This window comes from Catalinimonas alkaloidigena, assembly GCF_900100765.1.
Taxonomy (GTDB): Bacteria; Bacteroidota; Bacteroidia; order Cytophagales; family Flexibacteraceae; genus Mooreia; species Mooreia alkaloidigena.
In genome coordinates this window covers 230686-287616 of sequence record NZ_FNFO01000002.1, presented here as the reverse complement: position 1 = coordinate 287616, position 56931 = coordinate 230686, and the positions used below count along the sequence as shown (strand labels likewise).

Annotated in this window: 54 protein-coding genes (2 of these 54 cut by a window edge); 29 read left to right on the top strand and 25 right to left on the bottom strand. The window is 58.6% G+C overall.

Annotation, left to right across the window (positions count from 1 at the left end; all coding sequences use genetic code 11):
• The 6 genes from BLR44_RS04635 to BLR44_RS04610 form a co-directional block, all read left to right on the top strand.
• Positions 1-287, top strand: the 3' portion of a protein-coding gene (locus BLR44_RS04635; RefSeq protein ID WP_089679747.1) for a cation:proton antiporter. It extends 958 nt beyond the left edge of the window; only the last 287 of its 1245 coding nucleotides appear in the window; its start codon lies beyond the left edge, outside the window; its stop codon occupies positions 285-287.
• Positions 288-404: 117 nt separating this feature from the next.
• Complete coding sequence (gene pheA, locus BLR44_RS04630) at positions 405-1487, top strand: prephenate dehydratase (RefSeq protein WP_089679745.1); 1083 nt, start codon at positions 405-407, stop codon at positions 1485-1487.
• 54 nt (positions 1488-1541) lie between these two features.
• Positions 1542-2174, top strand: a complete 633-nt coding sequence (locus BLR44_RS04625; protein WP_089679743.1) for a class I SAM-dependent methyltransferase — start codon at positions 1542-1544, stop codon at positions 2172-2174.
• A gap of 114 nt (positions 2175-2288) precedes the next feature.
• Positions 2289-2741 carry a MarR family winged helix-turn-helix transcriptional regulator gene (locus BLR44_RS04620; RefSeq protein ID WP_089679741.1) on the top strand — a complete coding sequence of 151 codons (453 nt, stop codon included), beginning with the start codon at positions 2289-2291 and terminating at the stop codon, positions 2739-2741.
• 11 nt (positions 2742-2752) lie between these two features.
• On the top strand, positions 2753-5350 hold the full coding sequence (gene rph, locus BLR44_RS04615) for a rifamycin-inactivating phosphotransferase (RefSeq protein ID WP_089679739.1): 2598 nt from the start codon (positions 2753-2755) through the stop codon (positions 5348-5350).
• A 77-nt stretch (positions 5351-5427) separates the two neighbouring features.
• The gene (locus tag BLR44_RS04610) at positions 5428-5856 is read left to right on the top strand and encodes an NUDIX domain-containing protein (RefSeq protein ID WP_089679737.1); all 429 of its coding nucleotides are present in this window, start codon (positions 5428-5430) and stop codon (positions 5854-5856) included.
• A gap of 4 nt (positions 5857-5860) precedes the next feature.
• Here the strand turns inward: BLR44_RS04610 and BLR44_RS04605 are convergent, their stop codons facing one another.
• Both BLR44_RS04605 and BLR44_RS04600 read right to left on the bottom strand, forming a co-directional pair.
• Positions 5861-6817, bottom strand: a complete 957-nt coding sequence (locus tag BLR44_RS04605; protein ID WP_089679735.1) for a bifunctional helix-turn-helix transcriptional regulator/GNAT family N-acetyltransferase — start codon at positions 6815-6817, stop codon at positions 5861-5863.
• A 138-nt stretch (positions 6818-6955) separates the two neighbouring features.
• On the bottom strand, positions 6956-7447 hold the full coding sequence (locus BLR44_RS04600; RefSeq protein WP_089679732.1) for a hypothetical protein: 492 nt from the start codon (positions 7445-7447) through the stop codon (positions 6956-6958).
• Between the two features lie 207 nt (positions 7448-7654).
• On the opposite strand from BLR44_RS04600, the gene BLR44_RS04595 reads away from it, so the two are divergent.
• The gene (locus tag BLR44_RS04595) at positions 7655-8179 is read left to right on the top strand and encodes a TlpA family protein disulfide reductase (protein ID WP_089679730.1); all 525 of its coding nucleotides are present in this window, start codon (positions 7655-7657) and stop codon (positions 8177-8179) included.
• Positions 8180-8425: 246 nt separating this feature from the next.
• On the opposite strand, the gene BLR44_RS04590 is transcribed toward BLR44_RS04595, so the two are convergent.
• A complete protein-coding gene (locus BLR44_RS04590; protein WP_245705974.1) occupies positions 8426-9604 on the bottom strand; it encodes a mechanosensitive ion channel family protein in 1179 nt (392 codons plus the stop codon).
• 145 nt (positions 9605-9749) lie between these two features.
• Between BLR44_RS04590 and aroB the strand changes: the two genes are divergently transcribed.
• Positions 9750-10793, top strand: coding sequence for a 3-dehydroquinate synthase (gene aroB / locus BLR44_RS04585; RefSeq protein ID WP_245705973.1), 1044 nt, complete (start codon positions 9750-9752; stop codon positions 10791-10793).
• Positions 10794-10858: 65 nt separating this feature from the next.
• Here the strand turns inward: aroB and BLR44_RS04580 are convergent, their stop codons facing one another.
• The gene (locus BLR44_RS04580; protein WP_089679728.1) at positions 10859-11140 is read right to left on the bottom strand and encodes a YtxH domain-containing protein; all 282 of its coding nucleotides are present in this window, start codon (positions 11138-11140) and stop codon (positions 10859-10861) included.
• A 260-nt stretch (positions 11141-11400) separates the two neighbouring features.
• On the opposite strand from BLR44_RS04580, the gene BLR44_RS04575 reads away from it, so the two are divergent.
• A complete protein-coding gene (locus BLR44_RS04575; protein WP_089679726.1) occupies positions 11401-12645 on the top strand; it encodes a 3-phosphoshikimate 1-carboxyvinyltransferase in 1245 nt (414 codons plus the stop codon).
• 29 nt (positions 12646-12674) lie between these two features.
• On the opposite strand, the gene BLR44_RS04570 is transcribed toward BLR44_RS04575, so the two are convergent.
• From BLR44_RS04570 to BLR44_RS28500, 13 genes are all read right to left on the bottom strand, one after another.
• Complete coding sequence (locus tag BLR44_RS04570; RefSeq protein ID WP_143017116.1) at positions 12675-13325, bottom strand: hypothetical protein; 651 nt, start codon at positions 13323-13325, stop codon at positions 12675-12677.
• Positions 13326-13429: 104 nt separating this feature from the next.
• Positions 13430-13843 carry a DUF7674 family protein gene (locus tag BLR44_RS04565; RefSeq protein ID WP_143017115.1) on the bottom strand — a complete coding sequence of 138 codons (414 nt, stop codon included), beginning with the start codon at positions 13841-13843 and terminating at the stop codon, positions 13430-13432.
• Positions 13810-14850 (bottom strand): sugar phosphate isomerase/epimerase family protein, encoded by a 1041-nt coding sequence (locus tag BLR44_RS04560; protein WP_089679720.1) that lies wholly within the window; start codon positions 14848-14850, stop codon positions 13810-13812. Before BLR44_RS04560 ends, BLR44_RS04565 begins: the two co-directional genes overlap by 34 nt.
• A gap of 69 nt (positions 14851-14919) precedes the next feature.
• A complete protein-coding gene (locus tag BLR44_RS04555; protein WP_089679718.1) occupies positions 14920-17718 on the bottom strand; it encodes a DUF7133 domain-containing protein in 2799 nt (932 codons plus the stop codon).
• Between the two features lie 223 nt (positions 17719-17941).
• Positions 17942-19621 carry an alpha-amylase family glycosyl hydrolase gene (locus tag BLR44_RS04550; protein WP_089679717.1) on the bottom strand — a complete coding sequence of 560 codons (1680 nt, stop codon included), beginning with the start codon at positions 19619-19621 and terminating at the stop codon, positions 17942-17944.
• Between the two features lie 182 nt (positions 19622-19803).
• Positions 19804-21036, bottom strand: coding sequence for an efflux RND transporter periplasmic adaptor subunit (locus BLR44_RS04545; RefSeq protein ID WP_218127011.1), 1233 nt, complete (start codon positions 21034-21036; stop codon positions 19804-19806).
• A 4-nt stretch (positions 21037-21040) separates the two neighbouring features.
• Positions 21041-22324 carry a heavy metal-binding domain-containing protein gene (locus BLR44_RS28505; RefSeq protein ID WP_176955896.1) on the bottom strand — a complete coding sequence of 428 codons (1284 nt, stop codon included), beginning with the start codon at positions 22322-22324 and terminating at the stop codon, positions 21041-21043.
• Positions 22302-23516 (bottom strand): TolC family protein, encoded by a 1215-nt coding sequence (locus BLR44_RS04530; protein ID WP_176955895.1) that lies wholly within the window; start codon positions 23514-23516, stop codon positions 22302-22304. Before BLR44_RS04530 ends, BLR44_RS28505 begins: the two co-directional genes overlap by 23 nt.
• A gap of 256 nt (positions 23517-23772) precedes the next feature.
• Positions 23773-25668 carry an efflux RND transporter permease subunit gene (locus tag BLR44_RS04525; protein WP_089679711.1) on the bottom strand — a complete coding sequence of 632 codons (1896 nt, stop codon included), beginning with the start codon at positions 25666-25668 and terminating at the stop codon, positions 23773-23775.
• Positions 25669-25732: 64 nt separating this feature from the next.
• On the bottom strand, positions 25733-26101 hold the full coding sequence (locus BLR44_RS04520; RefSeq protein ID WP_245705972.1) for a four helix bundle protein: 369 nt from the start codon (positions 26099-26101) through the stop codon (positions 25733-25735).
• A gap of 51 nt (positions 26102-26152) precedes the next feature.
• Complete coding sequence (locus tag BLR44_RS04515) at positions 26153-27433, bottom strand: efflux RND transporter permease subunit (protein ID WP_089679709.1); 1281 nt, start codon at positions 27431-27433, stop codon at positions 26153-26155.
• 191 nt (positions 27434-27624) lie between these two features.
• A complete protein-coding gene (locus BLR44_RS04510; RefSeq protein ID WP_143017113.1) occupies positions 27625-28062 on the bottom strand; it encodes an HYC_CC_PP family protein in 438 nt (145 codons plus the stop codon).
• Positions 28063-28169: 107 nt separating this feature from the next.
• Entirely contained in the window at positions 28170-28364 is a 195-nt protein-coding gene (locus BLR44_RS28500) for a hypothetical protein (protein ID WP_218127010.1), read from the bottom strand.
• Between the two features lie 236 nt (positions 28365-28600).
• Between BLR44_RS28500 and BLR44_RS04505 the strand changes: the two genes are divergently transcribed.
• The 4 genes from BLR44_RS04505 (at position 28601) to BLR44_RS04490 (ending at position 33553) form a co-directional block, all read left to right on the top strand.
• Complete coding sequence (locus BLR44_RS04505; protein ID WP_089679705.1) at positions 28601-29281, top strand: response regulator transcription factor; 681 nt, start codon at positions 28601-28603, stop codon at positions 29279-29281.
• The gene (locus BLR44_RS04500) at positions 29278-30537 is read left to right on the top strand and encodes a sensor histidine kinase (RefSeq protein WP_089679703.1); all 1260 of its coding nucleotides are present in this window, start codon (positions 29278-29280) and stop codon (positions 30535-30537) included. Before BLR44_RS04505 ends, BLR44_RS04500 begins: the two co-directional genes overlap by 4 nt.
• A gap of 199 nt (positions 30538-30736) precedes the next feature.
• Positions 30737-32122, top strand: a complete 1386-nt coding sequence (locus BLR44_RS04495; protein ID WP_089679701.1) for a M16 family metallopeptidase — start codon at positions 30737-30739, stop codon at positions 32120-32122.
• A 3-nt stretch (positions 32123-32125) separates the two neighbouring features.
• Complete coding sequence (locus tag BLR44_RS04490; protein ID WP_089679699.1) at positions 32126-33553, top strand: M16 family metallopeptidase; 1428 nt, start codon at positions 32126-32128, stop codon at positions 33551-33553.
• Between the two features lie 79 nt (positions 33554-33632).
• On the opposite strand, the gene BLR44_RS04485 is transcribed toward BLR44_RS04490, so the two are convergent.
• A complete protein-coding gene (locus tag BLR44_RS04485) occupies positions 33633-34556 on the bottom strand; it encodes a YihY/virulence factor BrkB family protein (RefSeq protein ID WP_089679698.1) in 924 nt (307 codons plus the stop codon).
• 210 nt (positions 34557-34766) lie between these two features.
• Here BLR44_RS04485 and BLR44_RS04480 point away from each other — a divergent pair, with 210 nt between their 5' ends.
• Both BLR44_RS04480 and BLR44_RS04475 read left to right on the top strand, forming a co-directional pair.
• Entirely contained in the window at positions 34767-35414 is a 648-nt protein-coding gene (locus BLR44_RS04480) for a hypothetical protein (protein ID WP_089679696.1), read from the top strand.
• A gap of 264 nt (positions 35415-35678) precedes the next feature.
• Positions 35679-36086 (top strand): hypothetical protein, encoded by a 408-nt coding sequence (locus BLR44_RS04475; RefSeq protein WP_143017111.1) that lies wholly within the window; start codon positions 35679-35681, stop codon positions 36084-36086.
• Between the two features lie 3 nt (positions 36087-36089).
• On the opposite strand, the gene BLR44_RS28495 is transcribed toward BLR44_RS04475, so the two are convergent.
• Positions 36090-37907, bottom strand: coding sequence for a hypothetical protein (locus tag BLR44_RS28495; RefSeq protein WP_143017110.1), 1818 nt, complete (start codon positions 37905-37907; stop codon positions 36090-36092).
• The gene (locus tag BLR44_RS04465) at positions 37885-38454 is read right to left on the bottom strand and encodes an RNA polymerase sigma factor (RefSeq protein WP_245705971.1); all 570 of its coding nucleotides are present in this window, start codon (positions 38452-38454) and stop codon (positions 37885-37887) included. Before BLR44_RS04465 ends, BLR44_RS28495 begins: the two co-directional genes overlap by 23 nt.
• Positions 38455-38627: 173 nt before the next feature.
• On the opposite strand from BLR44_RS04465, the gene BLR44_RS04460 reads away from it, so the two are divergent.
• From BLR44_RS04460 to BLR44_RS04430, 7 genes are all read left to right on the top strand, one after another.
• On the top strand, positions 38628-39707 hold the full coding sequence (locus BLR44_RS04460; protein ID WP_089679690.1) for a DUF3500 domain-containing protein: 1080 nt from the start codon (positions 38628-38630) through the stop codon (positions 39705-39707).
• A complete protein-coding gene (locus tag BLR44_RS04455) occupies positions 39688-39942 on the top strand; it encodes a hypothetical protein (protein WP_143017109.1) in 255 nt (84 codons plus the stop codon). Before BLR44_RS04460 ends, BLR44_RS04455 begins: the two co-directional genes overlap by 20 nt.
• A gap of 9 nt (positions 39943-39951) precedes the next feature.
• Positions 39952-40602, top strand: a complete 651-nt coding sequence (locus tag BLR44_RS04450; protein ID WP_089679686.1) for a hypothetical protein — start codon at positions 39952-39954, stop codon at positions 40600-40602.
• Positions 40603-40639: 37 nt separating this feature from the next.
• Positions 40640-41569 (top strand): SMP-30/gluconolactonase/LRE family protein, encoded by a 930-nt coding sequence (locus BLR44_RS04445; protein WP_143017108.1) that lies wholly within the window; start codon positions 40640-40642, stop codon positions 41567-41569.
• A gap of 41 nt (positions 41570-41610) precedes the next feature.
• On the top strand, positions 41611-43239 hold the full coding sequence (locus tag BLR44_RS04440) for an amidase (RefSeq protein WP_089679682.1): 1629 nt from the start codon (positions 41611-41613) through the stop codon (positions 43237-43239).
• Positions 43240-43338: 99 nt separating this feature from the next.
• Entirely contained in the window at positions 43339-44154 is an 816-nt protein-coding gene (locus BLR44_RS04435) for a hypothetical protein (protein WP_089679680.1), read from the top strand.
• A gap of 127 nt (positions 44155-44281) precedes the next feature.
• Positions 44282-45655 (top strand): DUF2252 domain-containing protein, encoded by a 1374-nt coding sequence (locus tag BLR44_RS04430; RefSeq protein ID WP_089679679.1) that lies wholly within the window; start codon positions 44282-44284, stop codon positions 45653-45655.
• Between the two features lie 49 nt (positions 45656-45704).
• Here the strand turns inward: BLR44_RS04430 and BLR44_RS04425 are convergent, their stop codons facing one another.
• Positions 45705-46553: a helix-turn-helix domain-containing protein gene (locus BLR44_RS04425; protein WP_089680733.1), complete on the bottom strand. Its 849-nt coding sequence runs from the start codon at positions 46551-46553 to the stop codon at positions 45705-45707.
• Positions 46554-46641: 88 nt separating this feature from the next.
• On the opposite strand from BLR44_RS04425, the gene BLR44_RS04420 reads away from it, so the two are divergent.
• From BLR44_RS04420 to BLR44_RS04405, 4 genes are all read left to right on the top strand, one after another.
• Positions 46642-47583, top strand: a complete 942-nt coding sequence (locus tag BLR44_RS04420; RefSeq protein ID WP_089679677.1) for an NADP-dependent oxidoreductase — start codon at positions 46642-46644, stop codon at positions 47581-47583.
• Between the two features lie 317 nt (positions 47584-47900).
• Entirely contained in the window at positions 47901-49133 is a 1233-nt protein-coding gene (locus BLR44_RS04415; RefSeq protein WP_089679675.1) for a glutamate-5-semialdehyde dehydrogenase, read from the top strand.
• A gap of 1 nt (position 49134) precedes the next feature.
• Complete coding sequence (gene proB, locus BLR44_RS04410; RefSeq protein WP_176955894.1) at positions 49135-49899, top strand: glutamate 5-kinase; 765 nt, start codon at positions 49135-49137, stop codon at positions 49897-49899.
• Positions 49900-50028: 129 nt separating this feature from the next.
• On the top strand, positions 50029-52197 hold the full coding sequence (locus BLR44_RS04405; protein WP_218127009.1) for a glycoside hydrolase family 3 N-terminal domain-containing protein: 2169 nt from the start codon (positions 50029-50031) through the stop codon (positions 52195-52197).
• A 226-nt stretch (positions 52198-52423) separates the two neighbouring features.
• On the opposite strand, the gene BLR44_RS04400 is transcribed toward BLR44_RS04405, so the two are convergent.
• Both BLR44_RS04400 and BLR44_RS04395 read right to left on the bottom strand, forming a co-directional pair.
• Complete coding sequence (locus tag BLR44_RS04400) at positions 52424-52681, bottom strand: hypothetical protein (RefSeq protein ID WP_143017106.1); 258 nt, start codon at positions 52679-52681, stop codon at positions 52424-52426.
• 47 nt (positions 52682-52728) lie between these two features.
• The gene (locus BLR44_RS04395; protein ID WP_089680732.1) at positions 52729-52971 is read right to left on the bottom strand and encodes a hypothetical protein; all 243 of its coding nucleotides are present in this window, start codon (positions 52969-52971) and stop codon (positions 52729-52731) included.
• A gap of 63 nt (positions 52972-53034) precedes the next feature.
• Here BLR44_RS04395 and BLR44_RS04390 point away from each other — a divergent pair, with 63 nt between their 5' ends.
• Positions 53035-53697, top strand: a complete 663-nt coding sequence (locus tag BLR44_RS04390; protein WP_089679667.1) for an endonuclease III domain-containing protein — start codon at positions 53035-53037, stop codon at positions 53695-53697.
• A 151-nt stretch (positions 53698-53848) separates the two neighbouring features.
• Here the strand turns inward: BLR44_RS04390 and BLR44_RS04385 are convergent, their stop codons facing one another.
• Positions 53849-54580: a hypothetical protein gene (locus BLR44_RS04385; protein WP_089679665.1), complete on the bottom strand. Its 732-nt coding sequence runs from the start codon at positions 54578-54580 to the stop codon at positions 53849-53851.
• Between the two features lie 159 nt (positions 54581-54739).
• On the opposite strand from BLR44_RS04385, the gene BLR44_RS04380 reads away from it, so the two are divergent.
• Positions 54740-54991 (top strand): GlsB/YeaQ/YmgE family stress response membrane protein, encoded by a 252-nt coding sequence (locus BLR44_RS04380; RefSeq protein ID WP_089679663.1) that lies wholly within the window; start codon positions 54740-54742, stop codon positions 54989-54991.
• Positions 54992-55150: 159 nt separating this feature from the next.
• Here BLR44_RS04380 and BLR44_RS04375 read toward each other — a convergent pair whose 3' ends face one another.
• The gene (locus BLR44_RS04375) at positions 55151-55729 is read right to left on the bottom strand and encodes a DUF4136 domain-containing protein (protein ID WP_089679661.1); all 579 of its coding nucleotides are present in this window, start codon (positions 55727-55729) and stop codon (positions 55151-55153) included.
• Between the two features lie 404 nt (positions 55730-56133).
• Between BLR44_RS04375 and BLR44_RS04370 the strand changes: the two genes are divergently transcribed.
• A protein-coding gene (locus tag BLR44_RS04370; RefSeq protein WP_089679659.1) for a ThuA domain-containing protein crosses the window boundary here: on the top strand, positions 56134-56931 show its 5' portion. Its footprint extends 2703 nt past the window's final position; only the first 798 of its 3501 coding nucleotides appear in the window; it begins with the start codon at positions 56134-56136; its stop codon lies off the right edge, out of view.

Here is a 56931-nt window from a genome sequence, read left to right as displayed (position 1 = left end):
TCGGCGCGGCCGCCATCGTGATCGTGCTGCTGGCCCGCCTGATTTCGGTCGGGTTGCCCATTTCGCTCATGAGCCTGCGGCGCGATTTTGTGCCCTATACCATCACGATCCTGACCTGGGGCGGTTTGCGCGGCGGCATCTCGGTCGCGCTGGCCCTCTCGCTGCCGGGCGACATGCCCCGCGAACTGATTGTGGCCGTTACCTACCTGGTTGTCATCTTCTCCATCGTGGTGCAGGGCCTGAGCATCGAGCCGCTCGTGCGTCGCCTGAAAGTCGGTACGGGCTAACCAAGTTGGTGAAGAAGTGAATGCGTGCGTTGATGATTGTCATTATAGTCTCAACCGCCTCATTCACCCCATTACACATTCGCGCAGTCACACTACTCACTCATTCTCCCCTTTTTCATGTCTCTTTCCCTTGACGAGTTACGCCACCAGATCGACGAAGTCGACAGCCAACTGTTGCAGCTGCTGAACCAGCGCATGGGCTACGTCCGGCAGGTGGGCGAACTGAAACGCCAGAGCAATACCATTATTTACCGCCCCGAACGCGAAAAGGCCATCATCGATCGGCTGAGTGCGACGAACCAAGGGCTGTTGAGCCGGGCCGCCATCGAGGCCATTTTTCTGGAGATTTTTGCGATCAGCCGCAACTTCGAGCTGCCCGAACGGGTAGCGTACCTGGGACCGGAGGGGAGTTTTACGCACCAGGCAGCCGAAAGCCGGTTCGGGGCGGTGAGCGAATACATGCCGCTGGGCGACATCCGGGCCGTTTTCGAAGCGGTGCAGACCAACCGCGCCCGGTTCGGCATCATCCCCATCGAGAACAACCAGGAGGGGCTCGTGCCCGAAACGATGGATCAGCTCGCGGCCATGCAGGACCTGAAGATCGCCGCCGAAATTCCGATGCCGATCCACTTTGCGTTCGCGTCGGTGAACGACCGCCTCCACGAAATCAAGAAAATCTATTCGAAAGACATTGCGTTCGGGCAGTGCCGCCGCTTTCTGGACGCGACGTTCCGCGAACAAAAGCCGGAACTGGTGCCGGTCGACTCCACGTCGCGGGCGGCCAAGCTGGCGCTGAACGATCCGCACGCCGCCGCCATCTGCTCGCACATCGCCGCGCGGCTTTACGACCTGCCGATGCTGTTCGACAACATCGAAGACTCCACCGACAATTTCACGCGCTTTCTGGTGGTGGCCCGGGATTTCAAAAGCCAGCCCAGCGGCAACGACAAGACTTCTCTGCTGGCGCGCCTCCCCCACTCCGACGAGCCGGGCAGCCTGGTCACGTTCCTGCAGGATTTCCACCGCGCGGGCATCAACCTCACGAAAATTGAGAGCCGCCCTGCCAAAAGCGGCCGGAACTTCCAGTACATGTTTTTTGTGGACCTGGACGGCCACATCGACGACGCACGCATAAAGCCCGTCATCGAACAGCACGCCGACGTACTCCAGTGGCTCGGCAGTTATGTCAAGCTGTGCTGATGCTCGTCGATCACTGAATTAGCCTCAACCCATACCACCACTTCCGGCTTCGTCATGACAGAATTCTGGGAATCGAGTTTTCGGGATAAACAGACCATGTGGGGCTTCGCTCCGGCCGATTCTGCCGTGGCCACCGCGGCGTTGTTTCAGGCGCAAGGGCTCAGGAACGTGCTCATCCCCGGCTTCGGCTACGGCAGAAACGCCGCGCCATTTACGGACCAGGGCGCGAACGTGACGGGCATCGAGATTTCGGAAACCGCCATTCATCTGGCCCGGCAGCATTACGGGGACCGCCTTCAGGTGCATCATGGCTCGGTGACGGATATGCCGTTCGACCAACGTAGGTACGATGGCGTTTTCTGCTACGCGCTCATCCACCTGCTGGACGCTCCGGAGCGCGCCAAACTGATTGCCGACTGTTATCGCCAGCTCCGCCCCGGCGGCTTTATGGTGTTTGTGGCCATTTCCACGCGCACCGCGGCTTATGGCGACGGCATAGCGCGCGGCAAAAACCAGTTTGAGACCAGGCACGGGGTTACCCTTTTCTTTTACGATGCCGCCGCTGTGGAAGAGGAATTTGGTCGCTACGGATTGATGGAAGCCAAGGAAATCGACGAACCCGCCCAACAGGCAGGCCCCAAGCCTTCTCAGAAATTCTGGCAGATCACCTGCCGCAAACCCGCCTAAACCGCCGTTCCTTCGCCCTGACTGCTGCTGGATTGCCTTCTTTTCTTCGCAAGAGTTGGCACAATCAGGCGATTCACATATCTTAGTAACTAAGATAATTAGTCATTAAGACATATGGATGACACGCTCCTGTCGCGCCTCAGAAAACTCAACCAGCGCTATGCCTTTACGTCCCTTCAGATGCACGAGGCCATCGCCCGCAAGGCGGGACTTTCGGGCACAGACCACAAGTACCTGGGGTTTCTGATGCAGAAAGGCCAGATGACGGCGGGCGAACTGGCCACGCTGACCGGCCTGACGACCGGCGCCGTTACCGGGCTGATCGACCGCTTTGAGAAGCGAAAGCTGGTCAAACGCCAGTTTTCTCCCGACGACAGGCGGAAGGTGATCATCGTACCGGATACGCAAAAGATCATGGCGCTTTTGGCACCGCTCTACCGAGACTACCGCACCCGGACCGACGACCTGATCGCGTCTTTTTCGGAAGAAGAACTGCAAACGATTGAGACGTTCTTTACAAAAGCGATCGACCTCATGAACGACACCGTCCACCGCCTCACCCGCTAAATTCCACCCGTATGCGTTCGTACGTACTTGATTTCCAGGAAATTGACCGAACCCACCTGGCGCTTGTCGGCGGGAAAGGGGCTCACCTGGGCGAACTGTCCACCATGGTGGGCATTCGCGTACCGGAGGGGTTTTGCATTACCACGGATGCCTTCCGGGACGTCCTTGCGGCAACCCCGTCGGTGCCTCCGCTTTTGGCGCAACTGGCGCGGCTCAACGTGGACGATCGGGCGCAGATTGCGGCATTGAGCGGAGCCGTGCGTCAGGCCCTCGAAACCGCTCCCCTTCCGGCGGGCCTTCGGGAAGAAGTTGGTCGTCACCTTGCCCGGTTAGGTGCAGCCCACGCCTATGCCGTACGTTCCAGCGCCACCGCCGAAGATTTGCCGACGGCCTCGTTTGCCGGACAACAGGACACGTACCTGAACCTTGTCGGCGCGGAAACCATCCTGCGGCACGTCAGTCGGTGCTGGGCTTCGCTGTTCACCGAACGGGCCGTTGCCTACCGCCTTCAACACGGCTTTGACCACCGCCACGTTCACCAAGCCGTGGTAATTCAGAAAATGGTTTTCCCGCAGGCGTCGGGCGTATTGTTCACGGCCGATCCCGTCACTTCCCACCGCCGGGTGGTGTCCATCGAAGCGTGTTTCGGTCTGGGAGAGGCGCTGGTGTCCGGTCAGGCGGCGGCGGATCGCTATCGCGTTCGCCACGAGGCGGTGATCGACCGCAAAATCGCAACCAAGCCGTGGGCGCTGTACGCGTCCCCGACCGGCGGCACCGAACCACGGGCGATTGCACCGGAGCAACAGCAACGCCCTGTCCTGACAGATGCGCAACTTCTGGCGCTGGCTCGCATCGGCCAGCACGTCGAAACGCATTTCGGGGCACCTCAGGACATCGAGTGGTGTTGGGCAGAAGACGAATTCTACCTGGTTCAGAGCCGCCCGATCACGACGCTGTATCCCCTTCCCGAGGCACCCGAAGCGAAAGGCCCGCGCGTCTACCTCTCGGTAGGACACCAGCAGATGATGACCGATCCCATGCGACCGCTGGGTTGGTCAATGTGGCAGATGCTCGCTTCCCGCCCGATGTACCAAGCAGGAGGCCGGTTGTTTGTGGAAGTGGCCGACACGCTGGCCTCTCCCACCGGCCGGAACTTACTCCTCCATGCCATGGGGCAACACGATCCGCTCATCAAAGACGCGCTGGTGACCTTACTGAAGCGAGAAGAGTTCATCGGCTCCCTCCCTGCCTCGTCCGCTGCACCACCCTCGGCCCTGGACCCGCCTCTCGTGGCAGACGAACCGCCGGTGGCCCTCGTGACTGAACTGATGGCGCGTAGCAAAGCTGAGCTGGCCGCGCTCCAGCAAACCATTCGGACCCGCTCGGGCGAGGCAGTAGTTGCGTGCATTGAGGAAGACATCCGGCAGATGCGCCAGAGCACAACGGTCGCGCAAACGCTGCGGCTGGTCATGACGGCCGTGAACGCAGCGGCCTGGCTCAATACACACCTGGAGGAGTGGCTGGGCGAGAAAAACGCAGCCGACGCGCTCTCGCAATCGGTGCCAAACAACATCACGTCGGAAATGGGGCTGGCGCTCCTGGACGTGGCCGATGTGCTTCGTCCGTATCCGGAACTTGTCGCGTACCTGCAACACACCACGGAAGAGGATTTTCTGGAGCAGCTGGACCGGTTTGAAGGTGGCGCCGAAGCCCGCGACGCCATCCGGGCGTACCTAGACCGCTACGGCATGCGGTGCAGCGGCGAAATCGACATTACCCGTACGCGCTGGGCCGAAAAGCCCACCCTCTTGCTACCCATGCTTCTCAACAACCTGAAAAACGTCGCGCCCGGGGCCGGAAAACTCAAATTTGAACAGGGACGGCAGCACGCGCTGCGAACAGAGCGGGACATCTTGGCGCGCCTGAAACAACTGCCGGAGGGCACATACAAAGCCGAGGCTACCCAACGGCACATCGCCCTCCTGCGGAATTTCGCCGGGTACCGCGAATACCCCAAGTACAGCATCGTGAGTCGGACGTTCGTCTACCGGCAGGCGTTACTTCGCGAAGCCGACCGGCTCGTAGAGGCGGGCGTTATTCCCCACCGGGAGGACGTCTATTTTCTCACGTTCGAGGAGTTCCGCGACGCCGTCCGCACCCGTATAGTAGACGCCCGGCTCATCGACCAGCGCAAAGAGGAACACTGCCGCCACGCGCAACTCACCCCGCCCCGCGTCATGACGTCCGACGGCGAAATTGTGACGGGGACCTACCCACGCGAACACCTCCCCGCCGATGCCCTGGTGGGACTGGCGGTTTCGTCCGGCACGGTAGAGGGACGCGCACGCGTCATCACCCACCTCGCTGAAGCTGAACTGGAAGAAGGCGACATCCTGGTCACGACCTTTACAGACCCGAGCTGGACGCCCCTGTTCGTTTCCCTCAAAGGTCTGGTGACCGAAGTGGGCGGACTGATGACCCACGGGGCCGTCATCGCCCGCGAATATGGCCTGCCCGCCGTGGTCGGCGTAGAAAATGCAACTCGGTTGATTAGAGACCAGCAACGAATCCGGGTGAACGGGACCGACGGGTACGTGGAACTTCTGTGACGGGGCCGCTGGCGACACGGGGCTAGGACAGGTCGGCGAAATTCCGTAGACTCGTGTTCCGCAACGCCTTGTCACGCATGTCACTTACCCGCCCGGCCATCGCTGTTTTCCTCACCAACGCCCGTGGAGAGGTGCTTCTGCAAAAACGCAAACTAGAACAGCAGTGGGGCCTGATTTCCGGGAAATTCGAGTTCGGAGAAACGGTCGAACAGGCGGCCGTCCGCGAAGTGTGGGAGGAAACGGGGCGGTGGTGCCGCATCGAGCAATTAATCGGCGTCTACTCCGATCCGCTGACGCAGGTTTACGCTTATCCCGACCAGGCAGCGGTGCATTACGTGACGATCTACCTGAAAGCCTCTTTCACAGAAGAAGGACCGATCGTGCTGAACGACGAGTCGCTGGAATTTCGCTTCTTTCCGCCCGATGCGCTGCCCGATAACCTCTTGCGGATGTCGGAATTCTGGCTGGCCGACGCGCTGCACAGTGAGGCAGCCCACCTGCGCTAAGCACTTATGGCGTAAGGATCAACTCCATCTGAATATTACTTCGTTCGTAGGGCGTGGGGTGTCCCACCACTTTCTGAAAGCCCAGTTTGTGGTAGAGGCTGATGGCAGGTTCCAGGCGCGTATTGCTTTCCAGGTACAGTTTCGTGGCCCCGAGCAAACGCGCCTTGTCCACCACGGCCTGCCCCAACAGCCAGCCCAGCCCTTTGCCCTGCGCCCGCGGCGAAACCGCCATTTTCGCCAGCTCGAACTCGTAGTCGGGGTCGTCCATCGGAATCAGGGCGCAAACACCTAACGGTTCGTCGTTGTAAAGCGCGACCAGGATGTGCCCGCCCCGGTCCAGAATGTACTCCTGCGGATGGTCCAGCGCTTTGTAGTCGGCCGGTTCCATCGTGAAGTAGGCGGAGATCCACGCTTCATTGAGGGACCGAAAGGCTTCCTGATAGTTCGGCTCGTAGGGCACAATCTGTACGTTCCGGGCCTCCCGCTCCTTCCGACACGCCTGCACACGCCGAAACAGCGACTGCTGGCTCAGCAGAAACTCCCACTCTTCCAGCGCCTTCCAGAGGTCGTGGCGGGTTTGCGCCAGCAGGTGCTCGATGGCCTGGTTGACGTCGGCGTATTGGTCGGCCAACTGGCCCTGTACCGCCCGTCCCTTTTCCGAAAGACTGATCACATTTTTACGTCCGTCGCGCTTGTCTTTCCGCTCCTCTACCAGTCCGCCTTTGGCCATTTCGCGCACAATTTTGCTTACCGAGGGGTGTGTATGGCCGATCTCTTCCGCCAAGGCCGTCACGGTTTTCGCTTCTCCCTGCGAAAGCACGAAAAAGACCGGGAACCATTTGGGTTTGAGGTCTACGCCATACGAGCGGTAGACGGCCGTCGCTTCGTCGGTTAGCCGTTCGCTGAGCATGCGCAGCCGGCTCCCGATGGCCATCTTTCCAGTTTTCTCGAAGAAATCCATATCAGAATCTATTTACGTAACCAGTTACGTAAATGTGAATTCTTTTTCAATGCTTGTCAAGTGTTTCAGCCAAAGGGCACAAAAAAAGAAGCCTCCGGTAAAAGAAGGCTTCTCATCAAATGCTTCGTCGGTACGCTACTAATTCTCCAGGCTCTGTTCCAGCTTATCAATTTCGCCTTCGATCTGAGCAATCGACTTATCCAGTTCGTCGTACGAGCTAGTCCAGTCGGTTTCCTGAATCGATTTGGCTTCTTCGATCTTCTGGTTGATGTCTTCTTTTTCGCGCTGCAACTCGTCAATCGCCGATTTGATGTCGTCCGAAGCGCGGGTGTTGCCCTCTTTGTCAGAAATCTTCTTCAGCTCTTTCACCCGATCGTCGATCTTCTCACTGCGATCTTCCAGCTCTTTTACTTTCTGGGCCCGGAAATCTTCGTAATACTGCTCGCGCGAAGCCAGCGCCTCTTTGGTCTCTTCCTCAGCTTCCTGCGTGGCCTCTCGTGCCTCTTCGATGTTCTCCTGCACGTCCTGCTTGGTCAGCTCTTTGTTACAGCTGCCGAGTAGCATCAGGCTGCAAGCTCCCGCCAAAAGGGCAAATCCGGTTTTCTGTTGAATGGTCTGTATGAATTTCATATTATAGTCGCGTTTAATGAAACAATCAATGTGCAGTATATGCTTGATATACTTCTATTTACGCACAAATCGTAAAATTGTTTACACCTATCCGCACAACACCCCATTTTTAGAAGATACCTCGGGAGATTTTCCCAACCGCCTATCTGCCTGCACCGGGTCATCATTTTGCGTACGGTATGTCCCAAATCGCGTACTTTGGAGGCTATGAAACATGTCGTATTTCCGCTGGTACTGGTGCTGGCTCTGGCGAGCTGTTCCGCGAAAAAAGAGAAAGAGACCACGCCACCCCCGGCTCCGGCCACGCCGTCGGCAGCACCCGCCCCCGCCGCGCCGCAAAACGACCTTCCGCCGATTCCGGTCAGCCTGACCGACGGCTCTACGCAACAGATCAACGGCCTCTCCGGCAAAACGGTCCTGGTGCTGTTTCAGCCCGACTGCGACCACTGCCAACGCGAAGCCCGGCAGATTCACGAGAACCTCGGGCGCTTCTACGATTACCAGGTCTATTTCATTTCGAGCGCGCCCCTGGCCGAAGTCCGGCAGTTTGCGGTCGACTATCAATTTGCCGACGTGCCCAACTTTCACTTCGGGACCACCTCGGTCGTGAACGTGCTCCAGCAGTTCGGCTCCATCCCCACGCCGTCGATCTACGTGTACTCCGACGAGGGAAAACTGGTGCAGAAATTTGAAGGCGAGACGCCGATCGATCAGATTTTGCCGACGCTGTAGAACGTTGGGAGTTATGAGTTCGAAGTTGAAAGGCAAGGTCTGGAGAACTCATAGGAGACACAAGGCCGAGTTGCGGCTCTCTCTATTCCAACATCTGGCTTTGATGTTCGACTTCGTGTGGATTGTGAGTGCTGGCAAACCACCGGTGTCCGACGCTTTTCCCCGGGCGGGTACCCGTTAAAACGCTAGGGACAATGGTTTCTGAGGCGAACGCTGAACCGCCCGGCGGGCCGGGTCTGAACTCTTTTACCCTTCCTGGCGCTTTTCGGGTGGTTCGGCACCGGGACTGATCTCTTCCGAGTGAGCGTGTCCGTTTTGCGAGGGGCGGGGTTCGTCGCGCGCCAGCAGCGCCCGCGTCCGGGGCAGGCATTCCGGGTAATTCTTCTGAATGAAGTTGACCAGATTTTCGCGCACATAACAGCGCAGGTCCCACGCATCGGACGAGGTGGCCGCGCTCATCAGCGCCCGCAGTTCGAGCGTGTGCTCCTTGGAGTCGGTCACCTGTAACACGTTTACCTTCCGGTCCCACAACTTGCTCGATTCCAGCAACCGCGTCAGTTCGTCGCGCAGCGGTTCGATCGGAATGGTGTAGTCGGTGTAGAGAAAAACGGAGCCCATAATATCGGCCGAAACGCGCGTCCAGTTCTGAAACGGATGGTCGATGAAGTAGGTAATCGGCAGAATGAGGCGGCGCTTGTCCCAGATGCACACTACCACGTAGGTCAGCGTAATCTCTTCGATCCGTCCCCACTCCCCTTCGGCAATCACCACGTCGTCGATGCGGATCGGCTGCGTGAAGGCGATCTGAAAACCCGCCAGCAGATTGGCAATTGACTTCTGCGCCGCAAAGCCGACGATGATCCCCGCGACGCCAGCCGAGGTCAACAGGCCCGTGCCGAACTGCCGCACGCTTTCGAAGCTCATCAGGATGATCGACGAAATGATGATCACCACCGCCACCGACGCCAGCTTTTTGATGAACTGCATCTGCGTGCGGACCTTGCGGGCCGTAAAGTTGTTGTCCGTCGCGATGGAGTACTGCGCAAACACGACGTCCTGAATCACGTTCAGAATCCGCAGGACCAGCCATCCTAACGCCAGCAGCAGCAGCACTTTCACCACCTTGTTGACGGTAAATTCCACGTAGGGCAGTTCCCGGATCAGGGCCTGCACCGGCGTGGCCGGAATCACCAGCGCCAGAATGAACAGCGGCATGAACACCGCCAGCGGGCGACGCAGGTGCTTGATGACCGATTCGAGGAGGTAGTAATTGTACGTCCGTTCGTAATAGCCCACGACGCGGAACATCAGCCAGCGCAGCAGTAAACCGACGATCAGGCTACCGATCAGGGCAGCGGAAATCCAGAAAAGAAGTTGCAACCAAGGCGAGAGCGCATTGAGTTGATCCATGTAAGCGGTAAGCATGTGTCAAGAAACGGTGGGATGAGCGGTGGATGGATGCAGGCTGCGGAGATGCAGATCGTTTCTTCTCCTGTCTGCTACGCAAAGTCGGCCGCAGGGTTAGGCTGAATCTCGTATCTTGCGCGCCCTACCCCAAACGCTTGCCTCCGTGACGCAGACGACAACGCTTCTGATTCAGGAAAACATCGGCCCGACGCTAGCCCAATGGCTCGCGGACCGCTCGTACTCGAAAATTGCGGTTCTGACCGACACCAACACCCAGCGCGACTGTTACCCCCTACTGGCCGAGGTGCTGCCGCCCCACGTGACGTATACCGTACCGGCGGGCGAGCAGCACAAACACCTGGCCACCTGCCAGCAAATCTGGCACTTTCTGACCGAACAGCAGTTCGACCGGCACGGCGTGGTGCTGAACCTGGGCGGTGGCGTCATGGGCGACATGGGCGGCTTTTGTGCTGCGACTTACAAGCGCGGCGTCGACTTCGTGCAACTGCCGACCACACTGCTGGCGCAGGTCGATGCGTCGGTCGGTGGGAAGTTAGGGGTCGATTTCGAAGGTTACAAGAACCACGTCGGGGTGTTTGCGCAGCCGGCCGCCGTGCTGATCGGCACCGATTTTCTCCGGACCCTGCCCACCCGTGAGTTGCGTTCGGGCTTTGCCGAGGTCATCAAACACTGCCTCATTGCCGATGCTCAGCAGTGGGAAGCCCTGCGGCAGGTCCCGTTCGCACAACAGGACTGGCTCGCCCTGGTCGAACACTCGGTCGCCATCAAATCGGGGATTACGGAGCGCGATCCGAAAGAAAAAGGCGAGCGCAAGCTGCTGAACTTCGGGCATACGGTGGGCCATGCGGTCGAAAGCTGGCTGCTGGCGCACCCCGACCGAGCCATTCTGCACGGTGAGGCCATTGCCGTGGGGATGATCTGCGAGGGTTACCTGTCGGTGCAGCAGAGCGGCCTGTCCGAAGCCGACTTCCGGACGATGCAGACGTGGCTCCTCGACCTGTACGGGAAGGTAACGCTGAGCGCAGACGACATTGCCGGGATTGTACCGCTGGCGCGCCAGGACAAGAAAAACCGCGACGGCATCATCCGCAGCGTTCTGCTCGAAGCCCCCGGCCGTGCCCGTTACGACCAGTCGATTGCGGAAACCGCCATGGTCGAGGCGCTGGCGTACTACCAGACGGCCTAGCGCACAAAAAAGCCTCTTGCTTCTGGAAGCAAGAGGCTTGTATAGGTCAGGTGCAGACTACTCGACTATTTGTTGACAGCGTTCTTCGCCTTCTCAACAGCATCTTTTGCCTTCACTTCGTATTCGTCGGTCTTTTTGTTGATGGTGGCCAGCGAAGCGTCAATAAATTCCGATACCTTGTCCATGAACTTGTTCAACTGTTCACCGGCATCGCTCGAATAATCCGAGGCCTTGTCTGAAATTGCCTTCCGGGTATCTTCGCCAGTGCTTGGCGCCAGCAGAATGCCTGCTACAACACCCGTAGTCACACCGATCAGAAATCCCAAAAGCACTTTACCGTCGTCCATAATTTTGTGGTTTAAATGTGGTAAGAAATCAATTTTATTGACACTCGGATTAGTATTCGCATACTACGATGAGTCAACGTTGTATACTCTAATTTCGTAAACGTGGTTACATCCCTTGATTTTTTTTCCATTTTTTCTTAAAAACAAAAGCAAGTTTCGGAAATTCGCCGCCAATGACGCATTAGGGTCGGCGAGCGTACGTTTCGGCGTTGTGATTTCAGGAGCTTTTCGACCGGCGGTTTTCCACTTAATTTGAGTACATGTCTGTTTCATCCGTCACACTGACCCATCCTACCGGCCGGGTGCAATGCACCATCCCCCTGCCTTCGTCCAAGAGTGAAAGTAATCGCCTGCTGATCATCCGCGCGCTGTCGGGGACCGATACGCCGCTGCACAACCTTGCCGCCGCCCGCGATACGCAAACGATGATGCGCCTGCTGCAATCGGACGAAGAAGAAGTCGACGTACTCGACGCCGGCACCACGATGCGCTTCCTGACGGCCTATTACGCCCTCTCGGGGCAGACCAAGGTGATGACGGGCACGCCCCGCATGTGCGAACGCCCCATTGGCCCCCTGGTCGACGCCCTGCGGCAAATCGGAGCGCAGATCACCTACCTGAACCACGAAGGCTACCCGCCCATGCGCCTGGAAGGGTTTCACTACGAAGGCCACCACCGCGTGACGCTGCCCGGCAACATCAGCAGTCAGTACATTTCGGCGCTGCTGATGGTGGCCCCGACGCTGCCCGACGGCTTGGAAATCGAACTGACCGGACCCATCGGATCGCGGCCCTACATCGAGATGACCCGCGCGCTGATGCGCGACTTCGGCGTGGACTCGGAGTGGCACGGCAACCTGCTGAGCGTGGGACCGCAGCCTTACCTCGCCCAGGAATATACTGTGGAATCGGACTGGTCGGGCGCGAGTTACTGGTACGCCATTGCGGCGCTGGCCACCGACGCCGAAATCGTCTTGAAGGGTCTGAAAAAGGATTCGTTGCAAGGCGATAGCCGGCTGGTGGAACTTATGCGGCCGCTGGGTGTGCAGACCGAGTTCATCGACGGCGGCCTGCGGCTGACCCATACGCCGGCGGCCAAAGAGACGACCATCAATTTTGTGGATTGCCCCGATGTGGCACAGACGATTTTTGTGGTGTGTGCCGCCAAAGGCATCCAGTTGCAAGCCACGGGGCTGGAAAGCCTGCGGGTGAAGGAAACCGACCGCATTCTGGCGTTGCAACAGGAGCTGGGCAAGTTCGGCCACCGCATCGAAGAGACGCACCCCGGTCACTGGACCCTACGCCTCGCCCAACCGATGCCGACCCACGAACTGACGACCATCCACACTTACGACGATCACCGCATGGCGATGGCTTTTGCGCCGCTGGCACTCCGCCAGCCCCTCCGCATCGAAGACCCGGACGTGGTCAACAAATCATATCCGAGTTTCTGGCAGGATTTGGAAACCGCCGATTTCGACATCATCCGCGAAGCGGCGCCCTAATCACCAACCGTGCCCCCTTTTCCATTGAGTCAATTCCGCTTCACGGGAAGTGTCAGCCGCTCCCGAAAGCCAGGTTCTTCACAATGGATACGGTAGAGTGAGTCCATAGTGGCAATTAGTCTACGAAAAGGGGCCAACTTCAACGGATCGTCCGGATGCTTTCTTAGATAGTCCGATTGTAAATACATATACTCCGCCGCACTTCGCTCGTACACCGCATAGTCACCGTTGATGTTTAGTTCAATTAAGGTCCATTCTGCATCCGCCACGTTAGAGCAGTAGACACAGGCAGGCGAAAGACTCATTGTCTGAAGCGTCTTCATCTGCCGCGATAGTCCTTCTGCTGTATCGAAGGGCAGAGTAAAACGACATGCTGTGGTATCATTTCCGATCACCAGCTTTCGGGAAAAAGTTACGCTATCGCCCGTCGCTTTCCTCTGCATCTCCAGTACCTCAGTAGGTGTTAAAATCAAAGCGTCGTTGCGCCTAAAAAGCCTGAAGAATAGAAGATACTCATCCGTGGAAAAAATAGGCTGGAGCGTCAGCGAATCATACCATTTCTCGTAAACATCGGTAACGTCATACCCACCCAACGAATCCTGGTAGGCAAACGCCTTCGTGAGGCCAAAGTAAGGGCTGCTGTCTGCAGCAACCTGCTCATCAGGAATCCCTTCTTCCATTGAATGACCAGAACAGCTTCCGAATATAATACTCAGTATCAGACATAAAGAGAGAAGAGGTACCAGCAGCCCTCTTACCTTATAGTCAAGCACGATACACATGACTACTTTTTCTTGTTGTAACCGTACCATTCGTCTAATAGCTCCATTTTTTTACCATCCAACCGCACCCTCAGGAGTTCTCTGATTTCCGCGTAAAGTGTAGGCCCGATCCAGACCGGCATGGCGGCAAAGGTGACTTCATGATCTGCCAGATGCTCGTAAAAAGCCACCCCTGCCGCATTCCATAGTTCCTGTTGTGTTTGGCGAAAACACCATTCGGCAAACTGATAATATTTCTTCAGTCGCTCGGTATTGTTCTGCCGGTGTGCCTTGATGGTGGCAGGTAAGAGTTCAAAGAAAACCTGGTAGGGGGTCGTATCCGGTTGTTCGAAAAACTCTTTTTCTTCTGGCAACGCCTCAATTGCTTTTCTTCTCCAATTACTCACACCAGCGCTTTGCGGCAATAGTCCAGGCATTTTCGCACCTCCTTCACGGCGTCGGAGCCTTCGGGGATGTCGTATTCCAGTTCGACGGTGGCGGGGAACTTGTATTTCTGGTCGCGTATCAGTTGCAACACCGGGATGATCGGCGTATCGCCCTGGCCCCAGACGACGTTGCCCTTGCCATGCGCCGGAGTTTGCCGGTCTTTCAGGTGCATGCTCAGGATGCGGTCGTGCTGGGCCTTGACCATCCCCAGCGGATCGGCGTTACCGGCCGCCACAAAGTGCCCAAAGTCCAGGTTTAACGCGTTGTATTTCGATTGGGTCAGGGCCGTATCCCAGAAGGTAGGCGTCTGCTGCTCGTGGCCGTGGTAGCCGACGTAGACTTTGTGTTTCTGCGCCATGTCGCCCAGCTTTTTGGTGTGGGCATCGTCGCTGGGGTGTTCCAGCGTCACGTGGCTGGCTCCGAGCGCCTTGGCCGCCCGCATCCCGAAGTCGATTTCGGCGTTGGAGTTGTTCATGCCGAAGGCATCCGGTTTGTAGGCGTAGATCCGCACGCCCGCCTGGTTGTACATTTTCTTCAGCTGCGCGAATTTATCCAGCGATGCTTTGGCCCGCCAGGCCGCCACTTCTTTGTTGTAGGCCTCCATCTGCTGGCGCATCTCGGCCATCTCTTTTTGCTCGGCATCCGTCAGGGTTTCGCCGTTACGCTGTTTGATCAGGAAGCCGTAGAACGCCCGCCGGTCGACCGGGTTGGCCGGTTTGCCAGCAAAGGCTTCCGCCGGATCGCCCATCAGTTCGATGGCTGAGATGCCGGAATCGAGCACGTACTGCAAGGTGGCCTCAGCGCTCTGGTCGGGCATGCTGCGAAACGAGTAGGTGATGACGCCGATCTGCACCCCTTCGATGAGCGAATTGGGCTTGTTGAAATACTTCAGAATGGCGGGCGCACCGGTCAGCGAAGGCACCACGGCCGCGCCGGCCACGAGCGTAGCCCCGGTACGGAGAAACTGACGACGGGAAGCAAGGGTAGTTTTTTTCATGGAAGTAGGAGTTGATAGGTTGAGGTACTCGAAAATGACTAAAGATGAGTTATGCGCCGGCAGAAAGCATCAATTCAGCGCCACAGACGACGTCACGAGTCCGAAGAGTTGCAGTTGCCGCATCGACCAGGGCGCAGTGTCTTCGGCTTCTACCGTCGTGGTTTGCGTGATGCGGACAAATTTGGCGTCGACCGGAGCGAACACCACTGTCTGATCGGCTTCGCTTCCCTGCCGGGTGGCTACCGGTTCCGACCAGGTTTTCCCATCCATCGACACCTGGACTTCGTAAGTGCGCGGGTACGTCTGAATGGGCGGCGGAGCCTCCGGTCCCCAGCCGCTGCGGATCGGTGGCGAATTGAAATGCACCTCCGTCAGCGTCGTCGGCCGCGGCAATTCGATCTGAAACCACATGCCTTTCTGCTGGGTTTCGCCGGTGGTCCAGCCTTCAAAGTTGAATGCGCTCCGGGGAGACGCCGTGCCGCCAATGCGCGCCGAAGCGGTGTGGCTGGCCGTAACGTTCCAGTTGTCTTGCAGAGGCAATGCCTGCGGCACCGAGGCCCGCAAGGCCGCGTACTGATACGGCCCCTGTTGCGCGGCACTTGCTTTGCGCACCCGGGCAACGTCGGCCGGGGTAATCGGGGACGCTTCGTTGGTCAGGTTCACGCGGATGAACGAAAGCACTGAGGCCACCCACTCGTCCGACTGTTCCGGCATGCCCACCATGATGCCCCCCGCGTAAGTCTTGCCCTCGATCGGGCCGGTCAGGCCATGCAACAAGGTTTTGATGACGTAGTCGGGGTGAGCCTGCACGCGCAGCGAACCGGTCAGCGGGGGGGCCAGCACCTGTCCTTCGCCAACCGGCGTACCGGTGCCGTCGGTACCGTGGCATTGCGAACACAATTCGTTAAAGATTTCGGCCCCGTGCTCTACCAGCGCCAGTTGTGTCTCCGTTAAGTCAGGACCGCCACTCACGCCGAAGCCCCGGACAACAGGCGGATTCAGGATCTGCTTCCCGACCACCTGCACACCCCTGGCCTGATTTGCTGTCATCGCCGCCTGGATATGGCGATCCAGCGCAGGAAGTTGCAACACTTTTGCGGTGAGCATGGCCTGGATGACCACTTCAGTTACGGGGTCCTGCAGCATGCGCTGGTAATCGGACGCCAGTTCCTTTTTGCCGGTTTTGTACAGCGTCTCGCTGGCGCGCAACGCCTGAATGCGCAGCCGTGGATTCGGGTCCTGCAGAAGGTCGCGTACCAGGGTCACGTCCAGCGCGTTCAGCCCTTCCAGGCTCCAGAGTGCATGAAACCGGGCCAGCATGTTCTTGTCCTGGCGCGCCAGCGTTTCCAACTGCGGCACCACCGAGCGATCCTGCCGCAACACGATCAGTTGCTGGGCCTTGTCACGCCACCAACCGTTGGGATGGGTCAGGTGGTTGACCAGCTCGGCCGTACGTTCTTCGAACATCCGGGGCTGTGTTTTGTCCCGCTCCAGGCCCTCGTGCGTGATGCGCCAGATGCGCCCCAGCCCCACGACTTTGTCGAGCTGGTACTGCTCGATTTTAGTCCGCAGGTACGAACCTTTTTGCGCCCACTGGCCTTCCTGAATGATGCCGTGGTACATGTCCACGATGTACAGGGTCCCGTCGGGGGCCGTGGCCATATCGACCGGACGGAACAGCGGGTCGGTCGACCGCAAAAATTCCGATTGCTCGTCCTGATACACGTTGTGCAGCGTCGTGAGCCCTTCGGTAACCACCGGGTTGATCTGGCGCACGATGCGGGCGACGGGCTCGCCGTAGAAATATTGTCCTTGGAGGTCGCGAGGGAGGCGGTCGCCCCGGTACACGTCGTTGCCGGCGGAGCCCGTCACGCGCTTGAGCGACCCGTCGGGCTGGCGGATTTCGTCCATGCCGCCCTGCATGTCGGCCGTTTTCACGGCGGCCCCCCACGGCACGTCGAAGCCTTCGGCAAATTCGTTTTCGACCTCAAAATTTCCGTAATGGATGGGAAACTGGAAGTAGGACGGTAACCCGCTGGCGCCCCCCTGGAACCAGAGTTTTCCGTCGTCGTCGTGCGCCACGCCCCACTGCGCCCGGTTGTAGCCGGTCTTTTCCCGAATCACCCCGCCCGGCGTTTCCCGCACGCGGAAGGCGTTGACGGTGCTGTAGAGCCAGTTGTCCATTCCCCAGTACATGAATGCCTGCTGGTGCTCCACATTGCCCGAACGGCCGTACTTGTTGGTAAACAGTTCTTTTTTGTCGGCTTTGCCGTCGCCGTCGGTGTCCGTGTATTTGTAGACGTTGTCGGCATCGGACTCCATCGTCAGGATGCAATCTTTGCCGTACGGCAGCACGAAACGCGGGAAAATCAGGCTGTCGACAAACGCAGTGCCGGTTTCGTACACGCCGTCGTGGTCGCGGTCTTCCCAGCGGGAGATGCGGCTGTCCGGCTCCAACTCGCCGTCCGAGTCGGCCGTCAGCATGTAGGTCCGTAATTCCAGCACGTACATCCGGCCGTTGCCGTCGAACGCAATGGCACCGGGCTGCTGGATTTGAGGTTCCGTTAAAATGGGTTCGATGTGGTAGCCGGCCGGCAACAGAAACTTCTGCGCTTCTTCGGCCGGATAAAGCGGCAACACCGGCGCTTTGGGGGTCAGGTCAATGCCTTTCCAGTTTTCGTCTTCCGGGTCGGCCTCGTCCGGGAGTTGCACAACCGGCAGGCTGTCCGACATGGAACCGATGACCTGATCAACCGGGCTGGTTTTCTGGTCGGTCGTGGAACAGCCGCTCCACAGCGTGGAACTTAGGGCGAGCGAAAAAACGACGGCAGGCGAAGTGCCTCGCGGAAGCGTAAAACGTAGGAGCATGCGGTAGGATGTTTGCAGACAAAGTTCGTTGGTGGGGTGGGTGTCTCGAAAAAGTGCTTCGACCCTACAAGGTAAGCGGGATTGTCCCGATCACCAAGCTTTTTTTCAGGACGATAGACCATCTTTCTCTTTTGTTAGATAGCTCCATCGATTCGTTCTACACCTCCCGGCATCGCCTCACCGGCCGACCCCTCCAGCCCGTATATCCCCGCTTCCCAGGCCGTTACTCCGCGGCCACCAGCAGCACCGGATGGGGCGTATCGAACGTTACGTTTCCGTCCTGCACCTGCGCCGTCTTGCCCGAATAATAATCCTTGACAGGACGCCCCTCGGCGAAGGCTTGGCCCACCGGAATGGTTTTGCGGCCGATCGGCAAGTCCAGCGCCACCACCACATCGTCGGTGTAGCCACCTTCCTCAAAACGGCGGGAAAAGACGTAAGGCTGCGCCTGCAATGCCCGGTGCCGCCCCGCCCCGACGGCCGGATGCGCCCGCCGAAACTGCCCCAACCGCGTGAAGTGGTCGAACGTAGCTTTGGCGGTGGTGTCGCTGCGCAGGGCTTCCCAGTTCATGAATGACCGCAGCGTGGCGTCGCCTTCCGTGCCGGGAATTTGCAGCGACCGTGCCGACTCGTCGCCGTAGTAGATCTGCGCCGCACCCTGGGCCAGCAGCAGGCGCGTGCCCGTTTCCAGCGTCTGCGACCGATCCGGATCGAACGGCTGGCCGTCGTCGTGCGACGTGAGGTAATTCAGCACGTTGACCCCGTCCAGCGCGCCGCCGTGCAGCAGCGTGTCGTACTTGGTAAAGAAAGCGTCGTAGGGCTGTTTGGCGTCGTACTTGAAGTCAAAATTGATCAGCGCTTCGAAGCCGTTGTCAAAAAAATCGACGTTACGGTCGCCGTAGTCGTAGGCCCGACCGGCCCCCGCCGCGTAGTTGTAGACCTCCCCCACCATGAAAAAGTCGTTGTCGTCGAGCACGTCGGCCGGATGGGCGGCTTTCCAATCGGCAAAGGCCTTTTCCGCCTGTTCTTTCAATTCCGACCAGATGCCCGCTTCCGTATGCTTGGCTGTATCGACCCGGAAGCCATCGACGCCCAGTTCCCGCACGTAGTCGGTCAGCCACTTGATCAGGTACGCCCTCGGAGAACGTGGGTAGCCCGTCGCGGCAAAAAACGCGTCCAGTTCCTGCTGCTCCTGTTCCAGCCGCCCTTCGGCCTGCCACTTCTGCACTAGTTGTGCGGGCAGATCTACTGGTGACTCGCTTTCGGTATGGACGTCGGGCAGGTTTTTGACCAGCGTACATTCCACAGTTGTTTCGTACCCCTCGTACGTGCAGGTGGGCGATTGGCGGACCCAGGCATCAGGCCAGGCGGGATCGTCCGGCGTCACCGGCCCGGTGTGGTTGACTACCACGTCGAGCAACACGCGGATGCCGTGCTGGTGCGCGGTGGTGACCAGTTCCTGCAACTCCGCAGCCGTCCCGAAACTCGGGTCCAGCGTGGTCCAGTCTTTCGCCCAGTAGCCGTGGTAGCCGTAGGTCTTGCCCGTGCCTTCGTCCACATAGCCGTGCACCTGCTCCACCAGAGGTGTCATCCAGAGCGCCGTCACCCCCAGCTTGTCAAAGTAACCAGCCTTGAGTTGTTGCGTCACGCCTTTCAGATCGCCACCCAGAAAGCCCCGCAGCACAGCCGTCTCTTCGTCGCGCCCGAACGCGACGTCGTTGGTCGTGTCGGCGTTGTAAAAGCGGTCGGTCAGCAGAAAATAGACGGTGGCGTTGCGCCAGAGAAAAGGCGCTTCCGGGGGATTATCGACGGTGGCGGTGGTTTCGGTCGCCGAACTGCCGGGGCGCTGGCAGTGGGTGAGCAGGCAAAGCGCAAGGCAAGCAAGAAGTAGGCGGTGGCGCATGGGGATAAGGTTGGGTGGTGTAGAAGTAAATGTAAATGATTTTACGAGAGCCCCTATACTGTATACTACCTTGATTGCATCGTACGGCTAATGTGGCCATGCGCGGAGTGCACGTGCAACGACTTTTTGCGTTGTTACGCTTCTCCAAGCATCGCCCGTTGTAGCGGCGCAATTCTCTCAGGTTACATCCCGGCCATGGACTCGTGATCGTGCGACATGACGGGTTCGCCGCCTTTTTTAAGCACCCACTCGCTGTACAGGAGGTAGGCACCGGACACCACCACCCGGGCGTCGGGTTGCAGGCCGTGGTGAATGGCGACACGCTGGGCAGTCTCTTCGCCGAGCATGACCGGACGCTCTTCGAACGTATGGTCACTGGTCTGGATCCAGACGTGTGCGCCTTTCGAGGTGCGGATCACCGCTTCAGTGGGGACCGTCATTCCAATTTGGGTATTACTTCGCGGCAACCGGACAGTGGCCTGCATGCCGGGTTGCAGCGTCCCTTCCGGATTGGGCACTTCGGCCCGGATCAGGAGCACCTGCGCTCCCACCCGAAATTCCGGATTCCGGAACGAGATGCGGGTTTCAAACGGAGTGGCGGGTTGTCCCTCCACGCGGACCTGCACGGGCGTATTCAGCTGGACCTGCGCGACTTCCTGCGCGTACAGCTCGGCCTCTACCCAGAGCGGATCGAGCCGCGCCAGTTGGTAGAGCATCCCACCCTCGGCGACGTACTGTCCCTCCTGCGCGGTGACCTGGGTAACGAAGCCGGATGTCGGGGCGACGAACGTGACGCGAGCGGCGGGTTGGTCCTGTTGCGCCAGATGCGTGAGTTGTGCCTCCGTCAGTCCGTATAACAGCAACTTCTGGCGGGCCGCTTCGAGAAACGAAGCAAAGCGGGGTTCCTCGTCTCCTAGTTCCTCCACCTGGCGGCGGGCCAGTAGAAACTCCCGCTGGAGGGTCAGCAGTTCCTCACTGTACAGCTCGTAAAGCGGTTGGCCCTGCCGCACACGCGTGCCGGTTTCTTTCAGCCACAGCCGCTCGATGCGTCCGGCGGCGCGGCTACTCACCACGTCGGTTTGCGTTTCGTCGGTCACCAGCCGCCCGGTGAGGAGGGTCTGCCCCGACACGGTCCCGGAATCGACGGGGACCGACCGGATGTTGCCCAGGGTAATCTGCCGACTGCTCAACATCAGCGCGGCTTCTTCCGCGCCGCCCTTGTCAACCGCCACGAGGTCCATCCCGCAGATGGGGCAGCTCCCCGGCGCTGTCTCTACCACCTGCGGATGCATCGGGCAGGTGTAGGTAGTTGTAGGTTCGCCTTCGTCGTGACGGTGAGCGGTCTCCTGACAGGCAGCCAGTCCAAGCGTCAGCAGCACGAGTAGAAGACGAAATTTAGGTGGTAGGAATCGCATGTGTTTATTCATTTACCTGGATGAAACTTTCGCTATCGACCAGCATTTGCGCGTTGGCCGCCAGCCATTCGTCGCCTTCGAGCCCGGACAGGATGGCCCGTTTGCCGTTGATCATCGCACCTGTCGTCACCGGTACCGGCCGAAAAGCATCGCCCTTGCGGCGGAACACCACGGCCTCCGCACCCAGGTCGACCACCGCTTCGCGCGGCACCCAGAGTTGCTCGGGCGTGGTATAGGTCAGGCGTCCACGCACCAGTTGCCCGACCGCCACCCGGGCATTCACATCGTGCAGATAGACCCGCAGGCGGGCGAAGGGTTCGCCGCGCTGGTAAAAGGGCTGGACGAAATCGACCTGCGTCGCCAGCGTATCGCCATTTCCCAACAGCAGTTGCAGCGGCATTCCTTCCTCTACCTGCCGTGCGTCGGCGGCCGGGGCCAGAAACTCCGCCCACAGACGGCTCGGGTCCACAACCTGGAACAAGGACTGCCCCACCGAGACATAACTTCCTTCCCGTAAACTCAACGTCGGTGCAGCACCGCCGTCGTTACGTTGGCTGGCCGCGCTTCCCATGCCCATCCCAGTTGCGGTGGCCATGCCAGCGCCAGCGGGTCTGACTTCGGGCAGCGCGGTGGCATTCAGATCGGTTACGTAACCGTCGTAGGGACTGTACAGCGCAACCGTGTAGCTGGGCTGTCCGGTCTGGAGCAGGCGATCGATCTGTCTGTCGGTTGTTCCCAAAAGACGCAGTTTCTGCTTCGCGGCCTCGATCAGTTGCGTGTCCTGCTGCTTGGCGACGTAGAGCAGCTCTTTCTGGGCCGTGACCAGCTCGGGACTGTAGACGTCCAGCAGTTTTTCGCCCTTCCGCACGGACTGGTACGGGTACTTCACATAAAGCCGCTCGATGCGACCGGCGACCCGCGCGGGGACCGTGTGGACGTGGCGCGGATCGGGTACGACATTCCCTTCCAACGTCAGGGTGGCTTTCTGCGACATGCGGCTGGGCCGGATGGTGGCGGTGCGCCCGACGATGGCTTCGTCGCTGGCTTCACTCAGCCGCGCTATGCCTTCGGGCAACGGCGCTTCGTCGCCCTCGCTTGCCTGCGGCACCAGGTCCATCCCGCAGACCGGACAACTGCCCGGTCCTTCCTGAATGACCTGCGGGTGCATCGGACAGGTATACAGCCCCTCGTGGTCGTGTGTGTTGCCGGGTTGGCAGGCTGCCAACCAAAGCGCCAGCCACAGGATGAATCCCCAGTTGAATGGCTTACCGTTCCAGTTCTTGTTCATAGCGAATGCGCAGTAGGTACAATTGTTCGAGTTGATCCAGGTAGTCGAGTTGCATGCTGTTGAGCGCCTCCCAGGCATCGATCAGCGGCGGCAGTTCCGACTGGTTTTCTTCGTAGGCCAGCAGCGTGACGTCGTAATTTTTTTGCAGGGCGGGCAGGATCTTGTCGCGGTAATTTTCCACCTGCTGCCGCTTCGCGTTCAGCTCCAGTGCCAGGGAGTGCAGCCGTCCGCGCGCCTCGTTCAAGAGGTTTTCGCGCTCCCGCCGCAGGGCGATCACTTCGCTGTTCATCGCCCGCACGTTCGACTGGTAGCCGCCCGCCGACCACGGCGCAATCGGGATCGACACCATCGCCATCGCCGTGAACATGCTGGGACGGTCGAAGCCGCGGGGCGTCATGTGGTTGAAGCTGAGGCGGAAATCGGGTTTGCGTTCCAGCCCTTCGCGGGCCAGGTTCAGCTGCATGGTCTGGATGGAACGGTTGATGCGCTGCACGTCGCTCCGCACCGCCGACAGGTCGGTGGAGTCGAGGCCGACCTGCACCGGCTCGGGCAGTTGCAGGGTGGTGTCGATCGAGAACGCCGGTGTGCCGGACTGGTTCATCAGGGTCGAGAGCATGACCCGCTGTTTGGCGATGTCGCTGGCAAGCATCAACTGCTCGTTCTGAATCTGCTGCTGCCGGGCTTCGGCCTCGTAGATGCCCGCCAGGGGTCCCTGGTTGTAGGGATAGCGGAGCCGCGCCACCTTGAGCATAAAGGCGATGATGCGTTCGTTTTCTTCCAGCACCTGCTGCTTTTGTGCCAGCACGACCCACCGGTAATATGCCTCTTTTGCCTGTGTCCGCAGGTCGTTGAACGCCTCCGCCCGCGCCGCGGCTTCCACCGCCGACCGGGAGGCGTAGTAGTCGCGCCGCGCCCGCTGTTTCGCCGGATTGGGAATCTGCTGCTCCACCGACAGCATGTAGGAACTGGGCATCATCCCCGGCTCGCCCGTCTGTAGATTATAGGGAAACATGAACACCCCACCCCCGACCATCGGCGGCATCCAGGCCGTCGAGCCCTCGGCATATTGTTCCATCGCCCGAGCACGGGCGTCGTACTGTTGCAATCCCGGATTGCTCCGCTCCACTTCGGCCAGCACACTGTCTAGCGTCAGCACCGGCGTCTGTGCCACGGCGGGCAGGGTAAGAAGCAAGAACAGAATAGCGTTGGAGACCGCGAGGCCTCCTCTATTACCTCGAAAATCACCTCTGGTTTCAGCTTGCAGTTGAAACCCCTGAACACAGGGAAGCTTGGGGTGGCCCCCGCCGCAGCTTCCTGCCTTCTTCTTTCCCTTCAGGAAGTTGAAAACTTCCTTGTGTCCGAGGACTTCAGCTATAAGCTGAAGCCAGGGCAGGAGCAGCTGAAGCCAGGAAAGGGAGCGAAAATGGCGAATCATCCGGATCGCTTTATTAATGTTTGACATCATAGATTTCCAGTTTTCCTTTTTTCTTCAGTTCCCACTCCTTCGTCATCTCAAAGACCACCGGCGTCACCAGCAGAATGTGGATCGAGGAGGTAAACACCCCGCCGATCATCGGCAGCACGATGGGTTGCATCACGTCCGTGCCCACGCCCGTCGCCCAGAGCACCGGTACCAGCCCGAACAGCGCCACCGAGACGGTCATGATCTTCGGGCGGAGGCGCTTGGCTGCCCCGCGGAAGACGTACTCGCGGATGTCGGCCTTCGTGATCGTCATCGACGAATTGCCCTTTTCTGCGACCAGGTCGCGCATCGCTTCGTTGAGGTAGACCACCATCACCATCGCCGTTTCAATGGCCAGCCCGAACAGCGCAATGAAGCCCACCGCCACCGCCACCGAGAGGTTGACGCCCCAGAAGTAGACGATGTAGACGCCGCCGACCAAGGCGAAGGGGATGGTAACGAGGTTGAGTAGCGCTTCTTTGAGCGACCGGAACGTGAAGAAGAGGATGGCCAGAATGATGACGAGCACCAGCGGAATGATCCACGTGAGCGTCCGGTTGGCGCGCACCTGATTTTCCCACTGTCCGCTCCACTCTAGGTAGTAGCCCTGGGGCAGTTGCAGCCCGGCGTTGATCTTGTCAATGGCCTCCTGCACGGTACTGCCCAGGTCGCGGTCGCGGACGTTGAACAGGACCGCCCCCCGCAGTTGCGCGTTTTCCGACTGAATCATGGGCGGCCCTTCGGTGAAGTGCAGCCGCGCCACGGACGACAGCGGAATGGTACCTGCATTGGGTGTCTGGATCGGAATGCGTTCAATGCGGGCGAGGCTGTTGCGGTAGTCTTCCGCCAGGCGCACCGCAATGGAAAAACGCCGCCGCCCTTCGATCGTCGTGCCGATGGGCATCCCGCCGAGTGCCGATTCCACCGTCATGTTCACGTCGTCGACCGTCAGGCCGTACCGTCCCAGCGCCTCCCGGTCGATGTCGACTTCCAGGTACTTCCCGCCGGTGATCGGCTCCACGTACAGGTCCTCCACGCCCGCCACGGACGATAAGGCTTCCCGCACCTGCGTCGAGACGGCATAAATCGAATCCAGGTTTTGGCCGTAGACCTTCACCCCCACGTCGGTCCGGATGCCGGTCGCCAGCATGTTGATCCGGTTGATGATCGGTTGCGTCCAGCCGTTCACCACACCGGGAATCTGCAGTTTCTGGTCGAGTTCCTTCACGATGTCGGCTTTGGTCAGGCCCCGCCGCCACTCCTTCTGCGGCTTCAGCATGATGATGGTTTCGATCATGCTCAGCGGCGCATTGTCCGTCGCCGTGTTGGCCCGCCCCGCCTTGCCCAGCACCGATGCTACCTCGGGCACCGACCGGATGATCTTGTCCTGCACCTGCAAAATCCGCTTGATCTCTCCGTTCGATACATCGGGCAGCGTCACGGGCATGAACAGAATCGAGCCTTCGTTGAGCGGCGGCATGAACTCCGATCCCAAACTAAACAGCATCGGCACGGCGACCGCCAACGCCACGAGGTTGATCCCGATCGTGGTTTTTCGCCACTCCAAACACCAGCGCAGCACCGGACCGTACAGCCAGTCCAGCCCCCGGTTGACGGGATTGCGGCGCTCGGGCCGGAACCGCCCCCGCAGGAAGTACGAGATCAGCACGGGCGTCAGCGTGACGGCCACCACCGCATCGACGATCAGGATGAAGGTTTTGGTCCAGGCCAGCGGACTGAACAGCTTTCCTTCCTGCCCCGTCAGCAGAAACACGGGCAGAAAGGAGGCAATGACGATGACTGTGCTCCAGAACACGCTCGGCCCCACCTGTTTGGAGGCCCGTTCGATCAGCATCAGTCGGTCAGCTTTGGAAAGGCGCATGAGTGAGGAATGATAGAATTACTGAATGATTGAATCACAGAATAATGATTGAAGGGCTGATGCCTTACCGGCGGCTGTTTTTGCGGGCGGTTGCCATGATGGCGAGGATTTCGGTGGCTTCCTTTTTCAGGTCCGCGATACGTGCTTCCGTAGTGATGTCGGACTCTGCCAGCAGTTCGAGCCAAAACAGCGTTTCGTCCGCTTCTTCGATCACGATGCTGGCTTTCGCGTGAAACTCCGCGCCGGAGCGCGCCCGACACGCCGCCCGATAATTCGCGGCTACCGAAGTCGCTGATTTCAACAGTTGTCTTTTTATGACGTCTGCCTCCATCGTTTTGGGCAACTGCTGAGTAAAACGGATCACGTTGAGGGCCAAAGCCTTCGTCCGCTGCTTCACTTGCTCGATAAATTCCAATCTGCCCTCGCTCATCATTTTCATGTTTTTGATTCAGTAATTCTATAATTCTTTTATTCAAGGGATTTTCTACCACTTCTCCCCCCGATCGCCTTGGGCGTCGGCGAGGTGGCGGTAGGCGTTTTCGACCATGACGATGGCGTCGTCGACGATCACACCGATGGAGAGCGCGATGCCGGTGAGCGACATGATGTTGGACGAGATACCGAAGGCGTTGAGGAGGATGAAGCCGATGGCGACGGAAAGCGGCAACTGGATGATGATGACGAGGGCACTGCGCCAGTCGAGGAGGAAGAGGAAGACCACCACGGAGGCGACGATCATCTCTTCGATCAGGGTGTTGCGCACCGAGTGGATCGATTCGCGGATCAGGCCGCTGCGGTCGTAGACGATCTGGAACTTCATGCCTTCGGGCAGGCCCTGCGCGACTTCGTCCATTTTGGTTTTGACGCGCTCGATCACCTCGGCGGCGTTTTCGCCGTAACGCATCACCACGATGCCCCCGACGGTTTCTCCTTCCCCGTTCAGGTCGAAAATGCCCAGCCGACTTTCGCCGGTGGTCTGGACTTGAGCGAGGTCGCGGACGCGGATCGGGACGTTCTGGCGGGTAGCAACAGCAATGTTTTCGATCTCCTCGACCGACTGCAAATAGCCCGTCGTTTTGATGATGTAGCCGATGTCGCTGCGCTCGAACTTGCGGCCGCCGCCCTCGTTGTTGTTGGCCCGCACGGCCTGAATGACCTGCGGAACAGAGAGGTCGTAGTACGTGAGTTTATTGGGATCAAGCGTCAGTTGGTATTGCTTCTGAAACCCGCCGAACGAGGCTACTTCGCTGACGCCGGGTACGTTTTGCAAGGCAAATTTCACGTACCAGTCCTGCACCGCCCGCTGCTCGCCGAGATCCATGCCGGGGGCGTCGAGGGTGTACCAGAGCACGTGCCCGACGCCCGTGCCGTCGGGGCCCAGCGTGGGGGTAGCGCCTTCCGGCAACAGGTCGGTCGCCGAGGCCAGCCGTTCCAGCACCCGCTCTCGCGCCCAGTAGACGTCGGTTTCGTCTTGGAAAATGACGTAGATGAAGCTCATCCCAAACATGGACGTGCCCCGCACGTAGCGCACCTCAGGCAACCCCTGCAAGTTCGTGACGAGCGGATAGGTAATCTGGTCTTCAATGAGTTGTGGGCTGCGTCCCATCCACTCGGTGAAGACGATCACTTGGTTTTCGGAAAGGTCGGGAATGGCGTCGACCTGGTTGGTCTGCACCGAATAGACGCCCCAGCCAAACAGCGCCGTGGCGATCAGCAGCACCAGTACGCGGTTGCGCAGCGAAAGACGAATCAGTTTTTCGATCATGGAGTTGTCCGGAAGACCGGAGATCTGGAGACGGGAGACCGGACGCGGCGCGCGGCCTCACGGAATGAGTGGAATAAGAAGAATGAAAAGAAAGGGACGGAGTAGCGCTAGGGATACGGTACGGCGATGCCTCGTCCATCAGGACAGACGGACAGACGACGCGCATGACGAAAGGCGCCCCGCAGATTATGCTACAACAAAAAAGATTGACCGAGCACGGGCAGATCGCGGCTCAGCAACGGAGGAGAATAGTAGAGCGTATGGGCCACCGGATCGGACGCCGGGGCCAGCAACGGAAAGAACACGGCGGCAAATGCCTCGACGAAGTGGAGGTCAAGGTCGGCAACCGGGTGAAAGGCTTTTGTGTCGACCGCATGATCGACGCCATCGACGACCAGCGTCTGGGTCTTGCAGCAGTCGTGGTCCTGCGATTTTTGAGGTTCCTGACTCTGATGACACGGGGGCATCTCGTTTGCCTTCTGCTCCATCGGGCAGGGCGCAGCGTCGCCGAACAGGGCCAGGTTCCGCAATTCGCCCGCGCACCAGTGCGTACCCACCACCAGCCCGGTCGAAGCGACCAGCACCAGCAGGGCTAAAAAGAGCACGATGAGTTGACGAAAGGGGTTCACGCTCACAAAGATAGGGCGTTACTCCAATAGCGGAGTTACAGAATTGACAGGATTTCTTACAAAATCGTTCCAAGTCTGGGATGGAGGCGGGGAGCCAAAACCAAGAATTATCCTTTTCTAGCCTTTCTGTAAAAAAATAGGCTCAGCCCTCCTAAGGCGGCTACTATACTAAAATCGACGATTAACATCAGTGCCAGTTGCCCTTTCACGTAAGAATCAAAGCCTGCTGTCAACCAGCGAAATATTCCTTTAAAGCCTATATAAGCAAAATGCAGCGCAGGCATTCCTAAAAGTACACTCAAAGTGTAATACAGCGGTTTTCGCACAAGATATCCGTTTTAGCGCGCAATATCAGTCGAGTTCACTTTCTCCATATTCCTTTCTTGCTTTGAACACAACAATGCAAGCTTTCTACACGATGAAGCTCGAACGGACGAAAATCCCACTCTCAGAAAAAATGTCACTTCATCGTCTCGTCAATAAGGCTACAAAGCTCCCTTCAACATTTCTTCAAAAGTTTTTCTCATTTTAAAGCGCAATGAAAGTGCTTATTGTTGAAGACAACCGGGAGCTGGCGACCAACATCCAGGAGTTTCTGAGCGGCGAGCAATACCGCTGTGAGGTGTGCTTCAGCTACCACGACGCGCAGACCAAACTGGTGGCCTTTCCGTACGACTGCGTGGTGCTGGACCTGACGCTTCCCGACGGCGACGGGTTGCAATTGCTGCGGCTGATGCAGCGGGAGAAAATCAAAAGCGGCGTGCTGATCATTTCGGCCCGCAATGCGCTGGACGACCGCATCACAGGGCTGGACCTGGGCGCCGACGACTACCTGACCAAGCCCTTCCACCTGCCCGAACTACACGCCCGCCTGAAGGCCATCTACCGGCGCAAACAATTGGACGGCGACACGCTCGTGCAGTTCAAGGAGCTGAGCATCAACACCCAAACGTCCGAGGCGCGGGTGCACGATACACCGCTGGCCCTCACGCGTAAGGAGCTGGAACTACTGCTGTTTTTCCTGATCAACAAAAACCGGGTGCTGACCCGCCAAACCATCGCCGAGCACCTTTGGGGCGACTACACGGAAAACCTCGACAACTTCAATTTTGTCTACCAGCACGTGAAAAACCTGCGGCGGAAAATCAGCGAAGCCGAGGGACAAGACTACATCGAGACGGTCTACGGCTACGGTTACAAGTTCAACACCTACCTATGAAACTCATCGATAAGTTCACGCTCTGGTATTTCGTCGTGACGGCCCTGGTGCTGGTTGCGGGCAACGTCCTGGTGCTATACATTGTGCAACACCGCCTGCTGATGGAAGAGGAACGGAAACTGACGGACGCCATCCGGTTCATGGCGACGCAACTGGAGGCGGGCGAACCGACACCGCGCGTGTACGGCTACCAGACGTCGCTGGACACGTGGCCACTCGAACGTCCGGAAATGCCCTTGCGCGTTGTCGATACGATGGTCTGGTTCGAGCCCCATCAGCATACGGAACGGGAACTGCGGGCAACGGCCTCCTACAAAGTAGGGCAGCACCATTATTACCTGGAGGCCAACACGTTTATCGGAGAGCCGGACGACATCGAAGCGGGGGTTTTACAATCGCTGGGCTGGATTTCGCTCCTTTTGATCGGGCTTGTGGGGGTTTCCAGTCGCCTTATTTCGCAACGTGTGCTAGCGCCGTTCTACCAGGCGCTACAGGCCGTGCAGGCATTCGACCTCAAACGCCACTCGCACGTGGTGCTGCCCACCACCAACACCAAAGAGTTTCGCGAACTCAACTCGCTATTAGCCAGCATGATGCAACGCACCAGTCAGGAATATCGGTCGCTGAAAGAATTCACCGAAAATGCGTCGCACGAATTGCAAACGCCCCTGGCCGTGATTCGGGGCAAGCTGGAACTGCTGCTCAACTCCGACGGCATTCGCCACGAGCAGGCCCAGTTGGTGATGGCCGCCCACGCCGCCGTCGGCAAACTGGCCCGGGTCCATCAGGCACTGACGCTGCTCAACCGGGTCGAAAACCAGGAATTTGTCATCGAACAACCGATCGACTTCAGCACGCAGGTGCGCGCTACGCTGAACGGGTTCGAAGAGCTACTCGACATCAAGCAGCTGCGCTTGCAGCAGACCATCGAAGCGCCCGTCTGGGTCGGGCTCCATCCCCTACTGGCCGAAGTGCTGCTCAGTAACCTGATCGGCAACGCCATCCGCCATAACGGGCCACGGGGGCAGGTACACGTCACGCTGCGGCCCACGCACCTGGAAATCCGCAACACAGGGCCCGCGCCGGAAATACCGGTCGAGCAACTGTTCGGGCGTTTCCGCAAAGGCAGTGGCGACCCGGATTCCATCGGGCTGGGCCTGGCCATTGTGCACCAGATCTGCACCGCCAACCACCTGACGCTCCGCTACGACTATGCCGAGGGCTGGCATACGCTAACGGTTATGTTTCCGGCTTAGCGTGGCCCGGCCCTACGCAACCGGTTTGTCGGAGTATACAAGTTCCTGAAAACCTTTTCGTTACCAGAAAGGTCTAGGTGAGTAGAAAACCGCCGGCTCCGTCCTTTCTTAAAGTCCGGCCCGGTGCCGCACCATTTTTTTAGTACAAATCAATGTAACAATTTACATTTGTCCACTTATCAGCTTTATTCAACCTCATATGAGAAGATTTCTTTCGGGCCTGATGTCCGTCCTCATAGCCTTGCCCGCCGTGGCGAGTCCACCGGAAAACCTGCCGGATAATTTTTTCCACACCAAGCTCGACAACGGCCTGGAAGTGCTGACCATCGAAGACCCGAGCGTGCCGCTGGCCACGATCGAACTGGCCGTACGCAACGGGGCCTACACCGAGCCGCCGGAATACGACGGCCTGTCGCATCTGTACGAGCACATGTTTTTCAAAGCCAACCAGGACATTCCGTCGCAGGAAAAGTTCATGGAGCGGGTCAACGAACTGGGCATCGTGTTCAACGGCACGACCAACGAAGAGCGGGTCAACTACTTCATCACGCTGTCGAACCAGAAACTGGCCGAAGGGTTGCAGTTTATGAACTCGGCCATCCGGCACCCGCTGTTTCTGGAAGAAGAGATGAAAAAGGAAAACCCGGTGGTCGACGGCGAGTTTCAGCGTGCCGAGAGCAGCCCGGTGTTTTACCTGATGCAGGATGCCAATAAGCTGTTGTGGGGCGACAACTACAGCCGGAAGAACGTAATCGGCGACCACGACATCATCCTGAATGCCACGCCCGAGAAGATGAAGTTCATCCAGCAGAAGTTCTACTACCCGAACAATACGCTGCTGGTCGTGGCCGGTGACGTGAACCACGAAGACGTCGAAAAGATGGCGCAGGAGATTTACGGCGACTGGCAGCCGAGCGACTTCGACATCTTCACAAAATATCCGGTTCCGGAAATCAAGCCGCTGAAAGCATCGAAATCGTTCGTGACGGTCAACCCCAATACGCAGGTACCGATCGTGATGATCCAGTTTCAGGGACCGGACACGCGCAACGACCTGGAGGCCACTTATGCGGCCGATGTGTTTTCGTTCATTCTCAGCCAGCAGTCGAGCAAACTGAACAAGGCGCTGGTCGAGTCCGGGCTGGCCTTGCAGGTAGGCGTGGGTTACCTGACGCAGAAGTACGTCGGGCCGATCCAGATTTTTATGGTGCCGAACCCGACCAAAGTCGACGAAGCTATGGCCGCGCTGGAAGCCGAAATCGCCCAGTGGGACGAGGACGGTTACTTTACCGACGAGCAACTGGAAACCGCCAAGAACATGCTGGCGATCGACGACCTCTACAGCCGCGAATCGACCACCGACTTTGTCCATACGCTGACGTTCTGGTGGGCCAGCGCTTCGATGCAGTACTACCTCAACTACATCGAAAACCTGAAGCAGGTGAAGCGCGCCGACATCAAGCGCTACGTGCGCAAGTACATTCAGGGGCAGCCCAACGTGACCGGCATTCTGGTATCGCCCATGATGCAACAGGGCATGGTCGATACCCAAAATTTCAAACCGCTTAACGCCAAGGCAGAATAACTTATGAACTATCGTGCAAGCATTGCCTTCCTCCTCGTTTGGGTCGTCGCGGCCGCCGGATTTTCCTTCTCCGCCTGGGCCCAGGCCGAAGTGCAGTCGGAACACCGGCTCACCACGCAGGCCTTCGAGGTCGACGGCCTGAAAGTGATTTATAAACCTTCGGTGAAAGAGTCGGTTAGCGTGCGGCTGTTTGTAGAAGGCGGCACCAGCAACTACCCCGCCAGCGCGCAGGGCATCGAAGCCATTGCGTTCGAACTGGCCATGTCGGGCGGCACCGATTCGCTCGACAAAGACGCCTTTTCGGCCATCGCCGAAAACCTGGGCACTTCGTTTTCGAGCGAAGCCACCACCAGCTACAGCCACATGAGCATGCTGTGCCTGAAGATGAACTGGGACACGTCGTGGAAGCTGTTTACCGACGCCGTGTTGCATCCGGCGATGCCCGCCGGCCAGTTTTCCATCCTCAAAGAGCAGATGATCGCCGCGGCCCGGCAGGAAGCCTCCGACCCCGATGCGCGCCTGCGCGACCTGGCCCGGGAAAATGCCTGGGACGATACCAGCAGCGTAACGAAAGATCCGGACGGCACGCCGGAAACGCTGACCGCCCTCACCCTCGAACAGGTCACGGGCTATTACAGTCTGATTCTGGGCAAAGCCCGCTGTTTTCTGGTGGTGGTCGGCAACGTGGACGAAGCCGACCTGAGAGCTAAAATCGCCGCCAGCCTGGCGCAACTGCCCGAAGGCGAAGCGGCCGAGCGGTACGTCAACGACACCAAAGTCAAAGAGGGTGCGCACCTGGAAGCCCGCAACCTGGAGACAAACTACATTCTGGGCTTGATGAACGCGCCCGAGTGGGCCTCCGACGACTACGTCGCCAACCAGCTGGCGATGTCGTTGCTGAACGACCGTTTTTTCCGGGAACTACGCACCAAGCGTAGCCTTTCGTACGCGCCCGCCGCCTTTGCAGGAGGGTCGGTACTGAGCCCCACCAACGGCGTCTACATCTCGACGACTGATCCGGCGCAAAGCCTGAAAGTGATGATTCAGGAAATCAACGCGGTGAAGACGAACGGTTTTTCGGAAGAGGAGCTGGAAGGGAAAAAGCAGATGTTCCTGACGCGCCACTACATGGGGCAGGAAACCAACGCCGACATTGCCATGGCCCTGGGCACCAACGAAGTCGCCGGCAACTGGCGGCGGGCCGAAACGTTTTCCGATCAGGTCAACACCACCACGCTGTCGCACGTCAACGACGTGTTCCGGCGCTTTACCGATACGGTGAGCTGGGTCTACCTCGGCAAGGAAGGCGCCGTCGACTCGTCCGACTTCCTGCAACCGCAGCGCATGATTGCGCCCGGTTCCGCCTCGCCGTCTACCGAGCTGAAGAAAGCCCCGCAGGGCAAGCAAAAGCGCAAAAACAAAAAGAAATAACGTCCGGTCGTACGCGCCCGGTCGCCGCACAGAAGGTGGTTTGTCGGTACCCAAGGTAGCGTCGAACCACCTTCTCCTTTTAGGCTTGGGGAGATTCGTCGGGCACTTCCACTTCGTTACGCTCCACCTTTACGGCGTTGGCACTCGGCTGAATCCCCGACCCGTACCGACGGGCGTACACGTACGTAAATTCCGCCCCCAGAAACAGGATCTGCGAACTGTAATAGACCCACGTCAGCAGCACGACCAGAAATCCCGCCGCCCCGAACGTCTCTCCCACGTTGCTTTTGCTGAGGTACAACCCGATGCCCAGCCGCCCCAATGCAAACAACAGCGACGTGACCAACGACCCGACCATGACGTCGCTCCAGCGCACTTTGGCGTCGGGCAGAAACTTGTAAATGCATGCGAAGATCAGCGAGGTCAGCACCAGCGTAATGGCGAAATTGACCGTGACGACGAGAGGCCCGGAAAAGGCCGGAATCAGCTGTTCGAGGTAGTCGCTCAGCGAAGCGGCCAGCGCTTCGACCACCAGCGCCACCAGCAACACGAACCCGATGGCGACCACCATGGCGAACGACACCAGCCGGTCGAGCGCAAAACGCAGGATGCCGCTTTTGGCTTCCGCTTTCATCTGCCAGACGATGTTGAGCGATTTTTTGAGTTGGGTAAACACCCCCGTCGCCCCAAACACCAGCGTAATGATCCCGATGACGGTGGCCACAATGCCCGACTGGCTCTGGTATGCGTTCCGGACCAGCGACTGAATCTGGGCGGCGTTTTCCGGCCCCAGCAAGCCGTCCAACTGGTGATAAATTTCGCCCCGCACCGCATCAGGCCCGAAGATGAAGCCGACCAGAGCAATGATGATGATCAGGATCGGCGCCAGCGAAAACACCGTATAATACGAGAGCGCCGCGCCCAGCGTAAAACAGTCGTCGTCGCTGTAAGCCTGAAACATTTCCTTCAGAAAACTCCAGGACTCTTTCAAAGAAAAACGCATGGTGAATTACAGAACAGTCCACCCCTGCCTACGTCAAATCAGGAGGAGAGTTGAGCGAAACGTAGCGAAAATGCACTGGGCTGCATCCAGGCCGTTTTTCGGGGAGATTTTTTGTAACTCGACAGCCTTTGCCGCGCGTACAAGAAAAGTAACACACGTAACGACATTTCTTTCCCGAACAACACCTTTCAACTAACGCAGAAAAGACCAATGAAACTGAATTTAAACCAATGGCTCGACAACTTTCAATCGAAAGTTTCACCGGAGTACCAGTTCATTGCCGATCCGACCCGTAAAGCCCCGCCCGAAGCGGTTTTCTATCCCAACAAAAAGCCGCTTTTCTCGCACATGCTGGTCTTTACCTTCGCCATCGGCCTGAGTCTGGTGTTTGTTGCCTTGCTAACCGTCTCTACCCTGATTTCGCAGCTCGACTATTTCGACAGTGTCGTGAACATCACGGGCGGCTCCGTCGGGGTCTACCTCGTGCTGCTGGCCATCACCATCGCTCTGGCCGTGGTGGCACGCCTCCGGTACCGCAGCAAAAAGAAGTTTCTGGAAGAGGCGGCGCGGCTGCAGAACCGTTACCGCGACGGAGTTTACTTTCTGAAAGAGGGGCTGGTGTTCCGCAACCGTGAGCGCATCGACATGTTTCCCTACGACCAGATCGAGCGCATCCGCCGTGTGGTGCAAAAGCACGAACTGGGGCGCGACACCTATCGTTTTCAGGTGATTTACCGCAACGCGGACGGCACGTCGTCTACGTTCTACGCCCGCGAAAACTACTTTGGGCTGGACCACGCCGACGTGTGGAACAACCTGCGCCACCGGGGCATCGAGGTGGACGAGGTGCGCGATTGAGGCAGAATATCCCCCGAATCGGCTGATTTTCATGACTTTTTAAAATTTGTCCTGTTTGCCTCCGTTATCCCCATAAACTTTTCGGTCTGGCTACATCGGTACACTTCTGGTTCTGTCTTCATTCCCACCACCGTTTTTGTCTGAAGAACAAGGGCTTACGTCCGGCAATCCTGAGCTACTTTTTGCCTGGACGGCAAACGTGCCGATGCAGTAGTGCAGACCCCAACTTTTCACCCGTTAATGCTTTTCAGCAGCCCCGCGAAGATGGAAATATTGAAAGAGTTGCACAACGAATGGTTGCACCCTTACTACGATGCCCAGTACGATCAGCAGCACCACGTCGTGGTGCAACGCTGGTTTGCGCCCGTAGCGCCCGCCGAGATCGAGATTAGCTTTCTGGAAGGAGTGGATCTGGGTCAGTTAAGTCCCCGCCACATTGCCGACCTGCGTCATTGCGAAGAGGTATGGCAGGTGGGCCGCGAATGGATTATGACGTGTTTGGTGCCGATGGCGGCCGAAGCGGGCTTGTGCTACTTGGCCTTTGTGCGGAACCCATCGGTGACGACCGCCTCCACGCACCCTACGTTTATGCTCACGCCCGAAGGTGTGCAGCTCGGCTTTTTCTACCAGATGCAGCAGGCGGAAGCGTGGCTCCTTCATGCAGAAGCCTGAGGCTCAGTACATTCGGTATTTGAACGTCAGAAATACGCCCGCGCTCTGAAGCCGGATGTTGCCGAAGCCTACGTCGCCCAGCGCTAGTTTGACGAACGGCTCCAATTGAAACGCGAGGTTGTCGCCAAGCTGACGCTGGTAACCCACCGATACGTTGCCCACCGCGAAGTAGTGCTGATTGGCGTTGTATTCGCGGTGCCGATAGGGTTGCCGGGACGAGTAGTTGTAGATATAGTCGTACTGCTCGTAAAGCATGAAATAGCTGGACACTCCCGCGCTGGCAAAAAGCGCGTTTTTCCGGCCCTGCAGCGCATAATACCGCAGGTTGAGCGGCACATCCAGAACCCGGCAAACGGCTGCGATCCGGTCTGGTATGCCATAGTGCGACCAATAGCCCGGCCAGGGCTGGTACTCGGCCCCTTTGGCCGTATAATGCTTGCTGGCATACACCGCTCCGGCCGTCAGGCTCAGCTGAGGCGTCAGGAACATCTCCAGGCTGAGGCCCACATCACCTCCCAATCCCGATTGTACACCTTGCGGCGTTCGGCTGATGTCGGGTGCTACGAAAAGCTGCAACGCCAACCGGGTAGGCACCTCCAGCGGCATGGGATTGGGTTTCGTCGTTTTTTCTTCGGGTAAAAAATGTTCTTCCGGCAGTTCGGGCGAGGCCGTAACCGAATCAGCATAAGCGGGAGGCTGCGTTGCGCCAATCACCCGCACCGCTTCGGTGCTCGCGCTATCGCCTGTGGTTCCATCGGCAGCGACACGGGAGGCTGCACCCTGCGGCGTTTCCAGACCGGTAGTACTTGCTGCGGTGCGGCGGGTAGCCGGTGCGCCTTCTCGTTCCTCCAACAATCGGGCATCACGGAAGGCGCTAACGTCCGTGGAAGAATCGCCTGAAACGGGAATTGCCCCCGGGGTTTCCGAAGGCGTAGCCTGGCTGAAAAGTGGTCCGTTGCTGACCAGCGTGGTCTCTGTTGCGGTTTGGGTGCCATATCTTGGTGCCTTCACGCCCCCATCAAGACTTAGGGACTTATCATCCTGAAGGGACGCCAGAGTGTCGGACCGCGGAGGCGAGGCAGCGCGTGGCTGTGCCGATGGCGACGTCAGGGGCGCGTCGGCCCGTGTTGTGGGTGGAGATGCAGCCCCATTGGCCTTGCTCTGGGTAGCATACGCTTCCGGGCTCACTTGTCCTGGCGCTTGTTGCTCCAAATCCGTTCGTGCGGGGGTCACTACTGCAGCATCGGCCGTTGCGTGACGCAGCGGTGTGGTGCTCCGCTGCGGTGCCTCGTAGGTAGAAGCGGCGGTTGCAGAGGAATCAGTCGTTGCGAAAGGGGGAGAAAGCCCAGGCGAAACCGGCTTCGCCTGGGCGGTGGATAGGGCTTTGTCAGCCACGGTAGGGTCTGGCAGTTGGGCCTTCTCCGTTTCTTCGTCAGGGGCAGGATTCGACAGGAGCCGATCGGGAGTGTTGTCTGGTGCCTCTGTCTGATCGGCGGGGTTCGGCGATGCTTCGGTCAGCTCAGTAGGATTACTTGCGGCGTCGCCCGTTTCCGTATCTGCCCCGGCCGTCACTTCGGTTCCGACGGTAGTTCGGCCAGGCGCAGTCGGGTCCGTACGCAACGCCCACCACAGCCCGATTCCCCCCAACAGCAACAGCAACCCCGCACCGGTCCAGTACCATCCCCGGCGGCGGGGACGGTCCAGGCGTCGCTCCATCGCTTTCCAGGCAGCAGCATCCGGTTCAAACGGATGATGCTCAAGCGCCTTCCTGAAAAACTGGTCGATCGGATGCTTCGACTCAGGTGGACCTGATTCTTTCATGGTTGTAATGCTTCTCCAACATATGCTGCAATTTGACGCGGGCCTTCGCCAGGTTCGATTTTGACGTCCCGACCGAGATGTGCAGCATCGCCGCTATTTCTTCGTGATTAAAGCCATCGATGGCGTACAAGTTGAACACCGTCCGGTAGGCGGGTGTGAGTTTCTGGACCATGTCGACCAACTCTTCGTACTGCAATTGCGCCAGCTGATCGCCGTCGAGCGAGACGGCCGCGGCCTGCTGCAACTCTTCTTCGTGGGGCTGCCGAGCCTGCTTCCGGTAGTAGTCCAGGGCGGTATTGATCATGATACGACGCAGCCATCCGGCAAACGACCGGCTGGTATCGTACCGCTTGTCGATTTTCGTGAAGATCTTCATAAAGCCGTCGTTCAGAATCTCCAGCGCATCTTCCCGGTTCGGTGCATAGCGCATACAGATGCTCATCGCATAGCTGTAAAAGTGTTGGTACAGCATGCGCTGGCTATTCCGATCCTGGTCGATACAACCCTGAATCAGCGGCAGTACGTTTTCTTCCCGCGGAGATGACACGTAGCAATGGTTTCAGCGTCCACACGTCGCAAATTTCCGGAGGGTTGCCTGCCCGTAAGAAGATTTCCGAAATAATTCTCGATCTTTAAACGTACTGCAGTCGGGGCCCGTCCGGGGTCGTTTGCCTGCTTTCAATATCGCTAACTTTTTTTGGAATCCTGCCCTCCCCCACCATGAAAGTCCGTCTGCTCTTTTTGGCTGTTTTGGCCAGTGTCGTAGCCCTTGTAGCCTCCCAGTTGCCTTCCCGTCGCCCGGCGCCCACGGACGACACCACACCCCCGACCGACGCCCTGCAAAGCATGCGCGAGGCAGCGCTGGCGCTGTTAGAGAGTGTCGACGAGGCGCAACGACAAACGATGTGCCGCACCATGGAAGACGAAGAGCGGCAGAACTGGTACTACGTGCCGCACGACCGCGAGGGTTTGATGTTAAAAAACATGACGCTCGACCAGCGTCGGCGAGCCTTTGCGCTGATGCGCAGTGCTCTCAGCTCGCAGGGGTACCTGAAAGCCACCAGCATTATGCACCTGGAAACGGTGCTGGCCGAAATGGAACAGAACCCCGTGCGACGCGATCCGGAGAAGTATTACTTCACGCTTTTTGGCGATCCGGCACAGCCGGACGAACCCTGGGGCTGGCGCGTGGAGGGGCATCACCTGTCGCTCAACTTCAGTTCGGCCAACGGCGCGCTGGCCATCACTCCGGCGTTCTACGGCTCCAATCCGGGCGAAGTGCGCAGCGGCCCCTACGCCGGCTTCCGCATTCTGGCCGACGAAGAGGATCTAGGCCTGCAACTACTCGGCATGCTGAACGCTGACCAGCGCCGGCGGGCCGTTATCGCGGCGGAGTCGCCGTACGAAATCGTTTCGGGAAACCAGCGCCGCGCCGAACTGGAAAAATTCGAGGGCATCCGGGCTACCGACCTGACCGAAGCACAGCGGCTGGTTCTCTGGATGATTGTGGAAGAAGCGGCACACAACCTGCAACACGACTTTGCGCACACCGAGCTGGAAAAGATTAAGGCGGCCGGCCTCGATAGCCTCTACTTCGCCTGGGCCGGAGGCGACCGGTCGGGCACCGGGACGTATTACCGGATTCACGGTCCGACGGTCCTGTTTGAGTTCGACAACACCCAGAACGACGCCAACCACATCCACACCGTCTGGCGCGATTTGCAAAACGACTTTGGCGAAGACCTGCTTCGCCGTCACTACGAAACGCATCCTCACTCCCATGTCCAAGTCCAACACTAAGTTGATTCAGAAAACGCCTCGCCGTGCCATCGGCGCACTGGCCGCCGGAAGTTTTGCCCTCGGGGCGCTGGCGGGTGGCGCGATCGCCTTTGGCGCGCTAGCCATCGGAGCCGTGGCGATTGGCCGCCTGGCGCTTGGCCAGGGCACCGTTCACCGCCTGAAAATCGGCACCCTGGAGGTCGACACGCTGCGGGTGCGCCACCTGGAGCGCCCCGCTTCCCCCGAAGAATCGTAGTTTAGGGCCATGCATTTTAGCACCGAAGTCCGCTGGTTTTTTGCCGGTGCCGTGCCCGCCGACGTTTACCGCTGGTTCGCGCACGGGTCGCCCTCGGCCCCGGCAACCCGCACCGATGGTTACCTGATGATGCCCAGCGCCGCCGTCGGCATCAAACGCCGGACGGCAGGAAAAAACGCGCTGTTCGAGGTAAAAGCCCAACGTGGCGGCGACGAACCGGTGCAACTCGCGTCCGGCGTCACGGGCGTGCTGAACCACTGGGTAAAGTGGAGCCAGCAAGACGCACCCACGCAACAGTGGCTCGACCACCTGCCCACGACGGACCTGCCCTGGCTCAACGTGACCAAAACCCGGCAACTACGGCAGTTTTCTGTTACCCACAAACGGGTAACGGAAGTCGATCCGGAAGCTTCACAGGACGAAGGTGTGCAGTTGGAACTCACCGCACTGGCTGTCGGACACGAAACGGCCTGGACCCTCGGATTTGAAGCGTTCGGGACACCGCTGCTCCTGCCATCACGGCTGTTTCACGTGGCCGGTCACCTCTTCGGAGCCTCCCCTTTTCCGCAACACCTCGCCACACCCCTGTCTTGTGCCTACCCTACCTGGCTGGCCTCCTTCGACAGCAAACGCCCTGACCATCTGGCTGTTTCGATCTGAATGCCTTAATTTGACGCCTCAAACCTCTCACTCTCTTATGCGTACGCTTACTCTCTCTTCTTTTTTTATAACGGGTTGTCTGCTCTGGTCCTGCGGAGAACAACCGTCCTCGACCGACGAGGCAGCCATGGCTGAAGACTCGACCACCGTCGCTACACCCGACGCCCCCGTGCGCCTCGTCGAAGTCTGGAAACTAACCGAAGGCCTGAAGCGCCCCGAGTCGGTGGTGTATGACGAGACGACCGACATGCTTTACGTTTCCAGCATCAACGGCGACTCGTCCGTAGCCAACGGAGTAGGCTACCTGTCGAAGGTCTCGCCCGACGGCGAACTGGTAAACCAGATGTGGATTACCGGCCTGAAAGGCCCCAAAGGGCTGGCCCTGCGCGACGGCAAGTTGTACGTGGCCGACGTCGACGAACTGGTGGTGGTAGACGTTGCCGGTAACAAAGTCGAGCAACGGTATCCCGCCGCGGGCGGCATTTTTCTGAACGACGTTACCCTCGACGACGACGGCAACGTCTACGTTTCGGATTCGCGGGCCGGTCACGTCTATCGCCTGCACGAAGGCACATTCGATTCCTGGGTCGACATCCCCGAGCCGAACGGCGTGCATGTGGTCGATGGCGCGCTGTTGATTGCCGCCGCCGACAGCACCAAGGCCAATCCGGGCAGCGAACGCTACCTGCAGGTCATTTCACTCGACGATGCTTCCATCAAACCCCTGCGCGACCTGGAACCGGTCGGCGGACTGGATGCCCTCGAGCCCGACGGCCCAGACGGCTATTTTCTGACCGATTGGGGGGCCGGCAAAGTGATGTACTACACCCAAGACCGGGGGCCGATCGAACTGATGACGCTCACCCAAGGCACCGCCGACCTGGAGCTCGCCCCCGACCGCGATATGGTTTACCTGCCCGTGATGGTGGCGGGGCAACTCATCGCCTACCGCGTAGAGCGCAACTGAGGCTACTGTTTCCTATCGTTTTACCGTTGATCACACTCTGAATGAATCGTCGTGATTTTCTCCACCTGAGCTCGCTCGGGGGATCGTTCCTGGCCTTGGCGCCACTGTTGCCCCTGGGGGCGTGCTCTTGCTCTTCCTCACCCACGTCAGCAACCACCGCTTCCGAGGCGTTTGCTCTGGAAGAGATGACGCTGCTGCAGCTTCAGGAAGCCATGCGCGAAGGGCGCTATACGGCCCGGGCGCTGACGCAACTTTACCTGGACCGCATCGAAGAACTCAACCCGAAGCTGAACGCCGTGCTGGAGGTAAACCCGGAGGCGCTGCAAATTGCCGAGGCACTGGACCAGGAGCGGAAAGACAAAGGGGAACGCGGCCCGCTGCACGGCATCCCGGTTCTGCTGAAAGACAACATCGACACCGGCGATCAGATGAAAACCACTGCCGGATCGCTGGCGCTGGCCAACCACGTGGCGCAAAAAGACGCGTTTCTGGTGCAACGCCTGCGCGAGGCAGGCGCCATCATTCTGGGAAAGACCAACCTCAGCGAGTGGGCCAATTTCCGGTCCGATAACTCGTCGAGCGGCTGGAGCGGCCGGGGCGGGCAAACGCACAACCCCTACATTCTGGACCGGAATCCGTGTGGGTCCAGCTCCGGCTCGGGCGTGGCGGTGTCGGCCAACCTCTGTGCGGCGGCCATCGGCACGGAAACCGACGGCTCCATTGTTTGCCCGTCGACGACCAACGGCGTGGTGGGCCTGAAACCCACCCTGGGACTGGTTTCCCGTTCCGGCATTATTCCGATTGCACACAGCCAGGATACGGCCGGCCCCATGACCCGCACCGTCGCCGACGCGGCCTTGATGCTGAGCGCAATGACCGGCGTGGATGCCGCCGACGAGGCGACCGCCGCCAGCAACGGCAAAAGCCAGACCGACTACACCAAGTTTTTGGACGCCAAGGGGCTGAATGGTGCGCGCATCGGCGTGGCGCGGCAGTTCTTCGGGTTCGATGCCGAAGTGGACGAGCTGATGGAAGATGCGCTGGAAGTATTGCGCCAACAGGGTGCCGTTCTGGTCGATCCCGTTTCGCTGGAAACCCGGGGGCAGTGGGGCCGTACGGAATACGACGTGCTGCTGTACGAATTCAAGCATGACCTGAACGCCTACCTGAAAACGGTCGGGCCAGACGTACCGGTTAAAACCTTGGAAGACCTGATTGCCTACAACAAGGAACATGCCTCGGAAGAGTTGCCCTGGTTCGGGCAGGAGACCTTTCTGGAAGCCCAGAAAAAAGGAGAACTTTCGGACACCACCTACCAGAACGCCCTGGCCCGGAACCTGCGCCTGACGCGGGACGAGGGCATCGACGCTACCTTGCAGAAGCACCAGCTCGACGCCATTGTCGCGCCCACCGGCGGACCGGCCTGGGTAACCGATCTGGTAAACGGCGACCACTTTGGGGGAGGGAGTTCGTCGGCGGCAGCCGTGTCGGGCTACCCGAACCTTACCGTACCGGCTGGTTTCATCCACGGGCTGCCGGTGGGCATCTCCTTCTTCAGCACGGCCTGGAGCGAACCCACGCTTATTCGCCTGGCATACGCCTACGAACAAGCCAGCAAACACCGCCGCCCGCCTCAGTTCTTTCCCACACTTGAACAATCCATCAAATAAAAATAATTCAAATTATAATTTTAACATTTCTATTTTATTATTTTTGTAGCCATTCCCCCTCCCTTTTATCCAAACGCTAAGGAAAATTTTTATTCGCTCATGAGCCTCAAAGAAAATCTAAAGCAAATCCCCCCGGTTCTGATCGCGTTTAGGGCATTGAAAATTCTGTACAAAAAACGCAACTTCGATCAGATTGTCATTCACCGTAGGGACTACACCAAGTTGCCGGCGTCGGTCGTCATTCCGCTGTTCAGTCGCCACTTGCGTAACCAACTCGGCCCTTCGGATGATCTGACTATTGTGCTGGTACACAATTATCCCAAGCCGCCCATCATGGAACAGAGCCTGCACTACGTGGGCATTCACGATTTCGTGGTCCTGACGCCTCCCAAAGCACCGCAAGGGTGGCACCACGGGCAGAAAATCCAGGTAATTCACGAGTATCTGCAAAGCGGCAAGTGCAAAACGCCTTACGTTTTGTATTGCGACAGCGACGACGCCATTCTGCAAAAAGACCCGCGGCTGGCCATTGATCTTCTGAAAAAAGAGAACTGCGACCTGCTGTTTTCCGAAACCGCTTACCCGGCCGGCTACGAGTGCATGCCCGACGTGCAGGAATGGGCCGACCAGAATGCCGCCGAAAGTGGCTCGCAACCGCTCTACATCAATTCGGGGGTCTACATCGGGAAGACTGAGTTTATGAAAGAGGTCTTTGCCGACGCCGTGCAGTACGTCACCGACGACGCCCTGCCCATTACCGAGCACCGCCGCCTGCAGGCAGAAAATCGTTTGCAGGAAGTGCTGACCGAATACCCGAAACGGTGCGCCAGCTGTCAGGAAATTTTCCGTTACCTGCACCCCAAGTACTACCCTCGGATGAAGATCGACTACAAAGAGCAACTGGCGCTTCGGTAAAGCGGCGCGGGTAGAGCATTCAGCGCTTCAAGAGGCTTCCGTTCTTCCACCGTCTACTGACGCCGGCTATCAAGTCTTGTATCATTCTGACGCAGGTTTCGTTTCAGCAGAGACGAAACCTTTTTTTATGCTCATCATCAAGCCAACCCACAGTTTCAATCCGGAGCGATGGGATCAGTTCCGGCAGTATGCCCACAGTTGCGCGCAGAACGCAGTCCATTTCTCACCTTCGCTGTTGCCTACCTGGGAGCGACGCCTGCACATCCGCCAGACGTTGCGCGAAGACCACCAGTTCCGCATTCATAACCGGCCGGAAGGCGCGCAGGCTAAGTTCGACAAACTCGCTACGTCGCCGTTCATCTTCTTCCGGGGCACGGCGCTGCTCTACTACCGCGACTACGCCGGCATGGACGCCCACCTGCCCTACGTGTTCACCATCGGCGATGTGCATCCTGAAAATTTCGGCGTGATGCCGAACGAAAACGGAGCACCGATTTTCGGCGTCAACGATTTCGACGAGGCGTTTGTCGCGCCTTTCTCATGGGATGTGAAACGCGGGGCCACCGGCTTTTTCCTGGCGGCGCGGGGCAACGGATTTTCCAAGAAGAAAGCCCGCAAAATTGTCCGTGCGTTCGTAAACGGGTACCTGGCGGGGCTTCAGTCGTTTGCGCAGGACGACCGGGAAAAGTGGCATCAGTACCGGATCGACAACAGCCCGCCGATGATCCGCAAGCTGCTGAAAAAGTCGATTTCCGACCGCACCAAGTTCCTGAGCAAATGGGTGGACCTCGACAAAGGCGAATTTCTGCCCTCGGAAGAGATCGTGCCCTGGTCGAAGCACGTCCAGAAGTTTCAGCGCATCATCAACAAATACAAGAAGGAAAACAACATTGGCAACGGCGCGCGGGGCGGACATTTTCAGGTGAAAGACGTGGCGCTGAAAAAAGACAGCGGCACCGCCAGCCTGGGCCTGGACCGGTACCTGGTGCTGATCGACGGTGAAACGGAAGACAACGGCGACGACATTATGCTGGAGCTGAAACAGGCGCGTCGGTCGGCGTTGTACGGGCTGGTGCCGCCCCATGCCGAAGACAAAGATGAGCAGGCCTCGCGCATTGTCAGTGCACATACCGTCCAACTGGCCGGCGGGGATGCTTACTACGGGTGTGTCGAGTTTGACAAGCAGAGCTACGTCGTGCAGGAACGCAGCCCCTTCAAAGACGAGATCGACATCGAAAAGCTCGATCACGACGACTTCAGAGAGTACGCCGACATCTGCGGCAAAACGCTGTCCATCTCGCACGCCCGCTCCGACGAAGACACCGGCATGATGGAGGGCAACGCCGAAGCGAAAATCCTCTCGTCGCTTACGCCGCAGGTGTTTTGTGCCGACACTGTGGAGTTTGCCGAAGCCGCGGCCAAGCGCGTCACGCAGGATTACAAGTTGTTTCTGGAAGACCACGCCCGTGGCGCGTATCAGATCATTCACGAAGGCGCATGAGCAGACCCCGCCCCTTACAAAACAAGGCGTTGATTGCCTGAACCCGGCGCTAGGCAGCCGCTTCCCGCAATTGCTTGCGATACGCCACCGGGCTGTGACCCTTCTGTTTTTTGAAGAACTTGTTGAGGTGGCTTTCGTCCGTAAAGCCAAAATCGAGCGCGATTTCGTGGATGCGCAGGTCGCTGTGGCGGAGGCGGTGCTCGATCATCCGCGTGCGGTAGTGGGCAATGTACTGCTGTAGCGTCTCCTGCGTATGCTTCTTGAAGTACCGCCCCAGGTACGTTTCGGAAAGGCCGAATCGTTCGCTAATCACCTTTGCGCGCAGTTGGTCCGGCGCGTAGATGTGCTGCTGGATGTATTGCAGGATGGCGAGAATCTTCTCGTCCGACGCGTCGTCCACCGTTTCGGGCAGGTACTTGGCGATGTTACGCGCCACGACCACAATCAGCGTATTGATCAGCTGCTGTTCCAGCTCCTGGTTGTACAGATCGCGCTGGATCGACTCCCGGTAAATGGCTTCTACCATCGGCTGCACCAGGCTTTTGTCCGACCGGTGCCGCAGAATGCAACCCGGCTGATGGCTGGCGTTCTGCAAGATAAACTCCAGCCGTTCGATCTGATCGGCCTGAAACGCCCCGGACTTGAGGTAGATGTCGTTAAAACGCAGGAAGAAAAAGGTGGTGGGCGTCTCGATCTCGAAGGCGTGGCAGTCCTGCGGGGTCAACAGAAACAGGTGCCCCGGCTGGTAGTCGAACTGGTGCTGGTTGATGCACTGCCGCCCCGTGCCCGACAGGATGTAGACCAACTCAAAAAAGCTGTGCTTGTGGCCGAGGTCCGGGCTCGCCTCCCAGGTTTCGAAAGAGACGGCATAAGCCTCGTGCAGATTCTGGCGCTTCATGGTGTAAATGTACCGAAACAACGCAAAAATATACCTGAAATTCTTGCCTTATCCGGTATACTTTTGCCTTATCATAAAACCCAAACGCATGAAAGCCCTTATTTTGCAACAACCCGGCGGCACCGAACAGCTCCGCCTCACGGATATTCCCCAACCCACGCTCCAGCCCCAAGAAGTACTGGTGCAGGTAAAAGCGCTGAGCCTCAACCCGGTCGACATCAAGACGCGCACCGGCACCGGCGTATACGGACGGCTCAAAACCCTCGATCCGCTTATCATCGGCTGGGACATCGCCGGCGTGATTACCGAAGTCGGCGCAGACGTCACCGACTTGCAGGTAGGCGATGAGGTATTCGGGATGGTGAACTTCCCCGGCCACGGCCAGGCCTATGCCGAGTACGTCGCCGCACCCGCCGCTCATCTGGCCCGCAAACCCCAGAACCTTTCGTACGAAGAAGCCGCCGCCGCTACGCTGGCTGCCCTGACGGCCTGGCAGGCACTGGTCGACAACGCACACGTGCAGACGGGACAGAAAGTCCTGATCCACGCGGCGTCGGGCGGTGTTGGTCACTTTGCCGTACAAATTGCTAAGCACCTGGGCGCACACGTCATCGGCACGTCGTCGGCCAAAAACCGGGAGTTTGTGCTGAGCCTCGGCACCGACGAGCACATCGACTACCGCAGCCAGCAGTTTGACGAACTCGTTTCGGACGTCGATTTCGTGCTAGACCCGCTCGGCGGAGACAACACGGTGCGCTCGCTGAAGGTGCTTAAACCCGGCGGCACGGTCATCAGCATTGTCGGCGGAGCCAACGAAGCCGTGGCCGCACAAGCCAAAGCGGAAGGCAAACAGGCCTACAACATTCTGGTTAAATCGGACGGAGCCGAGATGCAACAACTGGCCGATCTGTTGGAAAAAAGCGTGCTCAAGGCCCACGTTTCCCAAACATTCGGGTTTGATCGGATGGCCGATGCACACGCGCAGATCGAATCGGGCCGGACAGTCGGAAAAGTGGTCGTCACCCTTTAACGCACCCCGCAAACGCTACGGTGTGCAGACGTACCACTTTTACCGGGACATTACCCAAGTAAAAGTGGTACGTCTCTTTTTTGCCGGAAGACGGTAGTCACTACACGATCCGATGTAGCAAGAAGGCGGTCTCTTGCGGGGCTTCTCTTTTGGTATACGGGTGGAGATAATGCAGCAGATGGGCTACCTTCACAGGAAAATTTGCCACCTTTGCGACTCCTTGGCCGACGTTTTGCGCGCTGGCAGGCCCGACGAACCAAAGAATCTACGGAGCGGAAAGGACACGAGCCCAGAAGGCCATTACCGACAGAGTACTCATGAGCACGACGAACTTACACGCAGGCGAAGCCACGCTGACGCGTCAGAAACTCGATAAGAACCAGATCCTGCGCGATCTGGCCCGTTTGATCGCCGAACATCAGGACGACATCATTCAACAGAACCAACTCGACCTGGAACGGGCCGGTGACCTGGACCCGACCCTGGTCGACCGCCTGAAAGTCAACGAGAAAAAAGTCGCCGGGATGGTGGCGGCCGTGGAGAACGTCATCCGCCTGGACGACCCGCAGGGCCGCGTGCTCAGCCGCTACCCGCACCCGAACGGCATGGTGGTAGAAAACCGCGTGGTGCCTTTCGGCACGATCCTGATCATCTATGAATCGCGCCCGGACGTGACCATCGAGGCGGCCATCAGTGCGTTCAAAGCCGGGAACAAAATTTTGCTGAAAGGCGGAAAAGAGGCGAAACAGTCGAACCTCTACCTCGTGCAACTCTGGCACGAAGCCCTGACGAAAAACGGGGCCGATCCGTCGTACGTGCAGTACCTGGACTTCAACCGGGAGCAAACGCAGCGCCTGATCGCTGATAATACGCACCGGGTGGATCTGATCATTCCCCGCGGCGGCGAAGGACTCATCAACTACATTCGTAACAACACAAGCATTCCGCTGCTGGTGAGCGGCCGGGGCAACAACTTCGTCTACGTGCACGACGACGCCGACTTCGCGATGGCGATCGACCTGATCCTGAACGGAAAACAGCGCCTCAGCGTCTGCAACGCCATCGACAAAGTGCTGCTGAACAAACACCTGCCTCAGCGGGAAGCGAAACTCCGGCAACTGATCCAACGCTTGCAGGACATTGGGATGACGACGATTTACGGAGACGAGTCGCTGCGTGCCGATTTTCCGCAACTGGTTCCCATCGACAGTCCCGACCTCTACGCCGAGGAGTTCCTGGCGCCTAAAATTCTTCTGGGCGAAGTCGCTTCGGTCGAGGAGGCGATTCAGCTCGTCAACGACCATTCGGGCGGACACTCGGCCGTGATCGTGACGGCCGATGCCGACGTTGCGGCCTTGTATCAGGAGGAGGTCGATTGCGCCGCCGTTTATCACAACGCCTCGTCGCGGTTCACCGACGGTGGGGAGTTTGGCTTTGGCGCCGAAATCGCCATCAGCACGCAGAAACTGCACTTTCGCGGCCCCATCGGCCTGGCGCAACTCGTCACCAACAAGTGGTTTATTTCGGGGAATGGACAGACGCGCGCCTGAGATGAAGCCGATCATTGTCTTAAAATTGGGTTCCTCGACGCTGACCGCCGGAACCAACCGTATTTCGCGCGGTAAACTGGAAGACGTCGCCCGGCAGATCGTCGCCCTCCGCGACGACTACCACCTCGTTATTGTCTCGTCCGGGGCCATCGCTACTGCCCGGCAGTTCATCAACATCGCCGGCTGGGAAAACGAAGTCGCCTCCAAGCAGGCCATGTCGGCCATCGGGCAGCCGAAGCTGATGCAGATGTACAGCGAAGTGTTTGGTGATTTCGACATCCGCATCGCGCAGTGTCTGATGACCTACCGCGATTTCGAAAACGAGGAATCGAAGCAGAATACGGTCAACACGATCCACCAACTGATCGCCCACGGCTACGTGCCCATCATCAACGAGAACGACACCGTGGCGGTGGAAGAATTGATCGTGGGGGACAACGACAAACTGTCGGCGCTGGTCGCCAGCCTGATTCAGGCCGACAAGCTGGTGCTGGCGTCGGACATCGACGGGCTCTACGACAAAAATCCTCACCTCTACGACGATGCGCAACACATCGCCCGCGTCTCTAACTTCGAAGAGGTCCTGCCCTTCATCGAAGAGAAAAAGCACGGCCTGGGCACCGGCGGCATGACCTCGAAACTGGCGGCGGCGCGCATCTGCAAGGCCCACCACATCGAGGTCATCATCGTCAACGGGGGGCGTACCAACTTCCTGGTGGATTGCCTGCAGGACGCGATTCCGGCCACGCGGTTCGTCTCAACGTAAAGGAAGTCGCGCGCTTCGCGTGCCCTCCCCGTCGGCAGTCAACTTCTGCAAACGGCCTTCTTGTTTTCTTGTGCAATTGCCGCCACGCAACTCCTTTATTAAAACCGAATGGTAAACTTGAGTACACGAATGCCCCTTCGCACCGGCATTCGGAGGATGGCCACGGCCCTGCTGTGGCTCGGGCTCGTCGTCACGACCAGCCAGGCCCAATCGCCCGCTGCGTTCCGCAACCACACCCTTCCACCGGAAGAACGGCTGGACGATTTGTTGCACACCCTGACGCTGGAAGAGAAAATTTCTCTCCTGGGCTTTGATGCTCCGGCCGTTCCCCGGCTGGGCCTTCCGGCCTACAACTGGTGGAACGAGGGGCTGCACGGTGTGGCCCGGGCGGGCGAGGCGACGGTCTTTCCTCAGGCGATCGGCCTGGCCGCAACCTTCGACGACAGCCTGATGCGGGAGGTGTCGACCGTGATTTCGACCGAAGCGCGGGCCAAGTACAACTTAGCTACCCGAGCCAACCGGCGCTTGCAGTACCTCGGGCTTACGTTCTGGTCGCCCAACGTGAATCTGTTTCGTGATCCGCGCTGGGGCCGGGGGCAGGAAACCTACGGAGAAGATCCGTTTCTCACGGCCCGGATGGGCGTCGCGTTTGTGCAGGGCCTCCAGGGGAACGATCCTCATTACCTGAAAGCGGCCGCCTGCGCCAAGCATTACGCGGTGCACAGCGGTCCTGAAGCCGACCGCCACCGCTTCAACGCCGAGGTCGACGAAAAAGATCTGCGCGAGACTTACCTCTACGCGTTTCGGAAGCTGGTGGACGCGGGGGTGGAATCGGTCATGTGCGCGTACAACCGGGTGAACGATGAGCCGTGCTGCACCAGCACGACGCTGCTCCAGCGCATCTTGCGTGACGAATGGCATTTCGCCGGGCACGTCGTGACCGACTGCGGGGCCTTGCAGGACATTTACCAGCGGCATCAGGTGATGAACTCACCGGAAGAAGTGGCCGCGGCGGCGATCAAAACCGGCGTCAACCTGGACTGCTCCAACCTGTTGCAATCGGACGTGATGCAAGCGCTTCAGCAAGGGTTGCTGACCGAACAGGACATAGAAGCGGCCCTGCGGCCCACACTACGCACCCAACTGAAACTGGGCTTTTTCGACGCTCCGGAGGCCACGCCGTACGGCACGCTGGGCGCGGACGACATCCATACCGAAGCACACCTGCAACTGGCCCGCCGGGTTGCACAGGAAAGCATGGTGCTGCTCAAGAACGACCAGAACTTGCTGCCCATCAGCGCCGATCGGTACCCGTCCATCATGGTGGCCGGAACGAACGCGACCTCGGCCGATGCTTTGTTGGGCAATTACCACGGCATGTCGTCCCAACTGATCACCTTCGCGGAGGGCATCACCGAGGCGGCCGGACCGGCGGCGGTTGTACAGTACGACCAGGGTTCCGACTATACCGACACCTCGCGCTTCGGCGGCCTGTGGGCGGCGAGTCTCAGCGACCTGACCATTGTGGTATTGGGCCTGACACCCGTGCTGGAAGGCGAAGAAGGCGATGCCTTTCTGGCCCCGCACGGCGGAGACCGGACCGACCTCGACATTCCGGCGGCCCACCTCGCCTACCTGAAAGCCATGCGCCAGCGGCACGACAAACCGATCGTGGCGGTGGTGACGGCCGGAAGCGCGGTCAACATCGCCGCCCTTGAACCGTATGCCGACGCCATCGTGCTGGCCTGGTATCCGGGCGAACAAGGCGGCAGGGCGCTTGCTGATGTCCTCTTCGGCAAGGTATCGCCGGCCGGTCGGCTGCCCGTGACCTTCTACAAAACGCTGGATGCGCTGCCCGCCTACGAAAGCTACGCGATGGAAGGACGCACGTACCGCTACTTCGACGGGGAAGTACAGTATCCGTTCGGGTACGGACTGAGTTACACGACGTTCGCGTACGAAAAGGCCGCGGCGCTTCGGAAATCCTATAAACCGACCGACACGCTGGCCGTAACCGTCACGGTCCGCAATACTGGCGCTTCCGAAGGCGACGAGGTGGTGCAGGCGTACGTGTCGTATCCGACGGGCGAACGGATGCCGCTTCAGGAGTTGAAGGCCTTTCGGCGCGTCACGGTGGAGGCCGGGCAGGCTAGGCAGGTGACGCTCTCCATTCCGGTGGCCGAGCTGCAGAAGTGGAACACGAAAAAACACTGCTGGGAACTCGTCAAAGGCACGTACACCCTGACCCTCGGCAGCCACTCGCGCGACGCCAAGGTGCAGTATACGTTCAAGCTCTAGATCCACACGCCTTCGCGTTCTAACCTACGCCTCTCCCTTTCACTGGCACAATGGTCCGGTGAAGGGGATTTGCTTTTTAGCACCGCGACCGCTTCGCGCGTCGTCACCCGGAAGGTCGTCAAGTATTAACCCAGAAAATAAGGTTCGTGCACTCCTCATCCATCAGCCGTTAGGGGATCGATGGGTGAGGCTTTTTTTAAGCCTGCGCGCCGTGGAGAAGCCACTTTTACGAACGCAGCAACTGGTCGAGGTCAAGCTGATCGAGGTAAGGCAGAACGCGCTGGTACGAGTGGAAGCTTTCGATCCGCGTGATGCCGCCGGCCGTCAGGTCATAGTGCACCTCGGCAAAAAAAGTCTCTAGTCCGTAAAGGTGTTTCCCCTGGTCGTCGCCTTCTTGGGGCAGGCTGGCCAGGTAGGTGCCGTGGTTGTATAACAATTCCGCCTGATCGGCGACATCGAGGTAATCAAATTCCTGGGGCTTCATGAAGGTCGAAGGTAGAAAATAACCGCACAAGGGGCAAGCGTCTTGTTTTACGAAACGTCGGACAAATTTTGCTGCCAGTCCGCCCGCATCTCGTCGAACCGCCGCAGGACACGGGCAATAAACGCCTCGTTCAACAGCGATTTTACCTCGTCCGGGCCGGTCAGGTCCATTTCGCTCACCTTGTAGGTCTGCTCCAGCATCGGCTGTTCAAACTTCAGCAAATACTTGCCGTTCCAGGCGTAGACGGTGATCTGACACTGCGGATGGGCAATTTGTTCGACGATACGCATGCGCTTTTTGCCCGCGAAGGTAGCCAACAGAATCGGTTTGTTCCGCGTATAGGGAGGGGTATCATGACGGAACCATTCGACATTCACGAGGCGGTGCGGCGCTTGCGCCCGGTGGTAGCGGACCTGCCCAAGGCGGCCCTGTTCGACCTGTACGACCAAGGCTTTACTTCTCTGTTCGAGCAACTGGTGGCGTGCATCATCTCGATCCGCACGTTCGACGAAGTCACCACGCCGGTGGCGCAACGGCTGTTTGCCCGGGCCCGCACACCCGAAGCGATGTTGCAACTTACTCCCGCCGACATCGACGCACTGATCGTAGAAAGCACGTACCACGAAGCCAAATCGTACCAGATCCACACCATTGCCCGGCGCATTGTCGAAGACATGGACGGCCACCTGCCTCCCGACTTTGCGGTGCTGACCGACTTCAAAGGCGTAGGGCCGAAATGCGCCAACCTGGCGCTGGGCATCGCCGCCCACCAGCCGCGCATCGGAGTCGATATCCACGTCCACCGCGTGACCAACCGCTGGGGTTACGTTAAGACCACTACGCCCGAAAAGACCCTTCTGGCGCTGGAACAACAACTTCCGGTCGAGTATGCCGTGGAGATCAACCGCTTACTCGTGCCGTTCGGCAAACACGTCTGCACCGGTTCCCTCCCCAGATGCTCGACGTGCCCGCTCGCTTCCCTTTGTGCGAAGGTCGGCGTAACCCGGCACCGGTAAAAAACGAGTGAAGCGTTATAAAGACGAGTGAAGCGTTAAAAAGAGACGAGGCCCCGTATCCTAAGGGTAGCGACGTCTTCCATTCACTCATTCACTCATTCACTCATTCACTCATTCACTCATTCACTCATTCACTCATTCACTCATTCACTCATTCACTCAGGAGGATACGCTGTTCGGGATAGACCGACACGTCGTCAATGTAATAGTAAGCGAGCGGCAGGGCCTTGCGTACGCGGCGGGGGGCGCGGCGCGGCGCCGGTACAGACTGGCTTTTTAATGGTCCATTCGGCGTAAACAGTCCGATCGTCAGCGTTTGCTCTCCCCCTTCGGCTACAAACTGCCCCATCACTTTCACCCACCCTTCGGCTTCGTCCAGAAGCTCATCGGGTGGGCTGCTGACCTGCGGTCGGAAGTCCATCCAGTTCCCCATGCCGACCCGCACGGTGTCGTGCGTGAACAGCATGCCCAACCCCGCTACGGCCAGAGAACGGTAATCGGCGCGACTGACGTGCATCACGGCTACGTACGTGCGCCCCGCCGCCAACGGTGCGGTCAGCCGGACCTGGATAAATTCCCGGTACTCGGGGCGCTGCGGATACCCCACGAAAATGCCCGCGTAGGCTTCGCCGGTGCGGGGCCACGCTTCGCCAGCAAAATTACGCGGCACTCGCAGGCCTTTCTTCCCGCAGAAATGAAACAAGTCGGCGTCGGCCTGGTTGGGACCGATGCCTCGCCAGGGAGTGGCTAACTCCAGCTGGCTGATGGCTCGCGGACAGGCCGTTACTTCCTCGAAACCAGGGTTAGGCACCAGATCCTGCTGTGCCCGGACGGCCCCCCAAAAGAACAGCACGAGTAACGTGGCAAAGATTGACTTTCTCATAAAACGCTTTGCAAGCCCATTCCAAAGGTTTTTAAAAAAATATTCATTTGAATGTCGGGACACGCAACAACTTTTTTTCAGAGGCTTCCGTAATAGGATGTAGAGTAGCTGCAATACACAATTGCACTTTCTATTGGTCTAACCTTAAACACTAATAAAATGGGTATTTTAGTTTGGATACTTCTGGGGCTGGTCGCTGGCGCACTGGCCAAGTGGATCATGCCGGGTAACGATCCGGGCGGCATCATCATTACCATCATCATCGGTATTGTCGGTGCGCTGATCGGCGGCTTTATCGGCCGGGCGCTTGGCCTTGGCGACGTGACGGGTTTCAACATCGGTAGCATTTTGCTGGCCATTGGTGGTGCCCTGGTTCTGCTGTTTATCTACCGCGCCCTGAAGCGTACCTAAGCAAAGATCTTTAAGCTAGTAAAGATAGATGGAAAAGCCTGTTGCCGTGGCAACGGGCTTTTTTTATGCCCGCCCTACAAAACAAAAGGCCTGGATGATTGCTCACCCAGGCCCCTGCGTCACTACAATGATCAATGTGTCTAACCACGATCATTCTCTTTAATGGTACGCCATCGGATCGGTGGCGTTCCCCTGCCGTTCGACAGGAAAGTTCTGGAAAATACGACTTACCTGTTCGCCGGTTTTTGCATCCTGATTTTTGCCGGAGCGATTGGCTTCACCAATGGCCCAACCCTGCCACACCAGCTTGTTGGTGCGGGCGTCGTACAGCTCCACAATCAGCGTACTTTCTTCGTAATTGCGGCTGTACGTGTTGGCATTGCCGCCGTACCACCACATAAACGGGCTGGTGTTTCCGTACGAACGTGTCTCCTGACGGTCTTTCACGTACGTGAAAAACTTCACCAGTACGTCGGGGGTTTCGTCCTCGTGGAATCCCCGGCTGTTCAATTGCGCCTTTACGGCCGTCTCGATACGTGCCTGATTGAACGGGCTGTTTAGTATCGGGTCGAGCGGCGGCACTTTTTCCCCTTCGACCTTCTCCACGATTCTGTAAGTGGAAAAGTCACGCAGGTTGACGCTGCGGTCCCAGTCCGCACTGGCCATGTAGCGCGTGCCGCACGAAGCGAGCAACAGCGCTACGGGCAACAACCATACTAAATTTTTAAGATAACGCATAGTTTGAAAGAAGATTGCTTTTAAAAGTAAACCACAAATGTTTCGCACATTTCTGTTGGAGAACAGGACCGGACCAAGTCCGTTTTCTGCGCCATTCTCGTGCTTACACAACGCCAAAGCTGCAATTTTCGTGCCGTAACCTACCTGTTTTTCAGCGCGTTTTCGCTTCGCTCCAGGGTCGCTCCTCCTCGTGCCTGAATTGTACTATCCCTCTAAACGCTGCCCCCTCCCCACGGCACTGTATCGGCATGCAAAAAATTTATGGGGCGTTTCAAGCGTTTGCACAGATGGGGCAAACGTTTGAAACCTTTGTGTTGGACTAACACAATAATTCATGGGGAAATCCTTAATTTGCCTACTCATTCGATTCTGATTTCACCACACGCATCTATCTTTTTAGCATCATGACCATCATTTCACGCCTGAAACCGCTGCGACACTTTTTGGTAGCGGCCAGCGTTTTGCTGGGAACGGCTGCCTGCGACAACGAACCTGCCGCTGAGCGCCCCAACCAAGTGCTGGTATTTTCGAAAACCGCCGGTTTCTACCACGCTTCCATTCCCCAGGGCATTGCGCTGGTGCAGGCACTGGGGCAAGAGCATGACTTCGGCGTCGACACGACGACCAACGCAGCTAATTTCACGGAAGAAAACCTCAAGAACTACGCGGCGGTCGTGTTTATGAACACCACCGGCGATGTGCTCAACGCAGAGCAGCAGGCCGATTTCGAGCGCTACATCCAGGCAGGCGGCGGTTTTGTGGGAGTCCACTCGGCCACCGATACGGAATACGACTGGCCCTGGTACGGCAAGCTGGTCGGCGCTTATTTCAACGGCCACCCCAACAACCCGAACGTGCAGGACGGCATGGTCGACGTGGTCGATAAAAACTTCGAAGGCATGGGCAATTTCCCGGATCGCTGGGAACACGCCGACGAGTTCTACAACTTCAAAAACATCAACCCCGACATCAAGCCCCTGTTGAAGATGGACGAAAGTTCGTACAACGGCGGCACCAACGGCGACGACCACCCGATGGCGTGGTACCACGAATACGACGGCGGACGCGCCTTCTATACCAACTTCGGCCACACGGACGAGACCTACGCGGAGCCGCTCTACAAAGAGCATTTCTGGGGCGGACTGCACTGGGCCATGGGAGGCGAACAGGCCCCGGCCCTGAATTACGAACAGGTGAAAAGC

Bases quoted from the DNA above. Each gene is read 5' to 3' on its own strand.
- pheA (WP_089679745.1), top strand. From the start codon at position 405: ATGTCTCTTTCCCTTGACGAGTTACGCCACCAGATCGACGAAGTCGAC.
- BLR44_RS04625 (WP_089679743.1), top strand. From the start codon at position 1,542: ATGACAGAATTCTGGGAATCGAGTTTTCGGGATAAACAGACCATGTGG.
- BLR44_RS04620 (WP_089679741.1), top strand. From the start codon at position 2,289: ATGGATGACACGCTCCTGTCGCGCCTCAGAAAACTCAACCAGCGCTAT.
- rph (WP_089679739.1), top strand. From the start codon at position 2,753: ATGCGTTCGTACGTACTTGATTTCCAGGAAATTGACCGAACCCACCTG.
- BLR44_RS04610 (WP_089679737.1), top strand. From the start codon at position 5,428: ATGTCACTTACCCGCCCGGCCATCGCTGTTTTCCTCACCAACGCCCGT.
- BLR44_RS04605 (WP_089679735.1), bottom strand. From the start codon at position 6,817: ATGGATTTCTTCGAGAAAACTGGAAAGATGGCCATCGGGAGCCGGCTG.
- BLR44_RS04600 (WP_089679732.1), bottom strand. From the start codon at position 7,447: ATGAAATTCATACAGACCATTCAACAGAAAACCGGATTTGCCCTTTTG.
- BLR44_RS04595 (WP_089679730.1), top strand. From the start codon at position 7,655: ATGAAACATGTCGTATTTCCGCTGGTACTGGTGCTGGCTCTGGCGAGC.
- BLR44_RS04590 (WP_245705974.1), bottom strand. From the start codon at position 9,604: ATGCTTACCGCTTACATGGATCAACTCAATGCGCTCTCGCCTTGGTTG.
- BLR44_RS04580 (WP_089679728.1), bottom strand. From the start codon at position 11,140: ATGGACGACGGTAAAGTGCTTTTGGGATTTCTGATCGGTGTGACTACG.
- BLR44_RS04575 (WP_089679726.1), top strand. From the start codon at position 11,401: ATGTCTGTTTCATCCGTCACACTGACCCATCCTACCGGCCGGGTGCAA.
- BLR44_RS04570 (WP_143017116.1), bottom strand. From the start codon at position 13,325: ATGGAAGAAGGGATTCCTGATGAGCAGGTTGCTGCAGACAGCAGCCCT.
- BLR44_RS04565 (WP_143017115.1), bottom strand. From the start codon at position 13,843: ATGCCTGGACTATTGCCGCAAAGCGCTGGTGTGAGTAATTGGAGAAGA.
- BLR44_RS04560 (WP_089679720.1), bottom strand. From the start codon at position 14,850: ATGAAAAAAACTACCCTTGCTTCCCGTCGTCAGTTTCTCCGTACCGGG.
- BLR44_RS04555 (WP_089679718.1), bottom strand. From the start codon at position 17,718: ATGCTCCTACGTTTTACGCTTCCGCGAGGCACTTCGCCTGCCGTCGTT.
- BLR44_RS04550 (WP_089679717.1), bottom strand. From the start codon at position 19,621: ATGCGCCACCGCCTACTTCTTGCTTGCCTTGCGCTTTGCCTGCTCACC.
- BLR44_RS04545 (WP_218127011.1), bottom strand. From the start codon at position 21,036: ATGCGATTCCTACCACCTAAATTTCGTCTTCTACTCGTGCTGCTGACG.
- BLR44_RS28505 (WP_176955896.1), bottom strand. From the start codon at position 22,324: ATGAACAAGAACTGGAACGGTAAGCCATTCAACTGGGGATTCATCCTG.
- BLR44_RS04525 (WP_089679711.1), bottom strand. From the start codon at position 25,668: ATGCGCCTTTCCAAAGCTGACCGACTGATGCTGATCGAACGGGCCTCC.
- BLR44_RS04520 (WP_245705972.1), bottom strand. From the start codon at position 26,101: ATGATGAGCGAGGGCAGATTGGAATTTATCGAGCAAGTGAAGCAGCGG.
- BLR44_RS04515 (WP_089679709.1), bottom strand. From the start codon at position 27,433: ATGATCGAAAAACTGATTCGTCTTTCGCTGCGCAACCGCGTACTGGTG.
- BLR44_RS04505 (WP_089679705.1), top strand. From the start codon at position 28,601: ATGAAAGTGCTTATTGTTGAAGACAACCGGGAGCTGGCGACCAACATC.
- BLR44_RS04500 (WP_089679703.1), top strand. From the start codon at position 29,278: ATGAAACTCATCGATAAGTTCACGCTCTGGTATTTCGTCGTGACGGCC.
- BLR44_RS04495 (WP_089679701.1), top strand. From the start codon at position 30,737: ATGAGAAGATTTCTTTCGGGCCTGATGTCCGTCCTCATAGCCTTGCCC.
- BLR44_RS04490 (WP_089679699.1), top strand. From the start codon at position 32,126: ATGAACTATCGTGCAAGCATTGCCTTCCTCCTCGTTTGGGTCGTCGCG.
- BLR44_RS04485 (WP_089679698.1), bottom strand. From the start codon at position 34,556: ATGCGTTTTTCTTTGAAAGAGTCCTGGAGTTTTCTGAAGGAAATGTTT.
- BLR44_RS04480 (WP_089679696.1), top strand. From the start codon at position 34,767: ATGAAACTGAATTTAAACCAATGGCTCGACAACTTTCAATCGAAAGTT.
- BLR44_RS04475 (WP_143017111.1), top strand. From the start codon at position 35,679: ATGGAAATATTGAAAGAGTTGCACAACGAATGGTTGCACCCTTACTAC.
- BLR44_RS28495 (WP_143017110.1), bottom strand. From the start codon at position 37,907: ATGAAAGAATCAGGTCCACCTGAGTCGAAGCATCCGATCGACCAGTTT.
- BLR44_RS04460 (WP_089679690.1), top strand. From the start codon at position 38,628: ATGAAAGTCCGTCTGCTCTTTTTGGCTGTTTTGGCCAGTGTCGTAGCC.
- BLR44_RS04455 (WP_143017109.1), top strand. From the start codon at position 39,688: ATGTCCAAGTCCAACACTAAGTTGATTCAGAAAACGCCTCGCCGTGCC.
- BLR44_RS04450 (WP_089679686.1), top strand. From the start codon at position 39,952: ATGCATTTTAGCACCGAAGTCCGCTGGTTTTTTGCCGGTGCCGTGCCC.
- BLR44_RS04445 (WP_143017108.1), top strand. From the start codon at position 40,640: ATGCGTACGCTTACTCTCTCTTCTTTTTTTATAACGGGTTGTCTGCTC.
- BLR44_RS04440 (WP_089679682.1), top strand. From the start codon at position 41,611: ATGAATCGTCGTGATTTTCTCCACCTGAGCTCGCTCGGGGGATCGTTC.
- BLR44_RS04435 (WP_089679680.1), top strand. From the start codon at position 43,339: ATGAGCCTCAAAGAAAATCTAAAGCAAATCCCCCCGGTTCTGATCGCG.
- BLR44_RS04430 (WP_089679679.1), top strand. From the start codon at position 44,282: ATGCTCATCATCAAGCCAACCCACAGTTTCAATCCGGAGCGATGGGAT.
- BLR44_RS04425 (WP_089680733.1), bottom strand. From the start codon at position 46,553: ATGAAGCGCCAGAATCTGCACGAGGCTTATGCCGTCTCTTTCGAAACC.
- BLR44_RS04420 (WP_089679677.1), top strand. From the start codon at position 46,642: ATGAAAGCCCTTATTTTGCAACAACCCGGCGGCACCGAACAGCTCCGC.
- BLR44_RS04415 (WP_089679675.1), top strand. From the start codon at position 47,901: ATGAGCACGACGAACTTACACGCAGGCGAAGCCACGCTGACGCGTCAG.
- proB (WP_176955894.1), top strand. From the start codon at position 49,135: ATGAAGCCGATCATTGTCTTAAAATTGGGTTCCTCGACGCTGACCGCC.
- BLR44_RS04405 (WP_218127009.1), top strand. From the start codon at position 50,029: ATGCCCCTTCGCACCGGCATTCGGAGGATGGCCACGGCCCTGCTGTGG.
- BLR44_RS04400 (WP_143017106.1), bottom strand. From the start codon at position 52,681: ATGAAGCCCCAGGAATTTGATTACCTCGATGTCGCCGATCAGGCGGAA.
- BLR44_RS04395 (WP_089680732.1), bottom strand. From the start codon at position 52,971: ATGCGTATCGTCGAACAAATTGCCCATCCGCAGTGTCAGATCACCGTC.
- BLR44_RS04390 (WP_089679667.1), top strand. From the start codon at position 53,035: ATGACGGAACCATTCGACATTCACGAGGCGGTGCGGCGCTTGCGCCCG.
- BLR44_RS04385 (WP_089679665.1), bottom strand. From the start codon at position 54,580: ATGAGAAAGTCAATCTTTGCCACGTTACTCGTGCTGTTCTTTTGGGGG.
- BLR44_RS04380 (WP_089679663.1), top strand. From the start codon at position 54,740: ATGGGTATTTTAGTTTGGATACTTCTGGGGCTGGTCGCTGGCGCACTG.
- BLR44_RS04375 (WP_089679661.1), bottom strand. From the start codon at position 55,729: ATGCGTTATCTTAAAAATTTAGTATGGTTGTTGCCCGTAGCGCTGTTG.